Source organism: Mesorhizobium sp. WSM4310 (assembly GCF_007003935.1).
Classification (GTDB): Bacteria; Pseudomonadota; Alphaproteobacteria; order Rhizobiales; family Rhizobiaceae; genus Mesorhizobium.
Genome location: NZ_VFTA01000022.1, coordinates 1 through 57,671, shown reverse-complemented (window position 1 = coordinate 57,671; position 57,671 = coordinate 1). Strand labels below are relative to the sequence as shown.

The 57,671-nt window shown below is 61.6% G+C and carries 46 protein-coding genes and 1 pseudogene (1 of these 47 running past the window's edge); 18 read left to right on the top strand and 29 right to left on the bottom strand.

Features of this window, described 5'->3' with window-relative positions:
- The 6 genes from FJV80_RS22310 to FJV80_RS22285 form a co-directional block, all read right to left on the bottom strand.
- Positions 1–211: the start of an ABC transporter permease gene (locus FJV80_RS22310; protein WP_095775245.1), read on the bottom strand. The gene continues 788 nt to the left of window position 1, outside the view; only the first 211 of its 999 coding nucleotides appear in the window; it begins with the start codon at positions 209–211; the stop codon falls past the left edge of the window.
- 2 nt (positions 212–213) lie between these two features.
- Positions 214–2,112: an ABC transporter substrate-binding protein gene (locus FJV80_RS22305; protein WP_095775244.1), complete on the bottom strand. Its 1,899-nt coding sequence runs from the start codon at positions 2,110–2,112 to the stop codon at positions 214–216.
- On the bottom strand, positions 2,109–4,004 hold the full coding sequence (locus tag FJV80_RS22300; RefSeq protein WP_095775243.1) for an ABC transporter ATP-binding protein: 1,896 nt from the start codon (positions 4,002–4,004) through the stop codon (positions 2,109–2,111). Before FJV80_RS22300 ends, FJV80_RS22305 begins: the two co-directional genes overlap by 4 nt.
- 157 nt (positions 4,005–4,161) lie before the next feature.
- Complete coding sequence (locus FJV80_RS22295; protein ID WP_142877460.1) at positions 4,162–5,502, bottom strand: adenylate/guanylate cyclase domain-containing protein; 1,341 nt, start codon at positions 5,500–5,502, stop codon at positions 4,162–4,164.
- A 234-nt stretch (positions 5,503–5,736) separates the two neighbouring features.
- A complete protein-coding gene (locus FJV80_RS22290; protein ID WP_142877439.1) occupies positions 5,737–7,080 on the bottom strand; it encodes a nucleotide sugar dehydrogenase in 1,344 nt (447 codons plus the stop codon).
- A gap of 114 nt (positions 7,081–7,194) precedes the next feature.
- On the bottom strand, positions 7,195–8,355 hold the full coding sequence (locus tag FJV80_RS22285) for a DUF3095 domain-containing protein (RefSeq protein ID WP_246689018.1): 1,161 nt from the start codon (positions 8,353–8,355) through the stop codon (positions 7,195–7,197).
- A gap of 91 nt (positions 8,356–8,446) precedes the next feature.
- On the opposite strand from FJV80_RS22285, the gene FJV80_RS22280 reads away from it, so the two are divergent.
- Together FJV80_RS22280 and FJV80_RS22275 are read left to right on the top strand one after the other, a co-directional pair.
- Positions 8,447–9,532 carry a glycosyltransferase family 4 protein gene (locus FJV80_RS22280; protein ID WP_142877437.1) on the top strand — a complete coding sequence of 362 codons (1,086 nt, stop codon included), beginning with the start codon at positions 8,447–8,449 and terminating at the stop codon, positions 9,530–9,532.
- The gene (locus FJV80_RS22275) at positions 9,529–10,293 is read left to right on the top strand and encodes a polysaccharide deacetylase family protein (protein WP_142877436.1); all 765 of its coding nucleotides are present in this window, start codon (positions 9,529–9,531) and stop codon (positions 10,291–10,293) included. The genes FJV80_RS22280 and FJV80_RS22275 overlap by 4 nt, the downstream gene beginning before the upstream one ends.
- 1 nt (position 10,294) lies before the next feature.
- Here FJV80_RS22275 and FJV80_RS22270 read toward each other — a convergent pair whose 3' ends face one another.
- From FJV80_RS22270 to FJV80_RS22260, 3 genes are all read right to left on the bottom strand, one after another.
- The gene (locus tag FJV80_RS22270) at positions 10,295–11,149 is read right to left on the bottom strand and encodes an MBL fold metallo-hydrolase (protein ID WP_095775238.1); all 855 of its coding nucleotides are present in this window, start codon (positions 11,147–11,149) and stop codon (positions 10,295–10,297) included.
- Between the two features lie 135 nt (positions 11,150–11,284).
- Complete coding sequence (locus FJV80_RS22265) at positions 11,285–11,734, bottom strand: cyclic nucleotide-binding domain-containing protein (protein WP_095775237.1); 450 nt, start codon at positions 11,732–11,734, stop codon at positions 11,285–11,287.
- A 282-nt stretch (positions 11,735–12,016) separates the two neighbouring features.
- Positions 12,017–14,731, bottom strand: coding sequence for an ABC transporter ATP-binding protein (locus tag FJV80_RS22260; protein WP_142877435.1), 2,715 nt, complete (start codon positions 14,729–14,731; stop codon positions 12,017–12,019).
- A gap of 162 nt (positions 14,732–14,893) precedes the next feature.
- Between FJV80_RS22260 and FJV80_RS22255 the strand changes: the two genes are divergently transcribed.
- Positions 14,894–15,565: a class I SAM-dependent methyltransferase gene (locus tag FJV80_RS22255; protein ID WP_095775315.1), complete on the top strand. Its 672-nt coding sequence runs from the start codon at positions 14,894–14,896 to the stop codon at positions 15,563–15,565.
- Between the two features lie 107 nt (positions 15,566–15,672).
- Here FJV80_RS22255 and FJV80_RS22250 read toward each other — a convergent pair whose 3' ends face one another.
- The 13 genes and pseudogenes from FJV80_RS22250 to FJV80_RS22190 form a co-directional block, all read right to left on the bottom strand.
- A complete protein-coding gene (locus FJV80_RS22250) occupies positions 15,673–16,869 on the bottom strand; it encodes a glycosyltransferase family protein (RefSeq protein ID WP_142877434.1) in 1,197 nt (398 codons plus the stop codon).
- Entirely contained in the window at positions 16,866–18,107 is a 1,242-nt protein-coding gene (locus FJV80_RS22245) for a glycosyltransferase (protein ID WP_095789782.1), read from the bottom strand. Before FJV80_RS22245 ends, FJV80_RS22250 begins: the two co-directional genes overlap by 4 nt.
- Before the next feature lies 1 nt (position 18,108).
- Positions 18,109–19,323, bottom strand: coding sequence for a glycosyltransferase family protein (locus FJV80_RS22240; protein WP_095789783.1), 1,215 nt, complete (start codon positions 19,321–19,323; stop codon positions 18,109–18,111).
- A gap of 881 nt (positions 19,324–20,204) precedes the next feature.
- Positions 20,205–21,298: pseudogene (locus FJV80_RS22235) on the bottom strand (IS3 family transposase).
- Between the two features lie 179 nt (positions 21,299–21,477).
- Positions 21,478–22,626: a porin gene (locus tag FJV80_RS22230; protein ID WP_095789784.1), complete on the bottom strand. Its 1,149-nt coding sequence runs from the start codon at positions 22,624–22,626 to the stop codon at positions 21,478–21,480.
- Positions 22,627–23,479: 853 nt separating this feature from the next.
- Positions 23,480–24,547 (bottom strand): cyclic nucleotide-gated potassium channel, encoded by a 1,068-nt coding sequence (locus FJV80_RS22225; RefSeq protein ID WP_095793829.1) that lies wholly within the window; start codon positions 24,545–24,547, stop codon positions 23,480–23,482.
- Positions 24,548–24,729: 182 nt separating this feature from the next.
- A complete protein-coding gene (locus FJV80_RS22220; RefSeq protein WP_142877433.1) occupies positions 24,730–25,800 on the bottom strand; it encodes an adenylate/guanylate cyclase domain-containing protein in 1,071 nt (356 codons plus the stop codon).
- Between the two features lie 3 nt (positions 25,801–25,803).
- The gene (locus FJV80_RS22215) at positions 25,804–26,298 is read right to left on the bottom strand and encodes a Rab family GTPase (protein ID WP_095775314.1); all 495 of its coding nucleotides are present in this window, start codon (positions 26,296–26,298) and stop codon (positions 25,804–25,806) included.
- Between the two features lie 11 nt (positions 26,299–26,309).
- Positions 26,310–28,967 carry an OmpA family protein gene (locus tag FJV80_RS22210; protein ID WP_142877432.1) on the bottom strand — a complete coding sequence of 886 codons (2,658 nt, stop codon included), beginning with the start codon at positions 28,965–28,967 and terminating at the stop codon, positions 26,310–26,312.
- A 7-nt stretch (positions 28,968–28,974) separates the two neighbouring features.
- A complete protein-coding gene (locus FJV80_RS22205; RefSeq protein WP_095775313.1) occupies positions 28,975–29,640 on the bottom strand; it encodes a hypothetical protein in 666 nt (221 codons plus the stop codon).
- A gap of 477 nt (positions 29,641–30,117) precedes the next feature.
- The gene (locus FJV80_RS22200; RefSeq protein ID WP_010913455.1) at positions 30,118–30,711 is read right to left on the bottom strand and encodes a DJ-1/PfpI family protein; all 594 of its coding nucleotides are present in this window, start codon (positions 30,709–30,711) and stop codon (positions 30,118–30,120) included.
- Complete coding sequence (locus FJV80_RS22195; protein WP_142877431.1) at positions 30,677–30,901, bottom strand: hypothetical protein; 225 nt, start codon at positions 30,899–30,901, stop codon at positions 30,677–30,679. Before FJV80_RS22195 ends, FJV80_RS22200 begins: the two co-directional genes overlap by 35 nt.
- 11 nt (positions 30,902–30,912) lie before the next feature.
- Positions 30,913–31,614 (bottom strand): GntR family transcriptional regulator, encoded by a 702-nt coding sequence (locus FJV80_RS22190; RefSeq protein WP_142877430.1) that lies wholly within the window; start codon positions 31,612–31,614, stop codon positions 30,913–30,915.
- A gap of 200 nt (positions 31,615–31,814) precedes the next feature.
- Between FJV80_RS22190 and FJV80_RS22185 the strand changes: the two genes are divergently transcribed.
- The 6 genes from FJV80_RS22185 (at position 31,815) to FJV80_RS22160 (ending at position 37,500) form a co-directional block, all read left to right on the top strand.
- A complete protein-coding gene (locus FJV80_RS22185) occupies positions 31,815–33,041 on the top strand; it encodes an iron-containing alcohol dehydrogenase (RefSeq protein ID WP_142877429.1) in 1,227 nt (408 codons plus the stop codon).
- A 16-nt stretch (positions 33,042–33,057) separates the two neighbouring features.
- Positions 33,058–34,545 carry an NAD-dependent succinate-semialdehyde dehydrogenase gene (locus tag FJV80_RS22180; protein ID WP_142877428.1) on the top strand — a complete coding sequence of 496 codons (1,488 nt, stop codon included), beginning with the start codon at positions 33,058–33,060 and terminating at the stop codon, positions 34,543–34,545.
- A gap of 10 nt (positions 34,546–34,555) precedes the next feature.
- Positions 34,556–35,380 carry an alpha/beta hydrolase gene (locus FJV80_RS22175; RefSeq protein ID WP_142877427.1) on the top strand — a complete coding sequence of 275 codons (825 nt, stop codon included), beginning with the start codon at positions 34,556–34,558 and terminating at the stop codon, positions 35,378–35,380.
- Positions 35,381–35,593: 213 nt separating this feature from the next.
- Complete coding sequence (locus FJV80_RS22170; RefSeq protein ID WP_095775223.1) at positions 35,594–36,034, top strand: hypothetical protein; 441 nt, start codon at positions 35,594–35,596, stop codon at positions 36,032–36,034.
- Positions 36,035–36,287: 253 nt separating this feature from the next.
- The gene (locus FJV80_RS22165; RefSeq protein WP_179296538.1) at positions 36,288–36,776 is read left to right on the top strand and encodes a hypothetical protein; all 489 of its coding nucleotides are present in this window, start codon (positions 36,288–36,290) and stop codon (positions 36,774–36,776) included.
- Between the two features lie 382 nt (positions 36,777–37,158).
- On the top strand, positions 37,159–37,500 hold the full coding sequence (locus tag FJV80_RS22160) for a hypothetical protein (RefSeq protein WP_095775222.1): 342 nt from the start codon (positions 37,159–37,161) through the stop codon (positions 37,498–37,500).
- A gap of 45 nt (positions 37,501–37,545) precedes the next feature.
- On the opposite strand, the gene ggt is transcribed toward FJV80_RS22160, so the two are convergent.
- The 3 genes from ggt to FJV80_RS22145 form a co-directional block, all read right to left on the bottom strand.
- Complete coding sequence (gene ggt / locus FJV80_RS22155; protein WP_142877426.1) at positions 37,546–39,285, bottom strand: gamma-glutamyltransferase; 1,740 nt, start codon at positions 39,283–39,285, stop codon at positions 37,546–37,548.
- A gap of 99 nt (positions 39,286–39,384) precedes the next feature.
- On the bottom strand, positions 39,385–40,677 hold the full coding sequence (gene rhaI / locus FJV80_RS22150) for an L-rhamnose catabolism isomerase (RefSeq protein WP_142877425.1): 1,293 nt from the start codon (positions 40,675–40,677) through the stop codon (positions 39,385–39,387).
- Positions 40,678–40,776: 99 nt separating this feature from the next.
- On the bottom strand, positions 40,777–42,879 hold the full coding sequence (locus tag FJV80_RS22145) for a bifunctional rhamnulose-1-phosphate aldolase/short-chain dehydrogenase (protein ID WP_142877424.1): 2,103 nt from the start codon (positions 42,877–42,879) through the stop codon (positions 40,777–40,779).
- Positions 42,880–43,063: 184 nt separating this feature from the next.
- On the opposite strand from FJV80_RS22145, the gene FJV80_RS22140 reads away from it, so the two are divergent.
- The 7 genes from FJV80_RS22140 (at position 43,064) to FJV80_RS22110 (ending at position 50,200) form a co-directional block, all read left to right on the top strand.
- Positions 43,064–43,867, top strand: a complete 804-nt coding sequence (locus FJV80_RS22140; RefSeq protein ID WP_142877423.1) for a DeoR/GlpR family DNA-binding transcription regulator — start codon at positions 43,064–43,066, stop codon at positions 43,865–43,867.
- Positions 43,868–43,922: 55 nt separating this feature from the next.
- Positions 43,923–44,918, top strand: a complete 996-nt coding sequence (rhaS, locus tag FJV80_RS22135; RefSeq protein ID WP_095775218.1) for a rhamnose ABC transporter substrate-binding protein — start codon at positions 43,923–43,925, stop codon at positions 44,916–44,918.
- Positions 44,919–45,002: 84 nt separating this feature from the next.
- Positions 45,003–46,544: a sugar ABC transporter ATP-binding protein gene (locus FJV80_RS22130; RefSeq protein WP_095789796.1), complete on the top strand. Its 1,542-nt coding sequence runs from the start codon at positions 45,003–45,005 to the stop codon at positions 46,542–46,544.
- Entirely contained in the window at positions 46,541–47,518 is a 978-nt protein-coding gene (locus FJV80_RS22125) for an ABC transporter permease (RefSeq protein WP_142877422.1), read from the top strand. Before FJV80_RS22130 ends, FJV80_RS22125 begins: the two co-directional genes overlap by 4 nt.
- On the top strand, positions 47,515–48,510 hold the full coding sequence (locus FJV80_RS22120) for an ABC transporter permease (RefSeq protein WP_142877421.1): 996 nt from the start codon (positions 47,515–47,517) through the stop codon (positions 48,508–48,510). The genes FJV80_RS22125 and FJV80_RS22120 overlap by 4 nt, the downstream gene beginning before the upstream one ends.
- Positions 48,510–48,827, top strand: coding sequence for an L-rhamnose mutarotase (rhaM, locus tag FJV80_RS22115; RefSeq protein ID WP_095775214.1), 318 nt, complete (start codon positions 48,510–48,512; stop codon positions 48,825–48,827). The genes FJV80_RS22120 and rhaM overlap by 1 nt, the downstream gene beginning before the upstream one ends.
- Positions 48,824–50,200, top strand: a complete 1,377-nt coding sequence (locus FJV80_RS22110; protein WP_142877420.1) for an FGGY-family carbohydrate kinase — start codon at positions 48,824–48,826, stop codon at positions 50,198–50,200. Before rhaM ends, FJV80_RS22110 begins: the two co-directional genes overlap by 4 nt.
- On the opposite strand, the gene FJV80_RS22105 is transcribed toward FJV80_RS22110, so the two are convergent.
- Entirely contained in the window at positions 50,201–52,027 is a 1,827-nt protein-coding gene (locus FJV80_RS22105; protein WP_142877419.1) for an alanine racemase, read from the bottom strand. It lies immediately after the preceding gene.
- Between the two features lie 144 nt (positions 52,028–52,171).
- On the opposite strand from FJV80_RS22105, the gene FJV80_RS22100 reads away from it, so the two are divergent.
- Entirely contained in the window at positions 52,172–52,381 is a 210-nt protein-coding gene (locus FJV80_RS22100; RefSeq protein ID WP_095775211.1) for a hypothetical protein, read from the top strand.
- Between the two features lie 7 nt (positions 52,382–52,388).
- Here FJV80_RS22100 and FJV80_RS22095 read toward each other — a convergent pair whose 3' ends face one another.
- Together FJV80_RS22095 and galE are read right to left on the bottom strand one after the other, a co-directional pair.
- Positions 52,389–53,639, bottom strand: coding sequence for a D-amino acid dehydrogenase (locus tag FJV80_RS22095; RefSeq protein ID WP_142877418.1), 1,251 nt, complete (start codon positions 53,637–53,639; stop codon positions 52,389–52,391).
- 100 nt (positions 53,640–53,739) lie between these two features.
- Positions 53,740–54,735, bottom strand: a complete 996-nt coding sequence (galE, locus tag FJV80_RS22090) for a UDP-glucose 4-epimerase GalE (protein WP_142877417.1) — start codon at positions 54,733–54,735, stop codon at positions 53,740–53,742.
- A gap of 278 nt (positions 54,736–55,013) precedes the next feature.
- Between galE and hemA the strand changes: the two genes are divergently transcribed.
- Positions 55,014–56,291 carry a 5-aminolevulinate synthase gene (hemA, locus tag FJV80_RS22085; protein WP_142877416.1) on the top strand — a complete coding sequence of 426 codons (1,278 nt, stop codon included), beginning with the start codon at positions 55,014–55,016 and terminating at the stop codon, positions 56,289–56,291.
- A gap of 33 nt (positions 56,292–56,324) precedes the next feature.
- On the opposite strand, the gene FJV80_RS22080 is transcribed toward hemA, so the two are convergent.
- Complete coding sequence (locus FJV80_RS22080) at positions 56,325–57,491, bottom strand: pyridoxal phosphate-dependent aminotransferase (protein WP_142877415.1); 1,167 nt, start codon at positions 57,489–57,491, stop codon at positions 56,325–56,327.
- Positions 57,492–57,671 lie beyond the last annotated feature (180 nt).

Below are 57,671 nucleotides of genomic sequence, written 5' to 3'. Positions count from 1 at the left end.
AGCGAATGACCGGCGGCTGGTCGAAACCATATTCCTTGCGCATCATCTGGATGCGATCGGAATCCACCGCTTCGCCCTGAGCTCGAAGCTCGGCAACATAGCTGTCGAAATAGTCGCCTGGCGGAAGTTCGATGATCGTGAACACCAGCGCCGATATGACCAGCAGCGTTGGAACCATTACGGCAATGCGCCAGACAATATATCGAAGCACGCTCAGGTCTCTCCAAGCCAGAATGTATCGGGCATATAGACGCCGAAATAGGCAGTCGGGTCGTAGCCGTAGAGCGCCTTGTCAGGCAGGTTGTGCAGCCGCGAGGACGCCAGAACCGGCTGGTACGTTGCGTTCACCGTCCCGATTGAAAACACCTGATCGGTGTAGATCGATAGCATTGAATTCCAGATTTCGGCGCGCTCCGCGGCTTCGGTTGATGCGTTCCAGCGCTTGAGCAAAGCGATCAGCTCGACCACAGGCGGAAGATCGGGCGCTTCACCGACCGTGCCATGAGACAAGTAGTGAGCACCCCAGAGCGGCCATTGCAGCTGGTCGTCGATGGTGGGGGCCAACTGGTACGGGTTCATGTCGGCGGTCGGCACGCCGTTGTCGATGCCCGACCACATCGACATCATGATCTCGCCGCCAAGTGCGCGGCTGCGGAAGATGTCTCGCTGCGAAGTCCGGATAAACACAGCAATGCCGATCTTGCGCCAGTGATCGGTGATGAGTTCGAGCGCGTCGGTTTCCAGGGTGCTTTCGCCGGCCGTTTCCACGATGACCTGCGCCGGGCGTCCGTCGGGAAGTAGCCGCAAGCCGTCATCGTCACGCGTCTGAAGCCCGACCTCGTCGAGCAGCGCATTGGCCTTGTCGGGATCGTGGGCGACCCAGGCTTTCGCGAATTCCGGCCGGTAGAGCGGGCTCTCCGGCAGGACCGTATCGGCACTTTCCTGCGCCAATCCGTAGAACACGGCCAAATTGATCTCGCGCCTGTCCACAGCGAGCGAAAGCGCGCGGCGCACGCGCACGTCACGAAAAAGGCCGCGCCACACCTGGTCGGCACAATTCAGATTGGGCAGCAGCGCCAGCCGCGAGCCCTGCGTGCGTTTCCACAGATGCATCTTCACCGGGTAGCGCTTCTCCGCGTCCTTCAGGAAGGAGTAATCGGCGAAGTCAATTCCCATGCATTGCAGGTCGCTCTCGCCCGCACCAGTCTTGGCGGAAATGATCGCCGACGAACTGACATTCATGACAAACCGGTCAATATAGGGCAGTTGCCGGCCATTTTCGTCAATTCGATGAAAGAACGGGTTGCGCTCGAAAATGAACTGCTCAGCCGGCGGCTTGGTCCGGTTCTGCCAAGGATCCAGCGTCGGCAACTCCGGGTTCTCCGGGCGATACTGCCGAGACATGCGGATATGCAAGAGCGTCCATTTCTTGGCCCGGTACTCCTTCATGAGACCGGCCAGCCGGAATGGATCCTGGTATTTTTTGTGAAACTGCTTGAGATAGGCGGCCGGCAGAACAAGCGGTAGAGGCGAAGCAGCGGCGAGCTTTGGCAGGAAGTCGGGATTGGGCGCATCCCAACTATAGCGGACCGTCAACGGATCGACGATGTCGAAGCGAGGCGGCTTGCCGTCCGCCAGCAGGGCCGGGGCGAGCCCGCCTTGCGAAAGCTCATCGTTCAGCCAGACATCCTCCCAGCAATAGCGAAAATCCTCCGGCGTCAGCAGGCTACCGTCGGACCATTTATGTCCTTCCCGTATCTTGAAAGTGAAGACGCGATCATCCGCTACGTTGAAACTTTCGAGAATGTCGGGTTGCATGTTAAGCTTTTCGTCATAGCCGACCAGGCGAGCATACCCATAGATCGTCATCATCCGGATATCCTTCTGGCTGCCGATGATCGTGCGCAGCGTGCCGCCATACTGGCCGGGCTGCCGGCCCATCGCAGCGAGATTCAACGCGCGCGGGCTCTTGGGCAGGCGTTCGGCGAGTGCCGGCAGCGCCCTGGCCTTCAACTGCGGCTGAAGAAATTCCGGCTCCAGATCGCCGGCGCGCGACGTGCCCGGCAGAAATGCCGAAGCCATGAGGCCAAGGACGGTGCGCCGGCTGATCAATGGCGTAGCTCGCTCACATCGGCCGAACGTCGGGCCAGCACGAGGTGGCCGCCGCCAAGATCGAGCGGCGACAACTTGTCCTCGTCGCCCTCGTCGCGGAATTGCGGTCCCCATGCGCTGGTGTCCGAAGCGCCGCTGAGCTTCAGCGTCTTGAAATCCATCGGCCTGTCGAGATCGGGGAAAGGGACTGCGGCGACCAGCGAGCGCGTGTAGGGGTGGACCGGTTTCCTAAGCAGAATTTCGCGCGGCGCAAGCTCGACGATACGCCCGCCGCACATCACCGCGATGCGATCGGCCATGTAGTCCACCACCGCCAGGTTGTGGGATATGAATAGGTAAGTCAGGCCCAGTTCCTTCTGCAAGTCCTTCAGAAGGTTTAGGATCTGCGCCTGGACAGAGACGTCGAGCGCCGAAACCGGTTCGTCGCAGATCAGCAGTTCGGGCCCCAGTGCCAACGCGCGCGCGATGCCGATACGCTGACGCTGCCCGCCGGAGAAACTGTGCGGATAACGCTTGATGAAGCGCGGATCGAGCCCGATTGCCTGCATCAGGCTCTTGACCGTGGCCAGTCGGGACGCGGCATTGCCACGTTGATGGATTTCCAGCGGCTCGCTCAAGATGTTCTCCACCGTCATGCGAGGTGAAAGCGACGAAACCGGATCCTGGAAGACCATCTGGATTTTCGCACGCAGCATGCGCAAGGCGCCTCTCTCGGCCTCTAAGACGTCGATCGGTCCATCGCGGCCGTTGAAGATCACAGAGCCGCCGCTAGGGGTGACGGCCCGCATGAGGATCTTGCTGACGGTGGTTTTACCGGAGCCACTTTCGCCAACCAGACCCAGGCACTCACCCCGTCTGATATCGAAGCTCACGCCGTCCACGGCGCGAACAAGGGTTTGATGATCTCCGCCGAACCAGCCGGACTTGCGGGTGGTGAAGGTCTTTGTCAAATCCCTGACCGAAAGCAGGATGTCGTCCGGCCCCTTCGATGCCGGCGCCGTCTGCTTGCCGAGCAGGTTCCCGACACTGACCGGCACGTCGCGGAGCGCCTTTAGCCTTTCGCCAGGCTTCAGGTCGAAATGTGGAACGGCTGCCATCAGGCCCTTCAGGTAAGGGTGACTTGGCCGGCGGAATATCGCCTCGACAGGTCCCGCTTCCATGATCTCGCCATGGTAGATGACCACCACCTCGTCGGCGACATTGGCGACCACGCCGAGGTCGTGCGTGATCAGCAGCATCGCCATGTTCAGTTTGGTCTGAAGCCCGCGCAGCAATTGCAGGATTTGCGCCTGGATGGTGACGTCCAACGCCGTCGTCGGCTCGTCGGCGATCAACAGGGCGGGCCGGCAGATAAGCGCCATCGCGATCATGGCGCGTTGACGCAATCCTCCCGAAAGTTCAAAAGGATACATGTCATAGGCACGCCTGGGATCGGGAAAGCCGACAAGGCCGAGCATTTCCTCCGTCCGCGCCTTGCGCTCCGCCCGAGCCATGGGCGTATGAATCTGCAGGGATTCGCTGACCTGGTTGCCGATCGTGTGCAGCGGCGACAGCGATGTCATCGGCTCCTGAAAGATCTTGCCGATGCGGCTGCCTCTCAGCGCCCGGATTTCGGGTCCGTCACGCGGCATCTGCAGGATGTCCTGCGTCGTGCCGGGCTTTTCAGGATCGGAAAACAGGATACGGCCGCGAACATGGGCTGTCCTCGGCAAAATACCCATCACTGCCTGGCTGAGAACCGATTTTCCCGAACCGGACTCGCCCACAAGCGCGGTAACCTTGCCGGGCAGGACGCGAAGATTTGCACGCCTGACGGCATGTAACGGTCCCCCGATAATGGCAAATGAGATGCCAACATCCTCGATCCGCAGCAGGTCAACGCCTGTATTCATTCTCACACCAGCCCCACTCTGGAGGCCTGCCAGGCGGCAGGCCCAGAAATTAAGACTAGCGCATTGCCAGCCTAGAGCAACGTGGATTCGAAACGGTCGCCAGAGGCGGAGCCGGCGATGGACTGCACAGCAAGGCGTACGGATCGGATCGTGGCGGTTACTGAAGCTTCCTCCGGTCGCCCTCCGACAGCCGGGCGGCATCGCGATGAAGAAGCATGAGCTGCTCGGCTTCCGATCTTCGATCGTGAATCGGCTCCAGCGCAGCATCTTCATCGAGTGCGAGAGCACCCGACAGATCGGGTGAAAGCACCGTCAGCTTCTGCTTGATGCCCGCCAGTTCCTCGTTGCCGAGCGTCAGCCAGCTGTCGGCGCCGCAATAGCTGGCGAAGTCTTTGCTGGCGAGAACGCTGTGCGGATACTTCTTGGTCAGGGTCTGGAGGCGCTGGACCTCGTTCACAGCCGAGCCGAAGACAGAAAATGTCAGCCGGTCGGTAAGCCCGACATTGCCGAACATCACATTGCCGACATGCAGGCCGATACCAAATTTTATATGGCCCAATCCCTGCTTCTTTCTGCGCTGATTGAGATCCATCATGCGCGCGCTGGCCTTGCGCGCTGCCGCAAGAGCAGCCTGGCAGGCGATCTCGGACTGCGAGCGGTGCCTTTCGCAAGGGTAGACGGCAATGAAGCCGTCCCCTATGAAACTCATGATCTGCCCGCCTTTGCGATTGAACGGTGCAGCAACGGCGTCGAAAAACTGGTTCAGCGTATCGATATAGACTTCGCGGCCGGAGGTCTCGGCAAGTCTTGACGACCCGCGCATGTCGCCCATGACCAGCGCGGCCCGGATTGTATCACCCTCGCCGCGCTTGATCTGGCCGTCGAGCACGCGCCTGCCGGCGTCGCCGCCGAGATAAGTTGTCATCATGTTGTCGGCGAGCTTCGTGAGTACCGCCATCTTGGTTGCGATAGCGAGATGGTTCTGGATTCGCAGCAGCGCCGAAATCATGCTGTCGCTGAAGCCTGCGGCACTGTCGGTGGACCAGGACCCCAACATACCCTGACCGGTGTTGCCGTTGAAGGGATGGACGAAAGCCATGTAATCGGTGACGCCCATAAGCTTGAGTTCATCGAAAACAGGAAACTCGGGGGGCACCGACGCGTTCAACCGGCGCCGCAGATGGTCGAGCTTGTTGCTGAGCAGATGGTAGTATGGGCTGGTCAGGAATCTGTCGGAATGCACGCCGCTCTCCTTGCGGAAGCCTTCCATTTCCATGCCCTGGCCGCGAAGCCAGGTGAAGCCAAGCGCATCATAAAGCGGATGAAGCATCGAAAAACTCAAATGCACCCGCTTCAGCGGCAGGCCGGCAGCAGCCAGCCGTTCACAAAAGCCTTGTACCAATGTTTCCAGGTCGTTGCCGGCCAGCGCCGATTGGGTCAGCCAATCGGCAACCTTGTCCATGAGAATGGTGGAAATTTCTGCTTGCGCTGTGCTCATGCTATCTCGAAACCCGTCGAAGACGAGCCATCTCCTTTGATCCGCCAGACCCTCGAAGTGAATGAAACCGGCTTCGGCGGCAAAGCCGGCGAAGAATTCCCGGATGACTGTCGTTGCAGGCAAGCAGCAGGCGTAACTGCATCTATCTCCTGGCACACATATTTGGCGAGGCTCCCGGCGGAGTGCAATCCCGATCCTGACATCGGGCAAAAAATTTCGCCGGCTCGGACGCCGTCAGGCCTTCACCACCGTCTCTCGGGCTAGTCCGAGACGGCCAAAAACATTTCGTGTGTCGACGATCAGAAGGGCGTGATCGGCGATCGCCTGATAGTCGATCGCATCATGGTCGGTTGCAACGAGGACAGCATCGAAATCCTTCAAGACCGCTTCGGTCAATTCGACCGAGCGACGCCCCTTGATCGCCATATGCTCCCGTGTGGTCGGGATCTCGGTAACATGCGGGTCGTGGAATTCCGCCTTGCCGCCCCATTCCTCGATGAGTTCAATGAGCCGTAGTGAGGGGCTTTCGCGGATGTCGGGCACATTCTTTTTATAGGCCAGCCCGATGATGAGAATGCGCGAGCGGCTGAGCGCCTTGCCGCAGCGCCGGTCCAGAGCTTTGGCCAGTTCATCGACGACATGACTCGGCATGGCCGTGTTGATCTCTGCCGCCAGCTCGATGAAGCGGGTCGGCAGTTCGTATTCGCGCGCCTTCCACGTCAGGTAGAAGGGATCGATCGGAACGCAGTGACCGCCAAGTCCGGGGCCAGGATAGAAAGGCATGTAGCCGAAGGGCTTGGTCTTTGCAGCCTCGATCACCTCCCAGATATCTATGCCCATCGCTCCGAGCACGATTTTCAACTCGTTGACAAGGGCTATATTGACCGAGCGGAAGATGTTTTCCGTGAGCTTGACCGCCTCGGCGGTCGCCGTGGTGGAAACCGGAACGACGGTCTCGATCACGCCCTGGTAGAATGCCTGCACGAGCGTCGCCGCCTCGATACCGTCGCCTGCCACGACCTTGGGGATCGTCGCGACTTCAAAGCTGCGGTTGCCGGGATCCTCGCGTTCGGGCGAGAAACCGAGGAAGAAGTCTATCTTCGATTGCAATCCGGTTTCTTCCAATATGGGCTTGATCACATCGTCGGTGGTGCCGGGATAGGTGGTCGATTCCAGCACGATCAGCTGGCCGAGACGCAGATGCTTGGCGATGGTGCCTGCCGTGTTCCTGACGAAGGAGAGGTCCGGCTCACGATGTTTCGTCAGCGGTGTTGGAACGCAGATGATGATGACATCGCAGACAGTCAGTTCGACAAAATCCGCAGTGGCACGGAACCGACCGCTAGCCACCTCGCCGGCAAGGGCAGTCGACGTTACCGCCTCAATGTAGGATTGGCCGTTGTTCAGGCACTCGACCTTCCGGGCTTCGATGTCGAAACCGGAAACCGGGAAGCCGGCGCGCGCGATCGCAACCGCCAGCGGCAGCCCGACATAGCCCAGTCCGATCACTCCGACTTGCGCGGCGCGCGTCGAAATCCGGTTCAGAAGACGGTCAAATGGCGATCGTGAGGCGTCCAAAAATCTGTTCTTCCGTCAATTCGGACAGGCTGTCCGCGTCCATGGCGAGGCTCACCTGGTCCCAACAACCATGGCGGAGGCATATTGCGGAAGGTCGATTTCCGCAAGCCTTCATCAGACCGGCAGCTTCGCCTTCAAGCTTGCGGCGGCCATGGCATAGCCGCCGGCGGCGCCATCGATGAAATGAATGTGATCGCGCTGCAGCGGCGAGGCGACGAGGCATGTCATCAAGGCCGATTTCTGGCGGTGCAGGCCGTAGCTGCAGATGCCCGCCTCTTCCGCCTGTTTCAGCCGGCTCTCGATGCGTTGCAACACATCCGCGTCAACGTCGATGGTCATCTTCAAGCCGTCGTCGAACTTCCGGAAATCCGAATTGCTTGCCACTTCGCGTTTGTAGACCTTTGGATCGAAACGACCGATGGTCCAGCCAAATCTATCGGCGACCGCAGTAAGCGTCATCAGGAAGATCACCCACAGCTTCGCCAGCCATCGCCGCCCTGGCGGCGCCGTGGCCCGCGCCTCGACATCGAGACCGGCTGGCAGCAGACTGTAGCCCGGCCCGTCCACCGGCACGGGGTGGCCATCGCGCTCCTGCCTGCCGGCAAGGGCAATGATGTCGGAAGCCAGAAACTGAAAACCGCGCAAGTCGCGCGACACCCCCGGTATGGCTATGATCGAGACGATTTCGCCATGCCGGGCTTCTATCGGGTTCCAGCGGCAGGAGAGGCCGGTCAGATCCGGCCGCGCGCCGGCCGGCGCGGGTTCGATGCGGTAGCGTCCCGCTTTCATCTCGGCTTCCGCCCAACTGCCGCCACCGCCGGCGAACATGGCATAGAAGACCGCTTCGGAGGCCTGGAACCTCGCCACGCGAACGTCGAGGCCTTGCGCCCTTATATCCTTCATCGGCACGATTGCGGCACGCAAGGTCAGGTCCAGTTCGTCCGCCACCCATCTCTGGACAGCCGCCAGCGCGTTGCGGGTGACGTCCAGAACCGAGCCGGGAAACGCCACGAGCGCACCGTCGCCACCGAAGACAAAGGGAAGATCTTGCCGACCCAGCGCATTGAGCAGCGCCGAAATGACGCTGGCACCGGCCATATTGACGGTTTTATAGCGCCCGGCCTCGATCGCCTTGGTCGAGCCGACGATGTCGGCGGTGGCCAGCGCCCAGCCATCTGGGAGAGGCCGATAGTTATCGATATCGGCAACGCTTTCGAACTTTGCGAAGACCGGCAAGGAAGCGACAAACGGATCGGACGCGGCAGCTGTTTCCATGAGCATCAGATAGCACACTCCATTGCTTGAAGTTGAGTAGATCGTGCCTGGAAATTGACTTGCGTAGGCTTTCCGATGATAGGGTTCGCCGATGCGAATTGCCTTCTACGCGCCGCTGAAGTCACCCAATCATCCCGTTGTCTCCGGCGACCGCCAGATGGCGCGAATGCTGGTCAAGGCGCTGGAGCATGGAGGGCATAGCGTCGAACTGGCATCCGAGTTGCGCTTCTATATACGCCAACCGGAGCAGAAAGGTTTCGATGCGCTCAAGATCGAGGCCCGAGAGGAAGTCGCGCGGCTGGCAAAGCTTTGGGATCGTGGCAAGCCCGATCTCTGGTTCTCCTATCATCCCTACTACAAGGCGCCCGACCTGATCGGACCCGAGCTGGCGTCGGCCTTTGGTGTCCCCTATGTGACAGCGGAAGCCTCCTATTCGAGGCGGCGCAACGCCGGCGTGTGGGCCGATGCGCAAGCCTTGGTGGCGCGAGCAGTCGAACAGGCAGCGCTGAATATCTGCTTCACGCAAAGGGACCGTCGGGGGCTGACAGATGCGATACCCGACGCCGCTCTTGGCATGCTTCCACCCTTCATCGACACATCGGTATTCCGGGAAACGCCGGCACGGGGTTGCCCGACGCGCCTCGTTACCATCGCCATGATGCGCCCGGGCGACAAAGCCGAAAGCTATCGCATGCTGGCGCAAGCGCTCGGTTCGATCGGCCACCTGCCTTGGACCATGTCGGTCGTCGGCGACGGGCCTGCCCGCGACGAGGTCAAAGCGCAATTCGCCGGGTTGCCCGCCGACCGTATCGAATGGCTTGGCGCGATTGAGCCAGCCGCCGTGCCGGATGTCCTCTCCAGTGGGGGAATCTACGTCTGGCCGGGTTACGGGGAGGCCTATGGCATTGCCTATCTCGAAGCACAGGCCGCCGGTCTTCCGGTGGTGGCTCAGGACGTTGCCGGCGTACCGGAGGTCGTACGGGAAGGCCAGACCGGGTTTCTCACCCCGCCGGGCGATGTGGCGGCATTCGCTTCTGCCATTGAAAGGCTCCTGGCCCGTAACGACGAAAGAACCATCATGTCCGTGAAAGCCAGGCGTTTCATCCTCGAGGAACGTTCCCTCGGAGCTGCGGCGGCGCGTCTGGTCGAACTTCTTCAGAAGATCCCGGCTTCATGACATCCGATCAGATCTGGCAGCCATTGGTGGACGAACTGGCGTGCCGGCAACGGGCGGGCCGCAAGGCAGAGTTCTGGCTGCGCGACGATGACGCCGTGGATCCGACCCCCGCGCTTAATCGGCTGCTCGACCTGACCGGTGAATTCGCGGTTCCGGTCACTCTGGCCGTCATTCCGGCCCTGACCGATGAGAAGCTTGTCGTCCGGCTTCACGAGGCGCCGCATGCCACGGTCGCGATCCATGGCTGGGCGCACCGAAATCATGCGCCCGAGGGCCACAAAAAGCAGGAGCTCGGCGCGCATCGGCCACGCGAGGCGGTACTCGATGATCTGGCTCGCGGGCTGTCGCACGTGACCGGCCTGCATGGCGCACGCGCCGTTCCGATGCTGGTGCCGCCCTGGAACCGGATCGACGCCGGCTTTGTACCCGACCTTGGATCGACAGGATTTGCGGCATTGTCGGTCTATGGGCCGCCGAAGCCGGCTTCACTGGCGGTCATCAACAGCAATGTCGACATCATGGATTGGCATGGCACGCGCGGTTGCCGCGATCATGGTCTATTGGTTCAGGCTATTATCGCGCAATTGCAGCATGCATTCGATGGCGGCGAACCGGTCGGCCTGCTCACCCACCATCTCGTCCATGATGAATCGGCCTGGCTTTTCCTCGAACGGCTGTTCGCAGTCACCGCACGGACCGAGTCCTGCGTGTGGCTTCCGATCAAGACATTGATCGGGCGCAGCGCCGGCAAAGGAACGTAGCTCAGCCTTCTTTGTGCAATGAGGCAGGAAATTTGAGCGTCTGGCCATCCCGTGCTGCAAAAGCGCCGGCAAACCTGTCTTTGGCCAGTTTCTCGATCTCGTCCAGTTCCTCGTCGAGGCGTGTCGGATCGTGGTGAAACAACGCAAGCCCGTGCGCACCGGCCGCCTCACACAGCTTGACGCCCTGTTGCCATGTCGAGTGCCCGTTACCGCGGCGGCGTTCCATTTCCTCCTCGGTGTAGGTGCAATCGTAAACGACGAGGTCGGCGTCTTCGATCAGGTCGAGCACCGCCTGATCGAGTTTGTCCGGTTCGTGCTCAGTGTCTGTGATTACCGCCACGACGCGGCCGCCCCATTCGACCCGGTAGCCTATGCAGCCGCCCGGATGGATAAGACTGCCGGTCCGGACCACCACCCCCTCGCGCGGACGAAGCACGTCTCCGGATGCGAAATCGCGGCAGTCGAGGCGTGCCTTGCAGATATCCAGTTTCACCGGAAACCACGGCGGCCGCATGAACTCGTCGACCATCTGCCGGGTCGTCATGCGTCCTGCAAGATGCCCGGACCAAAGGGCAACCTTGACGCTCCGATCATAGATCGGCGCAAAAAACGGCAGCCCGATGATGTGATCGTAATGGCAATGGGTGAAAAGCAGGTCGAAATCGGTCACCCCCGACGCCCGAAGCGCCCTGCCGGCAGGCTGTAGGCCAGAGCCCGCGTCGAACAAAAGCGTATGCTTGCCGCATCGCATCTCAATGCAGGTTGTGTTGCCGCCATAGCGAGAGAATTCCGGCCCCGATACCGGAATGCTGCCACGTACACCCCAAAACCTGACCAGGAAAGCGTCGTCGTCCATGCTTACCTCTTTGCAGTCCCCGCCGCCCGTCGTAGCCAAACAACTGCTGTCAGGCGAGACAGGTCTCCTCCCGGTGATCTTCTCAGCCAGAGGCCAGTGCCATCACAGCGGCGAGGATCGAGCGCACATCATACGTTATTTGGTGCTTCGTGCGTCGATCAGATCTGCGGTCGTGTGGCTTAGGCGATTGGCAAGAACCCGCAGTATCTCGATGGTCATTTCCGGGAACTCGTTCATAAGCCTCAGGAAATGATCCTTGGGGATTCTCAAAGCTTCCAACGGACTTGCCGCTCTGACGGTGGCAGTGCGGGAGCTGTTGCACAATATGGCAATCTCGCCAACGATGGAGTTTGGCACCAGTTCAGCAACTTTTATGGGTCCGCTGTCGGAATCGACCAGAATATCCGCCCTGCCTGAAAGGATGACATAGGCGGCATCTCCCTCGTCGCCCTGCCGGAAAAGGATCTCGCCGGCGCTGTAGTTCACGCGGTCGGATGTGAACGCAAGCAGCTTGAGCTTTGTCGGCTCGATGCCAGAGAACAAGGGAACGCGTTGCAGCATTCCAACTTCATCCTTGAGCAGCATTGTCGCAAACCTTCCCAAATTCGCCCTGCCAGACTAGAGCAACGAACGTCCAGATGGAATCAATTCTGTTTCCGGGATGTGAGCCCGATGTCTGTCGTGCGATCAGGCGATGCCGCCTGACAAAATGGGCGTCCGCCAGCCGGAAACCCGTAGAGCCGGGTGAATTCGCGGCAAGGCTTTCGGGTTTGGGCGCGGATGTCGTCCCGCTTCACCCTTCGCCGAATCCTTGATGTTGCACCAAATTTCCACCGGCAGAATGATCCCATCTGAATGTCCGTTGCTCTATGACAGCAGCTCCTTGAAAATACCGTTCCCTGCCAAAAGAGTCTCGTGTGTTCCGTCTTCCACCATTTGACCCGAGTCGAAGACGACAACGCGATCGAACATCGTCGCCATTGCCGGATTCGTCACGACCCACACAATTGCCGGCGATTGGCCGTCGCGCCTGGCCTCCTCGAGCACGTTTCGCAGCACCTTATCCTGCATGCGCTGGTCGAGCGCCGACAGCGGCCGGTTGAGAATGAGAAAATCAGGACGCTTGAGCAGGGCCCGGGCAACATCGAGCTTCTGTCGCTGCCCATTGGTAAGCCGCCTGCCGCCGGCGCCGACGTTGAAGTCCAGACCGACATCCAGAAGCTCGCCATAAAGCCCCAGTTCGTCAAGAATGTCATAGACGATGGATCGTATACGGTCCGGCGCGTCGGGATGGTTGTTGCCCACACGCCCGAACAGGACATTATCCATGACGGTGGCCGCGGCAATGTATTTGGCAGGATCATACCGTTCGACCGCATTTTGCAGTTCGTGCGGCAGGTTTTCATAGAACCGGTTGCGTGCGGCGACGATCTTGCTCATCAACTCGTCGCTCAGCAGGCCGAAGCGGTGCCGGGGCTCGATATAGGCAAAACTCAAGGTGACGATCATGGCGCGATCGTTCTCCGAAACCGTCTCGTAAGGACGGTTCTTGAGCCGTTGCAGCAAGGTTTCGTACGCGGGTATCTCCTCGGCGCTCATGAAGGCGAGCTGCTGGAAGAACTGGTGATCGGGCGGCAGGTCGGCAAACAGCTCGATCGCCTGTTTGGCAATCTCCATGCCCATTTCGTAGAGCGTGCGGTCGAGGCCGGCTTGCCTCAGCACAGAAGCAAAATAGGGATTGGCCGCCAGGGCCCTGTCGGCCAGTTCGGGACCGGCGGCAGCGCCGAAGAGCAGGTTTTGGCCGATCGTTGCTTCCTTGTTGTAGGCGCCCGGTTCGAAGGGAACCACCAGTCCGCTCAGCCCTTCGTGTTCCAGCCGGGTTCGCAGCGCCGAGCGCAGTTCGACGATCCGCCTGGCAAGCTCGGTGTGACGCGTGAGATCGGCCGAAGAGCGCAAGCCAAGATCGAGAATGTCGCGCGACAGAACAACCGCGTCGAGCACCCGGCGCACGGCTTCAAAGAGGTCGTGCGGGCCGCTAGCGCCGGCGGAAGCGTAGTTGATCCAGTCGCTGTGGATATCAAGATCCGGATTGCCCGACCGGCGTGCCTCGTCGATGTTCCAGCGGTGCTGGACTGCCGCGGCACCGTCATAAGGCACCGATGTCAGGGGCGCATGCTTCAACCCGTAGAGCAGGTTATCGCGGAGGCTTGCCTGGAACAGGAAAACATCCGACGAGGCATAGGACATGCGCCGGCCGGTCACTGCTTCGGGGAGTTCAAGCAGGTCGTCGGCGCCGGACGCGACTCTTCCACTATCCGGCCAGTTCAGCCGCGCGAAGGCTTCTGCAAGCGCCTCCCCTCCACCTGTTGCGGTACTGACCAGCGCCACCGTCTCACCCGGCTTGACCTGCAGGGAGATGCGGTTGAGGAGCATTGCACCGCTATCGTCCGCTATGGACAGACCGATCGCCGACAGGGGCTTGGTCATCGGATCTGGATCGTCAATCGTCAACGCCCCGATTCTCGGCGCGATCAGACCGTCGACGGTGAACTGTTCGACGACCTGCTGATATTTGACCTGGACATCCTGCCGATCCTGATCCCAGTCAATCAGTTCCTTCATCGGGCCGGGCAGGTCCTTGTAGGCGCCGATCACGGCCACGAGCTGGCCGACATCCAGCCGCCCCTGGATGACCAGATACCCGCCGATCATGTAGAACAGAAAGGGCGTAATCTGCGCGAGAAAATTGTTGAGGAACTTTACCATGAATTTCCATTGGTAAAGATCGAAGCGGATCTTGAAGATGAGCCCGAGCCTCGCGGCTATGTCGGCGCGCTCGTAGTTTGAGGTATCGTGGACGTGAACCGCGCCAATGCCTTCGACGATTTCGCCAACCCGGCCTGAAAGTGCGCGCGCCGTCAGCTGCCGTTGGCGCCCGAGCACGATCAGCCGCCGCCGCATTCGAGGGATGAGCACGATCTGGATCACCACGATCACGACCGCTATCATCCCGAGCCAGACATTCTGGACCATGATGAACAGCATGGCGGTCAGCGCCTGGCCGCCGAGCAGTACCGGCTGCAGGAAGGCATCGCCTATGAAGCCGCCGAGCGGCTCCACTTCGTCCTTCACCATGGTCGCCACTTCGGCGGATTTCACCCGCTTGAAGTAAATCGGCGGAAACCGCAGCACACGATCGACCAGATCGAAGCGGATACGCCGCAGCATGCGTTCGCCGAGGCGCCCCTTGTAGGTGTTGATATAGAGTTTGAACAGGCCGTTGATCACGACCAGCAAGAGGAACACAAGGCTCAGGGCAAGCAGCGTCGCCTTGCGGTCGAGCTGAAAACCGGAGAAGAATTGGACATCGCCAATGAACGGCAGGTTGTAGTGCAGCCGCATGAATGCCTGGGTCGCGCCCGGCTGCTCGAAGCCCCTACCTTGGATCGGACCGTTGACGATCAGCTTCGGCAGGTCGAAGGACATGAAATACGGGATCATCGAAAGCAGGACGATCATCAATATCCAGAGCTGCTGCTTCTTGGTGTGCCTCCAGATATAGCGGGCTAGGCTGGGTTCCATATGCGACTGTGGACCTTCAGTTTAAAGAACAAAAGTAGAAGCGCTGGCTGGTGAACGGCGCATCGGCAATCATCGCCGGCGACACGTTCGAAGCCTGCGGGGCGGCTTTGCTGGCAAGATTGCGTTGTGTCGCCCGAAATCCCAACATACAAGGCGAATATGATGGATGTCACGCAACCACGCAATGTCGGCACGGACGGGCACGAGCAAACCCTGGACCTCACGAGGGGAATTGCTGCTTATGTCAACAACCCTCTCGTGGCAGGGCTTGCACGCGTCGTCGCCAAGCATCCGAAGGCCGATATCGCCAACGCCTTCAACCACAAGCAGGTTGCGTGCAAGACATGGGCGCTCGACAGGCTATTCGAAAGCAGCGGTGGCCGGTTCGGGCGCATATGGGTTCTGGGTGGATGGTACGGCGTATTGCCGGCAATGCTCTTCAACGACGCCCGCTTCGACATCGCGGCGATCGATAGCATCGACATCGATCCCGAAGTCGCGGCGGTCGCCCGGACCCTCAACCGGGAAGCATGCGACCGGTTCCGGGCGCTGACGGCAGATATGTACGCGCTCGATTATGCGGCCGGGCGGCCCGACTTGACGGTCAATACCAGCTGCGAACATATAGCCGATCTGCGCGCCTGGCTTGCCCTGCTTCCGCAGGGCACGAATGTACTGCTGCAATCGAACGATTATTTCAGCGAGCCAACGCACATCAACTGCGTGGCTTCACTTGCAGCATTCGAAGCGATGGCGGCGCTAAGCGAGGTGCGGTTCTCCGGCGAATTGCCGACAAGAAACTATACGCGCTTCATGCTGATCGGGACCGTTTGATGCATTTCGCCCAAAAGCGCAGCGTTTTTTGGGACATCTACATAAAACAAGGACTTGAGGTGCGCCGTACTGGCCAGACAAGATGCGCGATAAAGCCGATGAATAGTCTAGGACCCATCGTCCGTTTGATTATGTTCCTTTCCGAAACCGGACCCCATTCTTAGGGACCATGTTCGATACCGTTCGCGCAGGATTTGCGCGGAGTGACGGGCACCTTCCAGGTCGAGACGATGCGCGGATGGCGTCGGTCCGGCAAGTGTCTGTTCGATCGCGAGCACCAAGCCCTCAGGCGTCAGGTCGTTTTCCGTCAGCACCGTTGCGAGACCGAGCTCTTCGAGCATCAGGGCGCGAACCGTCTGTTCGGTTTCTCCGCCGGCTGCAAATGGAACGAGCAGCGAGCGACAACCCGCGCGCAGGACATCGCAGACCGTGTTGTAACCCGCCTGCGAGACTGACAGGCGGGCGCCGGTCAACAGGCTGGCGAAATCCTCGCGGAACCGGAAGATGGACAGGACAGGTGAGGCATCGCGTGCAATCGCGTCGAACTCGTCTTTCGGGAGGTTGGGGCCGGTGAGCAAACACCATCTCCAACCGTTGTTGGCATTCCGGGCTGCCGCGACGGTGGACCTGACAACGCTCTTTCCGGCAGCCCCACCCCCAACCGACACCACAACATCGTAGCGCTCGGAGGCCGCGGGCGATGGCGGCGCGGCAACGAGCCCCGTGTAGGTGACCTCGGCCCTGATCGCCCCAGCCAGTGGAAATGTCTTGCCGATGGTTGCGAAAGCCGGATCGCCGTGGATCATGACAAGGTCGAAATGCCTGTTGATGAGACAGACCGTTTCCTCGTTTCGGCCCAGCTTGACGCGCTCCTGAAGGATATCACGGACGGACGTCGCCAGCAGCGGTCTGGGCGACGTGGCGTCGATGGCCTCGATCAGCGGCAAGAGTTCGAAACGCATCTGCCGGCGTCCAAATGGAAACGCCTCGACAATGACGATATCAGGCCTGCAATCCCGGAATGCCTGCAGCAGCATCTCCGAACGCCGTTTCTTGAAATCATCGTCGATGGGTTTGCCCTGCAGGTCGACAAGTCCGGAAAATCCTTCATCACCGGAGGTGACAGGTGGAAGCGTTACAGATTTTACCCCCCGTCCGGGAAACCCCGCGATCGGCGCTCCGCCGGTCACGACGGTTACGTCGAACCCATCATCGACCAGAGCGGCCGCAATGCGGCTGGCGCGCGCGAGATGGCCGATACCGAGCAGGTGCTGGACATAGAAGAAAGCCCGCAGCCGCTTCATTCGGAGGCCCACTCCCGCTCGAATAGTTCCTTGAGCTGTCCAATGCTTGCCAAATGATCGAAATTGTCGCGCACGCGCCGCTCTGCGGCTTCGCCGAGGCGGGTACGCAGCACGGGATCACGGATCAGGCGCTCCAGCGCCTGTGCCAGGGCAATTGGGTTCTCCGTCGGAACCAGCAGCCCGGTTTCATCCGGCGACAAAAGCTCCGGCACGCCGGAAATATCGGTCGACACGCAGGCAAGCCGCTGGCTAGCTGCCTCCACCAGTACATTCGGCAGACCGTCCCGGTCACCATTTGCAGTGATCCTGCAGGCCAGGGCGAAGAGGTCGGCGCAACGGTAGTGCTCAAGCACCTCCTGCTGCGCAAGCGCGCCCCTCCAAGAGACGCGACCATCCAGTCCAAGTTTTTGTGCCAGCGCCTTGAGCCGTTCCAGTTCCTCGCCGCCGCCGATATGCTCAAAACGCCACGCCAAATTATCAGGCAAGAGGGCAAGGGCCTCCAGCAAGGTATCGTAACCTTTCTTTTCAACGGCGCGCCCGACACTCAGAACGATAACCGGTTCGTCCGGCGTCGAGCCGTCATTTTGGTTCCGAGCCTCGCCGAAACTGCCGAAGCGATCAAGGTCGAGCCCATGATAACTAAGATGCACACGCGCGTTGCCGCTAGCGAGTTCTTTCAGACGGTCGAACCCGGTTTTCGTGCAAGTGACCGTCCAGCGCGCCGAGGAAAGCTTGCCAGCCAGATCCCAGTCAGCCGAAGTCCAGATGTCCTTGGCATGGGCCGAGCAGCTCCAGGGCAGGCCACGAAGCTGGCTGGCATAGCGCGTCACCGATGCCGGCGTGTGCGCGAAATGTGCATGCAACCACCCCGCGTCTTCCGGCCATTCCGCCGCCAGCACGAGCGCTTGTCCGAAGCGGCGGACGCGACTGCGCGAAAAGTCGCGGGGGATATCGGCAGCTAACGATCCGAGCGCGCGCCAGAAGCCCGGCCGCAGCAGATAAGCAAACAGCGAGCGAACCACGCGCAGCGGCTCTTCATGCAGATATTCCGGCAGATAATGGACGGGCGCTTTGATCTCGTCATGCACGGGGTGGCGTCCCGCGTCGGTCGGCCGCCTGAGCGCGACGAGTATCAGGTCGAACCCCGAACGCTCCAGACCGAGCAGTTCCTGCGCGATGAAGGTTTCCGACAGCCGCGGATAGCCCTTCAGAACCACGACGATCTTGCGATGTTGCAATTCAGCTCATGCCTTCAACGACCGAAAGGTGATGGCCGGCCCGCCGGTCGAGCAGTTCCGCGACGATTTCCGAAATATGAGGCAGCCCTTCCAACGTCAGATGCGGATTGCTCTGCGATGGGCGGGGCCGGTTTGGCAGCCCTTCCAGTGCCTTGGCAAACCGCTGAGAATCCTCCGCTTCTTCCGGCAAAAGCATCTCGATGAGGCCGAGTTCGGCGGCGCGCCGTGCACGAATCAGTTGTTCCTCGCGAGGTTTGACGCGCGGCACGATCAGCGCCGGCTTGTCGAAAGACAGTATCTCGCAATAGGTGTTGTAACCGCCCATCGCCACCACCGCCTTGGCGCCGGCAATCAGCTCTTCCATGCGGTTGTCGAACTCGATGATGTTGATATAGGGGATCTTGGACCCCTTTTTGAGCAGCTTGTTGCGCTTGCGCGCTGGCATGTAAGGCCCAAGCACGATTAGCGCCCTATGCTGCAATTGCGGATCCTGCTGATAGGCATCGATGACGTCATGAATCAACTCACCGCCGTCACCGCCGCCACCGGTGGTAACGAGGATATATTCGCCCTCGGGCCGGTGGCCCGGCAGCTCGTTCTTCTGCAGGCTCCGTTGCAGGAAACCCACGAACTTCATCTTTGCTCTGACAGCCGGCGGCACAGACAGGCCGGTCAACGGATCGTAGAAATCCGGCGGACCGTAGACCCAGACCTTGTCGTAGAATAGCCCTATCTTGCGCATCACATCCCTGCGTGCCCACTCTGCTTCGAGCAGATGCGGCGCGTCCATCACCTCGCGCAGGCCCAGCACGAGCGTGGTGCCCCGCGTCTTGAGGTAGGACAGCGTGTCCTCAATCTCACCGCGCAGGCCGAGCGGTTCCTTGTCAACGATGAGGATATCCGGCCGGAAGGTCTCGGCTGTGTGGCGGATGATCGACTGGCGCATCCTTAGCGTCTCATGCAGATCGATATCCTTCTCCAGCGAGGTGTATTCGCCGTTGCGCAGCTTGATGACGCTGGGGATCTTCACGAAGTCGACACGGGCGCGGTAGTCGAAGGCGCCAGCGATAGGCGCACCAGAAATGATAAGCACCTGAAGTCCGCGAAAATCCTCGACCAGCGAATGCGCGATCGTCCGGCAGCGCTGCAAGTGGCCGAGCCCGAACGTGTCGTGGCTGTACATGAGAATTCGGGCATTTTCTGTGTGCTGGGTCATAGTTGAACGTCTTTTCGAATTCTCGCCTTGAGGACTGTGACAAACCCGCAGGCTTCGGAACCGTCCTGGCTCTACCGACCTGTTGTGAAACATGAGGGCGCAATTTTCAATTTGTATTACCAAAAAACCGCAGATTGCTCAGCCAAACTGGCTGCCTTGCGGACAATTTCGCCCCGGAGGGCTCGTTTGGTGCCGCAGCCGCCGCTGAATCTATAAGTAAGTCAAAAGGTTGCCTGGAGTTCGCGCGACTTCGCCGCGATTCCATTCGCAGTTCGACAGCACCAGATTCAAGAGTCCTTTCTTCTCGTTTGGAGCCTGTTGAGCAAACAGACGGCTGGCATCTCGGGCCAGTTCCATGAGCCGCAGGCTGTCTTCCGCATGATCCTTGCTCCTCGCTGTGCCGCTGGATCTCATATGTGGACGGCCCCCTGCGTGCAAGTATTGGCTGAGATAGTTTGATCGGATCGCTTGCACTCATATGTCCGGCTTTTTGCGCGCATATCGAGGCCACCCCCCGACGGCCAGGAAGCGCCCCGTTGCGGTTCCAGCCCGCTACTGGCCTTCGTAACCGGGGATGAAGGTAAAGAACACAGGCCAGCGGTCGCGGCCGGCTGCCTCGCAATTTGAGCAGCCAAACGGCCCGATGAGAGCCTGGTGCTTCGAGCCGTGATCAAGGCTCAGCCCATCTATCAATGCACCGATGCCGAGGTCTGTCGAGCGGCCAGGGTGTCGGCCAGGGGCTTTAGGGGCACGGCGATATCCCGTTGAAGGGGGGTGACGTGCTCCCCGTTTCGTCCGCGTCTATGAGCTAGCCCTGTTCACGTTTTGAGGTGCTCCCCTTCTTTGGATCGCCCCGGGCCGGAACTTCCGGGGGGTCTGGCTCAGGTGGCGGAAGCCGCCGATGAGCCTTTCATGAGCGAAATCGGCGGCTTGTTGCCGATCGCGCTGTGGGGTCGGACGGTATTGTAGTCCTTACGCCATTGCTCCATTTTCAAGCGGGCGTCGTCAAGCGTCAGGAACCAGTGGGCGTTGAGGCATTCGCTGCGGAACTTGCCGTTGAAGGACTCGATGAAGGCGTTGTCGGTGGGCTTGCCCGGCGCGATGTAGTGCCATTCGACCTGCCGGTCCTCCTGCCACGCCAGGATGGCATTCGAGGTCAGCTCGGTGCCATTGTCCGACACTATCATGCAGGGGTAGCCGCGATGCTCGGCGATGATGTCTAGTTCCCGGGCGACACGCTCACCCGAGATCGAGTTTGTCGACGACCGTGGCCAGATACTCCCGGCTGAGTTCGTCGATGACGCACAGGATCCGGAAGCGGCAGCCATCGGTCAGCGTGTCGGAGACGAAGTCAAGGCTCCAGCGCTGTTGGCGCCCTGCGGGATTGCCATCGGCGCCCTGGTCCCGAATGCCCGCTTGCGGCCACCTCGCTTGCGCACCGTCAGCCGCTCCTCGCGATAGAGGCGATAGAGTTTCTTCCAGTTCACCGCCACGCCTTCGCGCTTCACGAGCAGGTGCAGCCGACGGTAGCCAAAGCGCCGGCGTTCAGCGGCCAATTCCCGCAGCCGCTTGCGCAGGCCTGCATCGTCCGGCCGGCTCGAACGGTAGCGGTAAACCCGCGGATCCATGCCGATGAGCCCGCAAGCCCGGCGCAGCGAATAGCCCTTGTTCTCGATCGCCCAGGTCACGGCGGTCCTCCTCGACCCAGGCGTCAGAAGTTTCTTCCGAGCATGTCGCGCAAGGTCGAGACGTCGAGCATGGCGTCGACCAGCAGACGCTTCAGCTTGCCGTTCTCCTCCTCAAGAGCTTTCAGCCGCTTCGACTCCGACACATCCATGCCGCCATACTTTGAGCGGCACTTGTAGAAGGTCGCGTCGCTCACGCCGTATTTGCGGCAACGCTCCCTCGCCGAGAGCCCGGCCTGGTGCTCCTTCAAAATGCCGATGATCTGTTCGTCGGAAAACCCCAGACCTATGCCGTGACCTTGACGCGCTGCGGCCTGTTCAGAACTCCGCTTCGCGTCGCTACGCCCAACGATGGTGAAGCCATGACGCTTCCAACTCCAGCCCTGCGCAAATAGCAGGACCGCAAAGCGGAAAAGAAAAAACCCGGCGGTTGCCCGCCGGGTCTTCGATCTCGACTTGTCGAAATCTATTAGAACGAGCGCTGGAAGCGGAGGAGACCGCCGACGCTGCTCTTCTTGTCGGCGCCGGTCCAGTTAGAGAAGTCGGCGTCATCGAACTTGCCTGCATTGAGGTAGTCGACTTCGGCCGTGATCGTCATGCCGGGAACGATGTCGTAGGCGATGTTCGCGGCGACGCCGAGATTCTTCCAATCGTCATACGAAATCTGAGCGTTGAACGAGGTCTTCTCGTTGAACTTGTAGGTGCCACCGCCCCACACTGCCCAGTTGCCGCCCCACTGCTTGAAGTAGCCGCGGCCGCCGGCCGGGAAAGCCAAGGTCGGGTCGGAGAGGTTGTCATCGGTGCCGTAGCCGCCCATGACCCACAGCTGGATGGCGTCAGAGACGTTGACATCCAAGCGAACCTTGCCAGCCACTTCTTCGTAGTTGCTGTCATAAGCCACGACACCGGTGATGGCGCCCCAGCCCTGCGTCCACTTCACGCCGCCGACAACATTGGGAACATAGCTGTCGATCGTATTCACGCCCTCGCCTTCTTCGAGCGAGAGGACGGCGGAGAAGCCGTTGCCAGCGTCGAAGTAGTACTGGATGACGTTGGTGTCGAAATCACCATAGGGAACCAGCGTATCCTGGATGACGTTGCCGGCGTAGCCGATAAACGTATTGAAAGCCGATTCGTCCTTACCTACGCGCAGACCACCGAGCTGGATCCAGGCGAAGTTCAGCGAAGTCGTCTCGTCGTTGCCGGCTTCATTGATAAGAGGGCTCGTATCGGCGTTGTGGTTGCTGAAATTGAAGCGGGTCTCGGTGTAGGTCTTCAAGGTGCCGAGTTCGGTTTCCTGGCCGGTCCAGGTCTTCAGCGTGAAGCGGGCTTTCTTGCGCCAGGTGTCATTGCTCTCACCGATGTCCTGGTGATCAGCGCTTTTCGCGCCATCGAACGAACCGATGTCGCCGCCGCTGATGTCGTAACGGACATAGCCGCCGATGCGCAGGCAGGTTTCGGTGCCGGGGATGTAGAAGTAGCCAGCGCCGTAGACGTCGCAGATCTTGACGTATTCAGCGGGTTCCGGCTCGGCGACGACGACGGCGTCGGCGGCGCGCGCACCGGAAACTGCGAGCAGAGCCGCAGCGGAGCCGAGGAGAAGGCTCTTGATGTTCATTTTCTGACCTCCAGTCAAAAGTTAAAAAACGGGTCTGGGTATTCTTTGCTGAAGGACAGCGTTCCCTGCCCCATCCCCACTACCGAAAAAGATGCGCACCGCGCCGCTCCTTCGAATTCGACATTACCCATCGGAGCATCGTGATCAACCGAGATCGTCGCGGGAGTGTCCTTGACCGGCACCTATCCGCCCTGCCTGTTGCAGAAACGTCACGTTTTCGCCTCCTGATAAACAATTTGGTAACGAATTCGCCTTGCTTGGGCGCGGCTTCATGATCTTTGTATGGCGAGAATCGGGCCGCGGCCGAAGGCGTCTGTCGAAAGAGCGTCACAGAGAGAAGCTGGCCAACCGAGAGGCTTTGCAGGAGACGCTCTCTGTAGTGATAGAGAGTGTCCTGCAAACAGGTGGGGCCGAAGATGCGCTTGCCTGCCATGAGGGTGGCATCCGAGTTGGCTGCGGTTATTGTGTCTCAAATAGTTTGCCAGACAGACGCTGTGCAGCGAGCATTCAAGCGGGTTGAGGACGACAGGGCCAATTATGCCACCGAATTTGCGGCCGATCTGCTGCAAATCGCGACCGGGCAAGGGAAGCCGCCGGGGGGGGTTTCGACAATAGCTCAAGCAGGTCCTGTGCTCGATCGGCCGACTCGCGTTCGGCACGCAACTTCGCCGAGTAGCCAATCTACCTGTCGGCGGCATCCAGTGCGCCTGATGAGCCGCAAAATCGGCTTCGGCCTTCCCACGAACAGCCGCTTCCGCTGGAGCTAAATCCAGCATCTCGGTAAGCGCCTCCAAGTGAACACAGCCTCACGTTCTCTCCGTCGCGCAGCCGCACAGCAGCGCTGAGGAAACAGTCAAGCGCTCGCCGCCGCGCCGCGCCGCTCGAGCGCGGTCTTGCGGATGATTTCCGCGATCTCCGGGCTGCTGCTGCACAGCATCTGGAAATCCGCCGAGTGCAGTGACAGGAGTGAGACAGCCGTCGTAGCACTGACGGTCGCCGAGCGCGGTTCGCCGCTGATCAGCGCCATCTCGCCGAAGAAGGCACCAGGGCCGAGTTCCACCGGATTCGGCGTCGCGACGCTGACGCGCCCTTCCACGACGAAGAACATCCGATCACCGGGCTCGCCAATGCGGCAGATCATGGCGCCCGCCGGCACCGTGCGAGCCCTTAATGCGCGCACGATCTCGACCAGCACGGCCGGGCCAAGCTTCTGAAACAACGGCACCGCGGCGACCAATTGCCAATTGCGGACGAAATCACCGCGACGGACTTCTTGATAGAAGCCCGTGGCAAGAATGCCGGCCCAGAGCCCGAAGATGCCGATGCCACTCATCATGACCGCACCGGCCAGGACGCGGCCTGCGAAGCTTTGCGGGATAGTGTCCCCATAGCCGGTGGTGGACAGCGTGACGACCGCCCACCACATTGCTTGGGGGATGCTGCCGAACTTTTCCGGTTGGGTGTCGCGCTCGATGACATAGGCCGCGAGCGCGACAGCGAACAGAACGACGCCGAAGAGCGTTGTGACGCCGATCAGATTGCGCGCTTCGTTGGCCAGAACCCTGCCCAGCACCGGGAAGAAGGTCGAGTCGCGCAGCGGTTTCAGCAGCCAGACAGCACAGTAGAGGCTCTGGTCGGGCGTGCCGACGAACAGAAATGCGGCGAGTGGAACGAAGACCGCGAGCACATCGATGGCGATTTTGGGCGTCCTGTCCCGTACGTCTCCCGCCCGGCGCTTGAGGAGCGTCGCGGCCAGTTGCAGGAGATAGGCGCCCCAGATGACGGCGAGCAGAGCAGCCAGAGCCAGTCTGCTTCGTCCGGATATGCCTGGTATCGTGAGCGCAGCCACCGCCAGCAACCCAGGCGCAGCCAGCACCGCGTTGAGCGGCGCGTAAATTCTTAAGAAAGGCAGTACCGACATTCTATGCCCACGAGCGGCTACTGCTCTCCAGAATAGGATGCCTTCAAGGCAAGCGCAAAGGTGCTTGCTGTCGCTGCGATGTGCATCACCACGGTGAGCTCAATTGTCCGGGATGGCTTCGTGACCGGTCGTCAACCGACAGGTCACAAGATGCAATGCGGGTCGGCACTGCCAAGCGCAAATCAAGCCGGGAGGCGCCACATTCGCACACGGCCTGTGCCACGCAGTTCCGTTTCCGCGAGTGGCTCGCAAGCAAAATTTGGCCCAAGCAGTGTGTGAGTTGCATCCGAAATACGAATTTCATCCGGCTCCGCGGACGTTTGAATACGTGCGGCGAGATTAACGGTCTCGCCCCACAGGTCATAGGCAAACCGCCTTTTGCCTATGACGCCCGCGACGATTGGTCCTGAGTGAATTCCAATTCTGAGCCTTAGCCGTCCTCCTGCGAAGTGTTCGAGCTTAACCGCCTCGCGCAGTTCAAGTGCATAGCGCGCGAGGGCTTCAGCATGATCGGATCGCGCGGCGGGCAAGCCGGCGACCACCATCACACAATCGCCGATTGTCTTGATCTTTTCGCAACCGTGTCGTTCCGAGAGCAGATCCGCCGCCTTGAAGAAGTAATTCAAGATAGCGAGCGTCGTCACGGCTCCGACGCTCCGCGCTCTTTCCGTAAAACCGACGATGTCGGCAAAAAGCACACTCACCTCTGCGTGATTGTCTGCAATTTGTTCGTCCGCTTTTAACCGCTCCGCGATCGACGCGGGAAGAATGTTGAGGAGCAGGGCTTCGGCACGCTGGTATTCACGCTGCAATCCCTCTTGGCTCTCCCTCAACGCCTCGTTCACCGATTGTAATTTCTCGTTGAGTTGACGCTCCCTCTCTTGCAGGAGCGTCATTTCATAAGCCTTCTGCTGAAGCCGCTGCCTATTGTCGCGTTCGACGGTTGCATCGAGAAAGAGCAGCCACACGTAGGCACTGTCAGCAAAAAGATGAAGGTCCGCGACACGCCCGCTGGGCAGTTCGACCATGGCCATATGATATGGAAGCTCCGGGGAAGGCAGCAAACCTTCCATGAATTCAAGCTGATCGGCAACCGGCTGACCAATGCGAAGCGATGCGAGCCCGTAATGTTTGACGTTGCCGCCCTTCGCAGCTACGCAAAGCTCGGCGTCAATTTTCAGATACGCGATAGAGTGCTCGTCGTAAAAAAAATTGTAAATCCAGCTTCCGACTTCTTTTGGCAATCTATGCATGGTCTATCTAGCAACCATCGAAGCAAGTTGACGAAACGCATCGTCAACGTGTTCGCCCGAAAGTGCACTTGTTAGATAGATTTGCCATCCAAGTTGCCTCAGCTCGTTAATATCACCATCTGATATTGCCCACCGATCGGCAAGATCGGATTTGTTGAACAGCAATACAAACGGCATCGTTCCGAATTCGGCCTCGACCCGCTCGCGTAGCGTGAGCGCCGCGGCAAGAGTAGCGGCGCGGGTTCCATCGACGACAAGCACGAGCCCGGTCGCACCTCGCACATGGCTGACGCGGAATGAGCCGATATCGTCTTCGCCGGCCAAATCCCACAAAATCAAATCCACGGTTTTGCCCGGTAGTGCGACGCTCTTCTTGTCGATTTTCACTCCCACCGTGGTCAAGTAGGTTTCTGAAAAGATGCTTTGCACAAACCTGCGGACCAGGCTCGTCTTTCCGACACCGAACCCGCCCAACATGCAGATCTTTTTTTGCAACATCTTGAGCTCCACTAGTCCAAGTTTACCGTAATCGAAACCCGGCGATTGGTGGAGCTCCCAGTTTGACTATTTTCAGGCACCAGCGGCTCAAAGGTGCCCGCGCCCCGAACCAGCAGCAGTTCCGGAGCGACGCCGCGCTTGTTGAGAAGCGCACGAACTGTCTCGGCGCGGGCGGCACTGATCGACGCGTTGGCCGTCTCGCGGCCCGTAGCGTCCGAATGGCCGGTCAACATGAACCGCGCAGTTACGCCTGACTTGTGGGCACTTTCGGCGAATTCCTTTATTTGATCCGCCAATCTGTCGAGAACCGGCGTCTGCTCTGGTCCCGGCACAACTTTGCCGGAATAGAAGAAAATATCGGTCGCCTGGATGGCCGCTCGCAAATCATTAAGTTCTGCAAGGTTCAGCTCATGCAGCTGCGAGATATCCAGAACCACTCCGTCCGCCGAAAGTTGATCGGCGGCGGCCCGCGCCCGGTTGATCCAGTTGGCAGGAGCCTCCCCCACGACAACGATGCGGCCCTGGATGATCGAAAGCAGAACCGATTTCGGCGGGGTCAGCGAAGCCTCCAGCCGCTTCACCACGAACTTCGGATCAAGACTTTGATAGAATTGCCACTGTGAATGAACGCGGGCAGGATCGATCTGCGTTCCGTGCAGCAGAGCTTGCGGGTCGGCGGCTAGCGGGTCTCTCAGGCCGGAAATGTAGAAATGTCCGCCCCTCTCTGTTTGCTGGGCGACGATGATTCCCGGTTGGGCCTCAAGTCGCGACACATAGTACTGCCAATGCTCCGCCGCGCGCGCTTCGGGGCTCACATCACGAACCTTGGAGATGTCGAATTCCGGTCCGCCTGCCGAAAGCTGTCGGGCCGCCGCGCGCGCCTGATCTATCCAGGTGTCGGGAGCCTCACCCTCGGCAACGATGCGATCCTTGACGATCGAAAGTCGCACTGTGTCCGGCGGATACAGCGACGCCGTTAGCCGCTTCAACACGAACTCCGGCTCAAGGCTCTGATAGAATTTCCACTGCGAATGAACGCGGGCGGGATCGACCTGTGTTCCCGACAGCAGCGACTGCGGGTCGGTGCCAAGCGGGTCTCTCAGGCCGGCAATATAGAATTGGCCGTCGCGTATGTTTTGCTCGGCAACGATGATGCCTGGCTGGGTCTCCAGTCGCGACACATAGGCCTGCCAGCGCTCCGCCTCGCGTTCTTCGAGGCTTACGTCACGGACCCCAGAGATATCGAACACCGGCCCGCCTGCCGAAAGCTGCTGGGCGGCGGCCTGGGCCCGGCTGATCCAAGCGGCACTCGCCTCACCTTCGGCGACGATGCGATTCTTGACGATCGAAAGTCGCACTGTATCCGGCAGAGCCAGCGACGCCGTTAGCCGCTTCAATACGAACTCCGGCTCAAGGCTCTGATAGAATTTCCACTGCGAATGAACGCGGGCGGGATCGACCTGCGTTCCCGACAGCAGCGACTGCGGGTCGGCGCCAAGCGGGTCTCTCAGGCCGGAAATGTAGAATTGGCCATAACGTACCTTTTGTTCGGCAACGATGATGCCCGGCTGGATCTCCAGTTGCGACACATAAGCCTGCCAGCGCTGCCCGGATTGCCAGGAAAGAAGGAACCAACCGCCTGCCGGAATCAAAAGCAGCAGGACTGCAACCACCACCAGCCACGGAAACCCCTGGTTTGATTCCTCCTGCTTCAGCTCGACGCACGTCTGCAATTGTGCCTCTACGCCGGCCAACTGCGAACTGTCGCCGTCAAACTCCCCTAAAGCCTGTGAGCATTCCTCATGGATGCGGAGCAATACATCGCGAACTATTTCATGCAATTCCTCTGGCGGATTTCCTCGGATCACCGAAACCAAGGTCGCGAACTGTCCGACTTCTGACCAAAGGCGAAGGTCGCCAAAACGGATCGTGTCCAGACTGCTCTGTTCTTTTTCGTTAAATGAGTCCTTCACAAAGTCCTGAATTGCACTAAGCATCGAAGAAATAAGCTGAGGATCCTCGCTCGTTGCATTATCAGCAGCTACATGCGCTATCAGAAGTCCGGAATTTCGGCTAATTAGGAAGACATGTTCCACTCGATATACAAGAGAATGCTTCAGAACAACTTCCGAAAAACTAGCACCTGTTCTCCAAGATTCAAATCTCCACTTGAGACCATGCCAGGTAAATATATGTCTTAAAGTCTCGTTCAGCGACTGAAAGGTCTGGTCGATCTTTTCCCCGATCGACTTGCGAATTGCCGGCAGAAACACCGGGTATAATATGTCCGTCAGCGTGCGCGGGCTCTTCTGGATTGACCGTTGCACGGCTCTTTCGACAGCTGGCGCAAGGGCCTCGCCGAGTTGCACGTGAGGCGCTCGCGCGGCCGCACTGGAAAGAACGTCGCCTACGGCTGCCGCGAACTGCTCCGGTTCGTCCAGCAGATGCGTGACTCGTGAAAGCTCTGAAATTTCGCGGCTGACCAGCAACTGGCGCAGCGTTTCCATGCGAGGATCGGCGGTTGGAACACCGTCGAAACGCGCACGATAGTCCGGATCAACGTTCCGGGCAATTTCGATCAAAAGACGAGCCAGAGCCTCGCGATCAATCTCTGTATCGTTCGAGGCTGTTCTTTGCGGTAGGCTGATCGGGTCGACGGTCGACGTCAAGGTCCCATCAACTCGCTTTCCAACTACGGTCCGAATTGCTCTTGCTGCCGACGGGATCCTGATTAAGACATTTTGCAACCTCGACAAACAGGCCAGCCAAAAGATTTCGGTCGGTCTTGACGTTGCTGAGATCGGCAAACATTTTTTCTATCAGCATCTGAACGCCTTCATTCTTCTGCTTGATTTCCTCACGCAGTGAATGATCGTTCCGATTTATCCGGTCCGCAACGTCGCGCTCAAGCGCGCTCAATTGATCCGACAACGCGCGCACCTGCTTTTCAAGCGCCTGGTTTTGCTCGCGAAGATTCCGATCAATTTCCTTGTCGGCATCGGCTCGTGCATCTTTTTCGCTCCGCAATTGCCCCGCAAGCGAATCGACCTGCTTCTTTGCATTTGACTCGTACATGTCGAGATTGCGCTTGGCCTCGGATTCGACATCCTTGAAGCGCTGCAAGACCCGTTCTTCGAGCTTGGAGAAGCGGCGGTCATAGTCCTGCATCTGGTTGCCGAACAGCAGATCACGTATCTTGTCGACACCTACAGCGTCGCCGGGACCCCCGTTTTCGCGAGCCTGGACGCCCATGAAGTTCAGACCGTTTCCTTCTGCGTTACCTATCAGATTTCCGTCCGCTTTCTTGTCTGAAGAAGCGGAATTCGAAGATTCCTTTGCCATGCTTTTGCCCTTCCGTTTGAACACCTGCCACAGTGCAAAACCCCATACATAAGAAAGTCGGCATATAAGAAAGTCAGCATGTCAGCAAAATACCCGGCTCGCAAGCGGGTATCGTCTTGACTTGAGCCGATTCGTAAGGCAGCCGCGCGCTGAGTCGCCGGCGCAGGAATGGAAGTTGGTAGCGATGCCATTTCAAGAGCGGCAGCCGCGGCTGGTCGGGGATCAAAGGCGGTAAGCGTAGCCGTCGAAGCAGTGGCGCCCCGCAATCTCTGCGCTCACGGCATCCCGGCGTTCGACCGCAAGGTGATCAACCGAATAACGACGGCGGCAGGTCGCAGCTTCGCGCTCGAGGAGGCGATCCGGTCAAGCTCGTTAAGAACCGCCTCACGACTACGCCACGGGTGTTTGCGCACGCGTTGTGCTTTTCCGGGAACTGCTCAGATGGCCGGCGCGCTGGCGCGCGCCAGCCGTCTGGCGTCAGGCGTGGCGGATCTCGGTTCCCAACACCTTCAAGCATTCGCGGATGAACGCGGCAAGCGCCGTCCAGCCCTTGGCGGAAACCATCGTCCCGTCCACATAGGCATCGGTGGGTGACAGGTCGATGTAAGTGCCGCCGGCAAGCGTCACCTCCGGCTCGCAAGCCGCGAGAGCCCCAACCTTCTTGCCGCGGACGACGCCATCGACGGCGATCAGAATCTGGACGCCGTGGCAAATCGTGAAGATCGGCTTTTTGGTCTCATGGAAATGGCGCACGATAGCCTGCACGCGCTTGTCGGTACGGATGTATTCCGGCCCGCGCCCGCCTGCGCAGTAGACGGCATGATACTGGTCGAGCTGTCTTTCGGCTTCCGAGAACGTCTTGTTGATCAGCGCGTAGTGACCAAGCTTTTCGGTGTAGGTCTGGTCGCCCTCGAAGTCGTGCAGCGAGGTCTTGATCAGGTCGCCGGCGTTCTTGTCGGGGCATACCACATGAACCGTGTGGCCCACGGCCTCCATCGCCTGCTGATAGACGAAGATCTCGTATTCCTCGGTGAACTCACCGGTAAGCATCAGTATTTTCTTGCCTGGCATGGCTCTTCCTCCTGTTGCGGCTGGGCGAGGTGCGGATCACGCCTCGCCTGTCTTCGAAATCGGATCGGATCGGAATGGCGAATCCGGGAAATACGCGCTCGGCGCGCAGCACCGATTCGACGGCGCCCGGCACGGCACCAGTGGGCAGCGCGCTTCCTCCCTCTCCGGCGATATTGGCTGCAATGGACATCGGGTCCGACCTTAATCGAAGGCCGGAAGCAAGCGATCGCGCGAATGCTCGATATGGACGCGCATCGCCTCTTGGGCGGCGTCGGGATCGGCCGCGCCGAATGCGGCGAGGATCGCCTCGTGTTCGTCGAGCGCTTCCTCGGTCACGCGGGCATGATACATTAGGCGGAAGATATGGAAGTGGGCATGCTGGTGGCTCAACGTCTGCCGAATGAGTTCGTTTTGCGAAAACTCCATGATCTTGTCGTGGAAGATCGCGTCCTGCCGGGCGAAATTCGAATAACGCAGGCGATCGTCCTTGCCTTCGCGCCGTGACATCACGCCAGCCGCTTCCAGCAAAATGTTGAGCTTGGCTTCATCCATGGCAGCGGCGGCTTTCGCCGCGGCATGCGGCTCAAGCAGAAGGCGCATCTCGTACAATTCGTCGAACCGGCGGCGTGTGATTTGCGGCGCCGCGCGATAGCCGATCAGGTGAGTCTTGAGCACCAGGCCTTCGCCTTCGAGGCGACCGAGCGCCTCGCGGATCGGCGTGTGCGAGACGTTGAATTCCTTGACCAGGCTGTCGACGGTGATGCGCGAACCCGGCGCGATCTTCAGCGCCATCAGCTGCGCGAAGATCGCTTCATAGACATCCTCGACCAGGCTGTTGGAGCGCTGGATGCGACCGCCGGCGGCAGCCGTTTCGGTCGTGTCGATTGGGTTTGCGGCCTGCATCTTTACCTCTTGACAGTGCGGACTGCTAACACGATGCTCCAACGGATGCAATCCTATATCCTATACGATTTTAAAGCGGATATGCTTTTCGAGCCGTTATATGATACTGCAGAATGTCCCCGGCGCTGTTGCGGACAGATGGCGGATTCGTTGCGACAACCCTTCCCAGTTCAGGCGCCGCCAAAGGACAAAAGATCATCATGAGCCTCTTCGCCGCCCTCCGGCTTCCGCGTGAAATCCTTTTCGGTAACGGCCAACGCCATGCGCTGCCGACGGTCGCCAGCAGGTTCGGCCGGCGCGCCCTGGTCTGTACAGACGAGCGTTTCGCCGGCACGGCGGTGTTCGCGGAAATTGTCAAATGGCTCAAGGCCGCCTCGATCGAGGTGCTGGTGCATGACCGCGTGCTTCCCGACGTGCCACGCGACAGCCTCGGCATTTGCGTCGACGAGGCCGCGAAATTCCAGCCTGAGATAGTGATCGGCATCGGCGGCGGCAGCTGCCTCGATTTCGCCAAATGCGCCGGCCTGCTGCTCAGCCATGGCGGCAAGCTTCAGGACTACTATGGGGAGTTCAAGGTGCCCGGCCCGACGCTGCCGCTGATCGCCGTGCCCACCACCGCGGGAACCGGCTCCGAAGTGACGCCCGTCGCGGTGATCTCCGACCCGGACCGGACGCTGAAGGTCGGCATATCGAGCCCCTATCTGATCGCGGCGGTTGCCTTGTGCGACCCCGAACTGACGATGACCTGCCCCCCTGCCCTGACCGCGATAGCCGGCGCCGATGCCTTGACCCATGCGATCGAGGCCTTCACCGCGAAGCGGCGCGGCGCGGACCCCAGCCTGGCGCAACAGCATGTCTTCATCGGCAAGACCGCGCTGACCGACCATTTCGCCCTGCTGGCCATAAAACTGCTGGGCCGCAGCCTGGAGAAAGCCTGCACCGACGGCACCGATGCCGATGCGCGCGCCGATGTGATGATGGGCGCGCTGGCGGCGGGCTGCGCATTCGGCACCGCCGGCACCGCGGCGGCGCATGCCGTGCAATATCCCGCGGGCGCCCTCACCCACACGGCGCACGGATTGGGCGTCGCGACGATGATGCCCTACGTCATGACCTACAACAGCCGCGTGGTCGCCGCCGAAATGGCCGAGATCGGCGCAGCGCTTGGCCTTGAGGCCAAGGGGCGGAGCGCCGGGGAGATGGCAGACGCCACAATCGAGGAAATCCGACGGCTATTCACGGCGATCGGCATCACGCCGACGCTGGCCGATCTCGGCCTTCCCGCCGACAAGCTCGACTGGACCGCCGATCAGGCGCTCGGCATCGATCGCCTGATCAAGAACAACCCGCGCCCCTTCGATCTCACCGCCATGCGACGCCTGGTCCAGGCCGCTCATGACGGCGACCTCGCAGCCTGCGCCATGTAATCCACGGAACAAGACCATGAACCTTCCTCCGAATGCGCTGTGGATCGACCAGGACGACTATGACGTTCGCGGCTTTTCGCACGGACTCTACATCGACGGCAGGTGGCGACCATCTTCCGACGGCCGGGTCATCGACGTCGTCGATCCTGCGTCGGGATCCGTCATTGCAGCGGTTCCCGACGCGACGCTCGAGGATGCCTTGGCAGCCGTCGATGCGGCGGCCAAGGCGGCGACGGCATGGCGGGGGACAGCGCCACGCAAGCGCTCGGAAATCCTCAGGCGCTGTTTCGAACTCATGGTCGAGCGATCGGAAACGCTCGCCATGCTGATCTCGCTGGAGAACGGCAAGGCTCTGCGCGACGCGCGCGGCGAGGTTGCGTACGCCGCCGAGTTCTTCCGCTGGAACGCGGAAGAAGCGGTTCGCATCACCGGCGAGTTCGGCACCGCGCCGTCCGGCACCAACCGCATCGTCGTCGACTATGAGCCGATCGGCATCTGCGTGCTGATCACGCCCTGGAATTTTCCGGCCGCGATGGCGACACGAAAAATAGCGCCGGCATTGGCGGCCGGTTGCACGGTGATCCTGAAGCCGGCCAGCGAGACGCCGCTGACGGCCTATGCGCTGGCCGCGCTCTACAGCGAGGCCGGCGTTCCGGCCGGCGTCGTCAACGTGCTCACCACGACCAGTCCCGGTCCGCTGACCTCGGCCATGCTGGCCGATCCGCGCGTCAGGAAGCTCTCTTTCACCGGCTCGACAGGCGTCGGACGAACCTTGCTTGGCGAAGCCGCCAAGCATGTGGTCTCCTGCTCGATGGAACTCGGCGGCAATGCACCATTCGTCGTTTTCGACGATGCCGACCTCGATGCCGCGCTCGACGGCGCCATGATCGCGAAGATGCGCAATGCCGGCGAGGCCTGTACAGCCGCCAACCGCATCTATGTTCAGTCGGGCATCCATGACGCGTTCGCCGACGGCCTTCGCAAACGCATGGCAGCTCTCAAGGTCGGACCAGGCATGAGTGCGGATACCGAGTGCGGGCCGATGATCACCAGAAAGGCGGTCGACAAGATCGACCGCCTGGTCAAGGACGCCGTGGGCCGGGGAGCCAAGGTGCATTGCGGCGGCTCTATCCCGGAAGAGGAAGGCTTCTTTTATCCGCCGACGGTCCTGTCGCAGGTTCCGTCCGATGCCGACATGGCGCATGAGGAGATCTTCGGGCCGGTAGCGCCCATCACGCGATTCGAGACCGAGGCCGAAGCCATCATGCACGCCAACAACACGGAATACGGCCTTGCCGCCTATATCTATACGCGCGATGTCGGCCGAGGATTGCGGGTGGCATCGCGGATCGAAGCCGGCATGATCGGCCTCAATCGGGGGCTGATGTCGGATCCCGCGGCCCCCTTCGGCGGCGTCAAGCAGAGCGGCCTGGGTCGCGAGGGCGGCCAGCACCACGGCATCGCCGAGTTCATGGAGGCGAAGTATATCGCCGTTACCTTCTGATCGGGCAGCCATGCAGAAAGACCCCTTCCGCACCCGCGACCACGTTGCCGACTTTGATGACATCGTGGCCGATATCGTGGCGCGCAGCGACACGACCCGGGCGACGCTGCCCATGGTGGCTGATGTCGCCTATGGCAACGGCGAGGCCGAGAGGCTCGACCTGTTCTTTCCGCCGGGCGAGCGTCAGAATCTTCCCGTTCATATTTTCATCCACGGCGGCTACTGGCGCATGTTTTCAAGGGGTGACTATTCCTATGTGGCGAACACAGTCACCCAAGCCGGTGCGATCGCGGTCATCGTCGATTATGCGCTGATGCCCGAGTTCAGGATGGCGGCGATCGTGGAGCAGGTCCGGCGCGCCAAACATTGGGTGCTGGACAACATCGTCGACCATGGCGGCGATCCAGGCCGGATCAGCGTCAGCGGCCATTCGGCTGGCGCGCACCTGGCCACATTCCTATTTGAAAAGGCGCCAATGCCGTCACGCATCCACGCAGCGCTGCTGCTGGGTGGCCTCTACGACCTGAAGCCCCTGCAGAAATCCTTCCTCGAGCCGTTGATCGGCATCACCGACGAGGAGGCAGCTGCCTTAACGCCAATGACGCGGCAGCATGACCCGAAGACGGCAGTGACCATTCTCGTCGGGGACCAGGAAACGCCCCCTTTTCACCAGCAGGCGGCCGACTTCGGAACGCTCCTGCGCGCGCAGGGGCACGGTGTCCGCGAGCTTTGCCTGAATGACCGGAACCATATGACGAGCGTACGGGATCTGGGCATCATCGGTACGCAAGCTGGCGATTGCTTGATGCAGACGATTGAAACGACCCTCTTCTAGAGGCAATGCCGAGCCGACCCGAATGAGGAGGTCGCAGTGTGATGTGCACCGCTCGGTGGGCAGTTGCGCAACCTCGGGACTTGGCCCTATTGCGCGACCAGGCGACTCGCCTAGCGAAACAGCTTTGCTCTCATTGGCCATTCAGCGGATTCGATTTGCTTGGTGATCCCTCACCCTTAGGGCAAACTCCCTGCCGGGGCTGCAGGAGGTGAAATGAGAGCACGCGCAGCAACGCTCGGGGATCTCGAGGATGTGTTTCATGGCCTGTCCAAGCGGATGTCGGAGGAGTACGCGGCGGCCGGCAAGGACAGCAAGATCGCCTACGACAATCTGATGATGAATCTGAAGGAAGGCCGGGCGCACGCGCTGGTGGAGGGCGAGAAGGCCGTGGCAATCATCGCCTGGCATGAGAACAGCGACGCCGCCGATACGCTGTTTGCCGCGCAGGAGGACTTTTTCCGCGCCTCGACCGTGCGCTTCTGCAAGCGACATATCAGGCACATCCAGGCGCTCGCCGGCAACCTTCCCATCCATTCGCGCAGCTGGCTGCAGGGGCCTGACGTCGCCCGATGGTTCGGCATTATCGGCTATGCCGAGCGCGGTCAGGAGAACGGCGCCAACCTGTTTGAGCTGCCGCCGGCCCGCGCCAGCTAAGGAACCCCGGCTGGTGGCATGTGTTCCTCCTTGCCGCAAACGCCGAGCATACCGCGCCATCGCCCGCGCAAATTCGTCGATGCGGGTCCCCCCTTCGGTTCCAAGCGGTTTAACTCGGTGGCCTTGCGAATTGCACTCTCGGCCGCCTTGGACTGCCTCAGCAAGCGGCTTGCACGGGGCGACGATTGGCGGGATGTTACTGGGGGCAACCGGGGCCAAACCGGCAGGCCGAGATCGATGTGGCTGCTGGAAAATGTCGCGAGCCTGCTTCGCCTTTCTTACCTTTGTTGTCTTGCTGGCGCCGGTAGAGGCAAGCGAGCGCATGTCACATCTGCTTGACCGCTCCAACCTGCCGATCTCCTATCTTCGCGAATCGGATCTTGTGACCGCATACACGACTGCAATGGCGCGCTTCCGTCTGCAGTTCTCAGGACGTGCCGGCGAAACCAATCTTGCGGTCTCTCTCGAACCATTGTTTTTGCGGGCGGAATTCCGTGCGCGGACCTGGCGCTCGGCGGACGGCAGCTTGTTGCAAGGCTTCGCCGGCAAGGGCGGCTTCCGATTGACTATCGGTAACTGCCTGGCGCGTATCTGCGCTGCCAGCGAATGCAGCGATGCCGGTTGGCCGGTCTACGCCTGCAGCGACGGACGCAAGCGCAAGATGTCCGTCACGGATTTTGTGACGGCAAGCTTCGATGGCGTGCCCTATCGTCGATTGAGCGCCTCCCCTTCACAGGAATGAGGGCGCGAGGTGCCCACCATCCTACCGAGGCAGGCGTTCAGCAAGGGCGGTGTTCCTTTCCCGCACCGCGAACGCCTTCCCAGTCGACAATTGCCCGCCTCACGCAGCGCTGCGACTCCCCGCCGCAGTCGCGCAGGACGTTGCGGCGCTGAAATTGACGCGCGGCATCATCTTTTTCCCGCGAACATTGTCCAAATAGAATAGGATGGTGGGGCGCCATCCAAACGCGGACACGTGTTGCATTCGACCCAGGCGGCCGGAAAATCGGTGACAAGCGCCGCCGGAACGTGTTGAAGGTGACGGTCGACACAGAGAGGGACGTGCGATCGGGTTGCACTCGGCAAGTGTTGATGGTTTGTTGCCGGTCTGCGGAGAACGAGTGATGCGAGAATCGATCGGTCAAGACGAATATGGGTCGGCGAACCCTTTCGATCCGGACGACCTGCCCAATCTGAATGCGATCGGACCAGGGATCGGCAACAATGATTTCGAGAAATACGCGGTCGCCGTGATCATCGTGTTCGGCGCCCTGATCATCGGCGGGCTGATGGCCGCGTCGTTGACCTTCGGCCATCGCAACGGGTTCCTCTTCGCGCTCGGCGGCGCCACCTCGGCATGGATCTCCGGAAACGCGCTTCTGCTTGACCGGCCGCGCATCTACGCGCTGTTCGTCGGCATCGCCGCCCTGATGCTGATCGCATCGACCATCACGCTGGTTACCTGACGGTCCTTGCCGGGCCGCGACCCTGTCCAAGCACCCACCCCGGCATCAATATCCGAGCGCCTCGCCAGAGGCCGCCCGGCTGTCGATGGCGCCATTGTAGCGCGCGCCGCCGCCCTTCCCGATCTCCGCCAGGCTCTTGCCACCAACGAGAATGCCGGCCGCCTGCCCCCAGGTCTGGTCACTCAGATCGAGGTGGTAGCCCATGCCGGCCAGCAGTCTTTCGGTGTCCGGCGACAGGCCGAACGGCTCGACATAGACTTTATCGGGCAGCCATTGATGGTGGATGCGCGGTGCGTCGATCGCCTCCTGGATGTTCATGCCGTGGTCGATGACGTTGACGATCGCTTCCAGCGTGATGGTGATGATGCGCGAGCCGCCGGGGCTGCCGATGACCATGAACGGCTTGCCGTCCTTGGCCACGATGGTCGGGCTCATCGACGACAGCGGCGTCTTCTTCGGCTGAATGGCATTGGCCTCGCCCTGGACCAACCCATAGAGGTTGGGCACGCCCGGCTTCTGGGTGAAATCGTCCATCTCGTTGTTGAGCAAGATGCCGGTGCCGCCCGCGACGACGCCGGCCCCGAAGGAGCCGTTCAGCGTGTAGGTGACGGCCACCGCGTTGCCGTCCTTGTCGATGATGGAATAGTGTGTCGTCTCCTTCGACTCGCCAAAACCCTTCGGCATCAGGTCCTGCGACACGCCGGCCCGGAATGGGTCGGTCTTGTCGCGGATGTCCTTGGCGTAGCTCTTGTCCAGCAATTTCGAGACCGGATTGTCGACGAAATCAGGATCGCCGAGCGCGGAGTTGCGGTCGACATAGGCATGGCGCATCGCCTCGACCATGACATGCACGGTCTCGGCCGAGCCGGCGCCGAGATAGGACAACGGGTAGCCTTCCAGCACGTTGAGGATTTCGCAGATGATGACGCCACCGGAGCTTGGCGGCGGCGAGGAAGTGATCTCATAGCCGCGATAGGAGCAGGTGACCGGTTTCAGTTCACGCACCGCATATTGCTCGAAGTCCTGCTTGGCCAGGATGCCGCCCCTGGCGCCGCTCGCCTTGACGATGGCGTCAGCGATGGCGCCCTTGTAGAAGGCGTCGGGGCCTTTCTCGGATATCGCCGAGAGCGAGCCAGCAAGATCCGGTTGGGTGAGCCGCTCGCCAATGCCATAGGGCTTGCCATCGGGTTTCAGGAAGGCGGCGGCCGCCGCCGGGTCCTTCGCCAACCTTTCAGCGTTGCCGGCGAACGAGGCGGCATCGCCCTGATTGAGGATGAAACCGTCCCTGGCATAGGCGATCGCCGGCGCCATGAGCTCTTGTCTTGACAGTGTGCCATATTTTTCGCGCGCTATTTCGAAACCGGCCACCGAGCCCGGCACGCCGACGGCGAGATAACCGTCGAGGCTGGCGTCCTTCACCGGGTTGCCATCCTTGTCGAGATACATGGTCTTGGACGCGGCCAGCGGCGCGCGCTCGCGAAAATCGAGGAAGGTCGATTTGCCATCGGCGAAACGGATGGTCATAAAGCCGCCGCCGCCAATGTTGCCGGCATTGGGGTAGACGACGGCCAGCGCATAGCCGACAGCGACCGCCGCATCGACGGCATTGCCGCCCTTCTTCAAGACCTCGACGCCGATTTCCGACGCCAGATGCTGGGCCGTCACCACCATGCCGTGCTCGCCCTTGGCAGGTGCTGGCGACGCGGCAAAGACGCTCGTCAATGGCGCCAGCGCGAAGGTGATGGAAAGACTGGCGGCGATCAGTGTCCGACGGGTGAGGTGCATGGCGGGTTCTCCTGGCGGGGAAGCCTAGAAGAGCCCGTCGCAGCGGCCGAGTCCACCACCAACGGTGGGCCAGGCGGATCAATTCAGATGTCAGGCGTGTCAGACAATTCCGCCCGAGCCGCCAACAACAGCCGGGCGTTCGGCCGCGACCTTGGCGCGGTAGCCCGCCGCCCGGTAGGTGGCGACCGGATCGATGGCGCCCCCGGTTTTCAGCCGTGCCATGGCGAGGATCGGCTCGACATCGGTGCGATAGGCCGCCTTCAGCGTCTGGGTCGCCATCAGCGCGTCATTGCCGTCCTGAAAAACTTCCAGCGCCTTGCGGTCGACCAGCAGCGCCTGCGCATAGGCGCGCTGCACCTCGACCGCCGACAACATCAGGCTTTCGATCGGATCGGTGACGTTGTGGCTCTGGTCGAGCATGTGGGCGGGATCGAAACCCTCGGCGCCGGACAGTTCGGCATCGACCAGTTCGTTGAAGACCAGGAACAGCCGATAAGGATCGATCGAACCGGCGTCGAGATCGTCGTCGCCATATTTCGAATCGTTGAAATGGAAGCCGCCGAGTTTCTTGAACTGGATCAGCCGCGACACGATCATCTCGATGTTGACATTGGGCGCGTGGTGGCCGAGGTCGACCAGGCAGAAAGCCTTGTCGCCCAGTTCCTTGGCGATAAGGTAATTGGTGCCCCAGTCCTGCACGACCGTGGAATAGAAGGCCGGCTCGTACATCTTGTGTTCGGTGAACAGTTTCCAGTCGGCGGGCAGCCCGGCATAAATCTCCTTCATGGCGTCGAGGTAGCGCTCGAAGGCTTTGGCGAAATTGACCTGGCCCGGAAAATTCGAGCCGTCGCCGATCCACACCGTCAGTGCCTTGGAGCCGAGCGTCTTGCCGATCTCGATGCATTCGAGATTGTGCTCAACCGCCTGCCGGCGGGTGCCGGCGTCGGCGTGCGACAGCGAACCGAATTTGTAGGAGAGTTTCTGGTCCCTGGCGTCGGAGAATGTGTTGGAATTCATGGCATCGAAGCCGAGGCCGAAGCGCGAGGCCGCCTGCTTCAGCCGGTTCGGGTCAGTCTTGTCCCATGGAATGTGCAACGAGACGGTCGGCGTCGCCTGCGTCAGCTGGCTGATGACGGCACAATCCTCGATCTTGTCGAAGATATCGCGCGGCTCGCCGGCGCCGGGAAAGCGGGCAAAGCGCGTGCCGCCGGTGCCGACGCCCCAGGAGGGGATGGCAACCGCAAATTTCTCGACCTTGTCGCGGATGGCGTCGATGGCGATGCCGCGGCGGTCGAGACGTTCGCCGAGCGAGGCGTAGTCGCGCTCGAGGTCGGGCTTGCGCGCGGTGTTATCTTTTTCGACGATTTCGGCGGAAATGATGGTTTCGGACAAGTGCTGGTTCCTCCCAAGAATGTGTTCGGCTGGCGCCGCCCCTCATCCGCCCTACGGGCACCTTCTCCCCTTAGACGGGGAGAAGGGAAACGCTCCAAATCAGCGCGTAAAGCTCTGCGCGTTGCCGGCGTCGACGTTGATGATGTTGCCGGTCGACTTGGCCGACATGTCGGAAGCGAAGAAATAGATCGCCTCGGCGATGTCTTCCGGGAAGACCGAGCGCTTCAGCATCGAGCGCGAGCGGTAATGCTCTTCAAGATCGTCCGTAGACATCTTGTAGGCGGCGGCGCGCTGTTCCTTCCACTCGCCCGTCCAGATCTTCGAGCCGCGCAGCACGGCGTCCGGATTGACGACATTGACCCTGATCTGCGCTTCCGCGCCTTCCAGGGCGAGACACCGGGCGAGATGGATTTCGGCGGCCTTGGCCGTGCAATAGGCGGCAGCGTTGGGCGAGGCGGCAAGACCGTTCTTGGAGGCGACGAAGACGACATTGCCGCCGATCTTCTGCACCCGGAACAGCCGGAACGCTTCCCGCGAGACCAGGAAATAGCCGGTCGACAGGATGTCCATGTTCTTGTTCCACAGCGCCAGCGACGTCTCCTCGATCGGCGCCGAGGAGGCGAGACCCGCGTTGGAGACCAGAATGTCGATGCCGCCAAACTCGACCGCCGTCTCGGCAAAGCCCGAGACCACCTGGTCTTCCGCGGTCACGTTGATCACCACCGGGCGGACGAAATCCTTGCCATAGGCCTTCGCCAGTTCCTCATTGGCGCTGGCCAGTGCAGCCTCATCGATATCGGCCAGCACCACGCAGGCGCCTTCGCGCAGCAGGCGGTTGGCGGTCGCCCGGCCAATGCCGCCGGCGCCACCGGTGACTAGCGCGATCTGGCCGGCGAGCGATTTCGGCTTCGGCATGCGCTGCAGCTTCAGATCTTCGAGCAGCCAGTATTCGATGTCGAAGGCTTCCTGGGCGGGCAGGCCGACATAGGATGAAACGGTCGAGGCACCGCGCATGACGTTGATGGCGTTGACGTAGAATTCGCCGGAAATTCGCGCCGTCGCCTTGTCGCCGGCGAAGGTGAACATGCCGACGCCAGGCATCAGATAGACCACGGCGTTGGGATCGCGGATGGCAGGCGAGTCTGGATGCTTGCAGCTGTCGTAATAGGCCTGGTAGCCGACGCGGTATTCGGCGATGTCGTCGGCGAGGCGTGCAATGACCGCATCGACATCGGGCTTCGCCGGATCGAACTCGATGACCAGCGGGCGGATCTTGGTGCGCAGGAAATGGTCCGGGCAAGAAGTGCCGAGTGCCGCCAGCGGGCGCAAATCCCTGGAGTTGACGAATTCGAGCACGGCGGCGGAATCGTCGAAATGGCCGAGCTTGTGGCTCTTTTCCGAGATCAGGCCGCGGATTTTCGGCATCAGTTTCGCCGCGATGGCGCGGCGGGTAGCGGCATCGAGCGACTTGACCACTTCGCCGCCGAAGATGGCGAGGCCCTCGGAGCGGCGTTCGAACCACTCGATCGCCTGGTTGATCACCGAAATCGTCGTCTCGTAGCATTCCTTGGGCGTGTCGCCCCAGGTGAACAGGCCGTGGCTTTCGAGGATGACGCCCTTGGCGGCGGGATGTTCGAGGCAGAATTTCTCCAGCCAAAGGCCGAGTTCGAAGCCCGGCCGCTTCCATGGCAGCCAGCCGATGGCGTCGCCGAAGATCTCCTTGGTCAGCGCTTCGGAATCCTTCGCCGCGGCAATGGCGATGATGGCATCGGGATGCATGTGGTCGACGAAAGGCTTCGGCACATAGGCGTGCAGCGGCGTGTCGATCGAGGCCGCGCGCGGATTGAGGTTGAAGGTGCAGTGGGGCAGATATCCCACCATCTCGTCCTCATGCTCGACGCCGCGATAAAGGCCTTTCAGCGCGCGCAATTTGTCCATGTAGAGGGTGGCAAAACCGTCGAGCTTGATCGAGGCGCTGTCGCCGCCCGAACCCTTGACCCACAGCACTTCGACGTTCTCGCCGCTGAGCGGATCCTTCTGCCATATCTTGGAGGAGGTGTTGCCGCCGCCATAGTTGGTGACGCGCTTGTCGGAACCGAGCGTGTTCGAGCGATAGACCAGAAGCTCGGGATCGCTCATCCCCTTGGCCTTCGCATCGTCCCACAAATTGGCAAGGCGCGAGCCGGAGCGCTTGTCGAGCATAGGTTATCCTCCCTGGGACGCAAAAGCCGCAGTCCATTTTGCCGGGAATGTCTACGCAAGCGCCTCGCTTGTCAATCATAAACGATCAATATCGATCATATTGCACTGCACAATGAAATTATTTGATCGGAAATGATTGACACTGCTCGTTTTGAGTGCCTAGATGGCCAGGCAGGGAGGAACCATGCACGAAAAAGAGCGCCACAGGATCATTCTGTCCGCCGTCCAGGAAAAGCCTGTGGTGACGGTGCAGGAGATGGTCGACCTGACGGAGTCGTCCGAGGCGACGATCCGGCGCGATATCGCGGCTCTGCACGTCCAGAAGCGCCTGCGCCGGGTGCGCGGTGGCGCCGAGGCAATCTCGCCGCCGCAATTCATCGGCTTGGCCGGTCGGCCCTTTTCCGTCAACGAAACGATCAACGCTTCACAGAAGCGGGCGATCGCTCGCGAGGCGGTCGAATTGTGCGGGGATGGCGAGCCGATCATCATCAATGGCGGCACCACCACCTTCCAGATGGTGCATTTCCTGACTGGGCGGCGCATGCCGATCTTCACCAATTCGTTCCCGATCGCCGAGCATCTGCTCAAGCACTCGAAGAACACGGTGATGCTGTCGGGCGGCACCATCTATCGCGAGCAGAACATCATCCTGTCGCCCTTCGACAATGACGTGACCCGCAATTTCTACGCGCGCCGCATGTTCATGGGCGCCCAAGGGCTTGGACCGCTCGGCCTGATGGAAGGCGACCCGCTGCTGATCCAGGCGGAGCAGAAGCTGATCGACCAGGCCGACGAGCTGGTGGTGCTGGTCGATTCCTCGAAATTCCGAAAGCGCTCCAGCCTGATCCTGTGCGGGCTGTCGCGCATCGCCACCGTCATCACCGACGACGGCATCGAGGATCACGAAGCCAAGATGTTGGAGACCGCGGGCGTGACGCTGATCGTCGCCCGCAAGACGGCAAAGGAAGAATCTTCACTGCAGGCCTGAGACCAACTCACGCCCGCAGCGGCGATGGAATGCAACGCTCAAGGGAGGATATGCGATGAGCTTTTTGAAGAAATTGATGGTGACGGCCGCATTCTCGGCCGCCATGTTCGTGAATGCCGCCTATGCCGAGAACGTCAAGATCGCACTGGTGGTGAAGTCGCTCGGCAACGGCTTCTTCGACGCCGCCAACAAGGGCGCCGAGGAGGCGGCCAAGGAACTCGGCGATGTCGACATCATCTACACCGGCCCGACCAAGGCAACCGCCGAAGCGCAGATCGAAGTGGTCAATTCGCTGATCGCGCAGAAGGTCAACGCCATCGCCATTTCGGCCAATGACGCCGACGCGCTGGTGCCGGTGCTGAAGAAGGCCATGGAGCGCGGCATCACCGTCATCTCCTGGGATTCGGGCGTTGCCAAGGAAGGCCGCCAGCTTCACCTCAACCCGTCCGACACCGGCCTGATCGGCGAGACCATCATCAAGCTTGCCGCCGATTATCTGCCGGAAGGCGGCGATGTCGCCATCCTGTCGGCCTCCTCGACCGCGACCAACCAGAACGCCTGGATCGACGCGGCCAAGAAGGTGCTGCCGGAGAAGTTCCCCAAGATCAAGCTTGTCGCCACCGTCTATGGCGATGACGATTCGGCCAAGAGCACCGACGAAGCCAAGGGCCTGCTGAAGTCCTATCCGAACCTCAAGGCGATCATCGCGCCGACAACCGTCGGCGTCGTTGCCGCCGCCCAGGTCGTCACCGACGAGAAGCTGATCGGCAAGGTCAATGTCACCGGCCTTGCGCTGCCGTCCGAGTTCAAGAAGTTCATCGACAACGGCGCCAGCCAGGCGGTTGCGCTGTGGAACCCGATCGACCTCGGCTACTCGGCCGTCTACCTCGCCCACGACCTGGCGGTGAAGAAGGAAGAGGCCAAGCCCGGTGCCACGCTGTCGATCGGCCGCGTCGGCAAGGTCACGCTCGACGATACCAACTCGGCCGCGATGGCTCCGCCCTTCCAGTTCGACAAGACCAACATCGAGAAGTTCTCCAAGATCTATTGATCTGGGACCCTCTCAAGCCGTCGCGGCGGGGCTCACGTCCCGCCGCGATTTTAGACGGACCTTGTTTCAGGGCTTGATACGACCATGGACACGACAGCCCAGCACGGCACGGTGAAGGAGAGGCCAGCGGCCTCCACGCCACGGCTGACGCTGTCCGGCATCTCCAAGAGCTTTCCCGGCGTGCGCGCGCTGCACAATGTCAGCCTGTCGCTCTATCCCGGCCAGGTGACGGCACTGATCGGCGAGAACGGCGCCGGCAAGTCGACGCTGGTCAAGATCATGACCGGCATCTACCAGCCGGATTCGGGCACGATCAGCATCGACGGCCAGGCGGTCAGCTTGCCCAGCGCGCATGCCGCCTTCGGCCATGGCGTCACCGCCATCCATCAGGAAACCGTGCTGTTCGACGATCTGAGCGTTGCCGAAAACATCTTTCTCGGCCACGCGCCGCGCACACGGCTAGGCACCATCGACTGGCGCACGATGCGCAAGAATGCCCGCGAAGTGCTCGACACGATGCACGCCGGCCATATCGATGCCGATGCGCGTTTGAAAGACCTCGGCATCGCCAACAAGCATCTCGTGGCGGTGGCGCGCGCCATGTCGATCGACGCGCAGATCGTCATCATGGACGAGCCGACCGCAGCCCTTTCGATGAAGGAGATCGAGGAGCTTTTCCTGCTCATCGAATTCCTCAAGGAGGAAGGCAAGGCGATCCTGTTCATCAGCCACAAGTTCGACGAGATCTACCGCATCGCCGACCGCTACACGGTGTTCCGCGACGGCGAGATGGTTGGCGAAGGCCTGATCAAGGATGCCGGCCAGAGCCAGATCGTGCGCATGATGGTCGGCCGCTCGGTCGATCATATTTTTCCGCAGCGCAAGGCCGAGATCGGTGCACCGGTGCTGTCCGTCGCCGGCCTGTCGCACCCGACCGAGTTCAACGACATCGGCTTCGAACTACACAAAGGCGAAATACTCGGCTTCTACGGCCTTGTCGGCGCCGGCCGCAGCGAGGTGATGCAGGCGATTTCAGGCATCACCCGCACCACGGGCGGCACGATCACGCTGGAAGGCAAGACGATCGCGCCGAAATCGGCGGCGGATTCGATCGAGGCCGGCATCGTCTATGTGCCGGAAGAGCGCGGCAAGCAAGGCGTGGTGATCGGCCTGCCGATCTTCCAGAACGTCTCGCTGCCCTCGCTCAAGCGCACCTCCAAATCTGGCTTGCTGCGGCTGGCCGAAGAATTTTCGCTCGCCCGTTCCTACACCGAGCGGCTTGATCTCAGGGCCTCGTCGCTCAGCCAGGATGTCGGCACGCTGTCGGGCGGCAACCAGCAGAAGATCGTCATCGCCAAATGGCTGGCGACCGCGCCCAAGGTGATCATCCTCGATGAGCCGACCAAGGGCATCGACATCGGTTCCAAGGCCGCCGTGCACGGCTTCATGGCCGAGCTGGTGGCGCAGGGCCTGTCGGTGATCATGGTGTCGTCGGAACTGCCGGAGATACTCGGCATGTCCGACCGGGTGGTGGTCATGCGCGAGGGCCTTGTCGCGGCGGTCTATGACAATAAGGGGCTGGACGCCGAGACGCTGGTGCGGACCGCAGCGGGGATCGCGGCATGAAAGCCTTTCTGAAATACCGCGAGATCTGGCTGGCCGCGGCCATCATCGTGCTGATCGGGCTAATCTCGACCCGCTTCCCGGCCTTCGCCGACCCCGGCAACCTGCGCCAGGTATTCAACGACACCTCGATCCTGATGATCCTGGCGCTCGGCCAGATGGTGATCATCCTGACGCGGTCGATCGACCTGTCCATGGCCTCCAATCTCTGCTTCACCGGCATGGTGGTGGCGATGCTGAACGCCGCACACCCGGCAATCCCGATCCCGGCACTGATCGTCCTCGCGCTGGCGGTCGGGCTGGTGCTCGGCGCCATCAACGGCCTGCTGGTCTGGCGGCTGAACATCCCTTCGATCGTGGTGACTTTGGGCACGCTCACCATCTATCGCGGCGCCACCTTCGTGCTGTCCGGCGGCGCCTGGGTCAATGCCGACAAGATGAGCCCGGATTTCATCGGTTTCCAGCGCGCGGCCTTCCTCGGCATTCCGGTGCTGTCCTGGATCGCCATCCTGGTCATCGCGCTGTTCTTCGTGCTGATGACACGCACCGCGCTCGGCCGCTCGATCTATGCCATCGGCGTCAACCCGACGGCGTCGGTCTATACCGGCATCGATGTCGGCCGCACGAAATTCATCGTCTTCTGCATCTCTGGCATGATCGGCGGCCTTGCCGGCTACCTGTGGATCTCGCGCTACGTCATCGCCTCGGTCGAGGTCGCCAACGGCTATGAGCTCAACATCATCGCCGCCTGCGTCATCGGCGGCATCTCGATCGCCGGCGGCATCGGCTCGGTCGGCGGCGCGGTGCTGGGCGCGCTGTTCCTCGGCATCATCTCCAACGCGCTCCCGGTCATCAACATCTCGCCCTTCTGGCAGATGGCGATTTCGGGCAGTGCCATCATCTTGGCCGTCGTGCTCAACGCGCGCGGCGAACGCCAGCAAGGCCGCATCATCCTGAGAAAGGCGGAGGCGGCATGACCGACATCCCTGCCCCACGCCATATTCCCGACCGGCTCGACAAGCCGCTGTCTTCGGCGATCTTTTCCTGGGAGGCACTGCTGGTCGTGGTGGCCGTCGCCATCTTCGCCATCAACAGCTTCGCCTCGCCCTATTTCCTCGATCCCTATTCGCTGTCCGATCTGACCTTCAACTTCACCGAGAAGGGCCTGATCGCCTTTGCCATGGCGCTGCTGATCATCTCCGGCGAAATCGACCTGTCGGTCGCCGCCATCATCGCGCTGGCATCGACCATGATGGGCATGGCGGTGCAGGCGGGTGCGGGTACACCGGTGCTGGTGCTGATCGGCATTGTGGTCGGGCTTGGCTGCGGCGCCTTCAACGGGCTGTTGGTGACACGGCTCGGCTTGCCGTCCATCGTCGTCACCATCGGCACGATGAGCCTGTTCCGCGGCATCGCCTTCATCATCCTCGGCGACCAGGCCTATAAGGGCTATCCCGAAAGCTTCGCCTTCTTTGGCCAGGGCTATGTCTGGTGGGTGGTGTCGTTCGAGCTGGTGCTCTTCCTCGTCGCCGCCGTCGTCTACTGGTTCCTCCTGCATCGCACGAGTTTCGGCCGCCGCGTCTTCGCCATCGGCAACAATCCGGTCGCGGCGCAGTTTTCCGGCGTGCGCGTCGGGCGTATCAAATTCACCCTGTTCTGCCTGACCGGGCTGATGTCGGGTATAGCCTCGGTGCTGATCACCTCGCGCCTCGGCTCGACGCGACCGTCGATCGCGCAAGGCTATGAGCTGGAAGTCATCACCATGGTGGTGCTCGGCGGCGTCAGCATTCTGGGGGGCGCCGGCAGCATTGTCGGCGTCGTGCTCGCCGCGTTCATCATGGGGCTGGTGACGTTCGGGCTCGGCCTGCTCAACGTGCCCGGCATCGTCATGTCGATCTTCATCGGCGTGCTGCTGATCATCGTCATCGCGCTTCCGATCGTCTGGCGGCGGCTGCGAGGTAGCAGCTGATGCCTGAGAAATACGCGTTCAAGATGAAGCTCAAACCGGGCATGAAGGCCGAGTACAGGAAGCGCCATGACGAGATCTGGCCGTCGCTGGTCGCGCTCTTGAAACAGGCCGGCGTGTCCGACTATTCGATCCATCTCGATGAAGAAACCAACATCCTGTTCGGCGTGCTGTGGCGGCGCGACGATCACGGCATGGCCGAATTGCCGAAGCATCCTGTGATGCAGCGCTGGTGGGCTCACATGGCCGACATCATGGAAACGAAGCCGGACAACGAGCCGGTGGCCGTGCCGCTGGAAACTGTGTTCCAGATGGCATGAGTGCTCTGCGCCACATCGCCGTCATCGACATCGGCAAGACCAACGCCAAGGTGGCGCTGGTCGACCTCGCAACCTTGAGCGAGGTAGCGCTGCGCCGGATGGCGAATGCGCCGGTGCGGCAAGCGCCCTACCCGCATCACGATGTCGAGGCGCTATGGACATTCATCCTCGACAGCCTTGCCGATCTCAACCGCGAACAGCCGATCGCCGCCATCTCGATCACCACGCATGGCGCGACAGGTGCGCTGGTCGACGCCTCTGGCGAACTGGTGCTGCCGGTGCTCGACTATGAGTTCGACGGCCCCGACAGGCTGGCGGCGGACTATGACGCTGTTCGACCGCCCTTCACCGAGACCGGCACACCGCGCCTGCCGCTCGGCCTCAATCTCGGCGCGCAATTTTTTTGGCAGCAGAAATGCTTTCCGGCCGCGTTCGCGCATGCGGCCGCGATTCTGATGTACCCGCAATACTGGGCGCTGCGCCTGACCGGCGTCGCCGCCAACGAAGTGACCTCGCTCGGTTGCCACACCGATCTGTGGAATCCATGGCATGCTGACTTTTCGTCGCTGGTCGATCGGTTGGATTGGCGCCGCCTGATGGCACCGGTGCGGCCGGCCAGGGATCGCCTCGGTCCGATCCTGCCAGCGCTTGCCGCGCGCACCGGCCTTGATGCGCAAACCCCAGTGTTCTGCGGCCTGCACGATTCCAACGCCTCGCTGCTGCCGCATCTCCTGTCCGACGCGCCACCCTTCTCGGTCGTCTCGACCGGCACCTGGGTGGTGTCGATGGCGGTCGGCGGCAGAGAGATTGCGTTGGATGCGGCGCGCGATACGCTGGTCAATGTCAATGCGCTGGGCGACCCCGTCCTCTCGGCCCGTTTCATGGGCGGCCGCGAGTTTTCCGTGCTGACGGAAGGCCGGCCGGAGACTTGGACCGACGATGATGTCCGGGCCGTGCTCGCGCGGAAGACATTGCTGCTGCCGTCGACGCAACAGGGATCAGGGCCGTTCCCGCATCAGGCCGCGACATGGCTCAATGCCGACGGCATGAACAATGGCCAGCGCTTTGCCTCCATCTCGTTCTACCTGGCACTGATGACGGCGACCTGCCTCGACCTGATCGGCGGCGATGGCCCGACCACCGTCGAAGGCCCGTTTGCCCGCAATCGCCTGTTCGTCGGCATGCTAGCCGCAAGCACAGGCCGCGCCGTCGTCGCCTCCGAAGCCGCCACGGGAACCAGCATCGGCGCGGCACTGCTGGCGTCCGATCTGGTCACGGCGCACGGCAAAGGCGAGCGACCGGAACCGCCGACCGACCCGGCCTGGGCCGACTATGCCAGCGCATGGCGCGCGGCGGTCGAGTCGCGGGGCTGATCACAGGATCCGCTTGCCGAAGGCCGACATGACGAAGTTCACGGTGTCAGCGCCGATCCTGGGCTCGATATCCTTGCTCAGCCCCGAAACATCCATCGACAAAAGCCCGCCCGACAGCGCGATCGCCTCCATCGCCTGATGCGTCTCGCGCACGGTCAGCCCGCCGGAGCCGGCCGCCCAGCCGACGAATTCGGTCGCCGTTGGGGAATAGCTGAGATGAAAGCCCTGTGTGCCCGACGTGGCGATGCGGATCGCCTCATGCATAAGGTCGCGCATGCCCATGGCGTCGATATCGGTCATGGTGAAGGCCGACACGCGCGAATCCTTCAGCACCCGGGCCTCCGCCGGATCGGCATGGCGCAGACCGACGATGACGACATTTTCCGGCGACAGCTGCGGCTGCAGCGCGCCGGCCTTGTGATCGAGGCCGAGGGTACGGGCCAGCACCGAACCTTCCGGCAGGTCGATGCCCTCTTCGCCTTCCGGCATCAGCGCGGCAATGGAATCGATCCAGATCAGGCCGAAGGAATGCGTCGCGCGCGCCGTCGCCGTCAGCGCCTTGTGGGCGATACGGCGATCGGCGCCGGCACTCAGCCGGATCAGCCCCGAGGGCGGCCGCTCGACATCGGTGAGTTCCACGACGTCGAAATTCATCGCCTCCAGCCGCGCACCGGTCCCCTCGCGGGCAAGAATGCCGGCGGCTTCCTGTTCGGCCGAGATCGACACCATCTTGCGGCCGGAAAAGTCCGCGACGTCATGCATCGGCGCCTTCTCGACATACTCCGACGTCATCGCCAGCAGCATGGCGCCGTAGCTCATGCGAAAGGCGACGCGATCTCCCACAGCGGGGCGCGGGTCGGCTTCCTGCACGTCGAGCAGCAGATGGTCGCTGGAGGCGCCGAGCACCCTGATCCCCCTGGCGATCGGCGTCAGCCCTTCGACCAGCACGTCCTCGCGGCCGATATTGGCGATGGCGCGCAGCCTGTCGCCCTCGTCGGGAAAGACCGGTTGGTTGCCGAAAGCGTCGTAGCCGGACTCGCCAATCGGCCGCGACGGCTTGAGCTTGACCTCGATGATGTCGCCGGTCAGGCGGCACGCGTCGGGCTCGAGTTCATCCCATGGCACATCGCGAAAGGTTTCGACGCCGCCTTGCAGGATCGCCTCGCCGACCCTGAGATTGTTGATGCCGGCCGGAAGTGTGCCTTCGAGCAGCAGCGTCAGCGACGACGAAGCCCCGCCGGAGATCCAGTCGAGACTTTTGCCCGACAGGCGCTCCGTCTTGTAGGCGTGGGCGACGAGTTGCCCAAGATTTTCCGGCGTCGGCATGATGGCGCCGAAACAGCCGAGATTGGTGCCGATGCCGGCGATGCGCACGCCCTTGAACTCGAGGATCCGCTCAACGGTGGGGATCAGGTCGTTCGGCCAGATGCCTTCGCGGAGGTCGCCGAGATCGATCATCAGCATGATGTCGTGGACGCGGCCCATGCGCTCGGCGATGCGCGAGATCTCGCGGATGGTGGCGAGTTCCGACTGCAGGCTGATGTCGACGGTGCGCACCACCTCCTCGATGCGCGCCATGGGCGGGCTGCGCAGCAGCATGATCGGCACGCTGATGCCGCTGTCGCGCAGCCGGCGAATGTTTTCGAAACGCGATTCGGCAATGCCGGCGACGCCGCCGCGCAGCATGGCGCGCGCCACTTGCGGCATGCCGCAGGTGCCCTTGGTGACGCCGAACACCTTGATGCCGGACAAAGCGCAGCGGTCAACAATGGTCCGTGCGTTGCGCTCGATACGGCCGAGGTCGATGGCGACTTGCGGTCCCGACATTTTTCCTCTCAGGGTTTGTATAATCTATCGGCCAGGTGCATCTTCAAGATCATCTTCTGATACCTGTCAAAGCCAGAAGTGACGGTCTCAATGTTGGAAACCAGAGCAATTGTATGTGGGCACGTCTTTCGATTGGAGAGACCGGTGGCACTGGTCGTCCGTCATTCCGATGGCGAGTGGCAACTGACATGCGGCGCACATGATCATCCTGCGGACTGCGAAGATTTCGAAGTCGTCGGCCTCGGCCATCTGACCACCACGCAGGACAATCTGGCACAGATTGGGCGGCTTGAGCGTGGTTGGCTTGCTGAATGGGTGCAGGGCCAATGGACGCGGTGCCAGCACGACGACTAGTGCTCCATCAGTTGACGTAGACGAGTCCCTGCGGGTCGATCTCGGGCTTGCGGCCGGCAACGAGGTCGGCCAGGAATTTTCCCGAGCCACAGGCCATCGTCCAGCCGACATGGCCGTGGCCGGTGTCGAGATAGAGGTTTTTGTAGCGCGCCTGACCGATGACCGGCACGGAGCCCGGCATCATTGGCCGCAGCCCTGCCCAGAGCTCCGCCTTCTTCTCGTCGAATGCGCCGGGGAAGAGGTCTCTGGCAGTCCTGAACATGGTAACAAAGTCGCTGGGTTTGTGGGTGCGGTCGAAGCCGGTGAATTCGGCGGTCGAAGCCAGCCGCAACCGGTTGCCGAGCCTCGAATAGGCCATCAACTGGTCCTCGTCGGCGCCGCCCATGGTCGGCCCCTTGCTCTCGTCTTCCAGCGGAATGGTCGCGGTATAGCCCTTCACCGGATAGACCGGCAGGTCGATGCCGTAGCGGCGGCCGAGCAGACCGCTTTCCGGCCCCATCGAGATGACCACGGCATCACCCGTCACCGGTCCGGCCGAGGTCATCACCGACCGCACCCGGTCGCCCTCAATGTCGAGACCCTCGACCGTCGTGCCGTAGAGGAATTTCACACCGAGCTTTTCGGCGGCATGGGCGGCGAGCTTTTCCACGAACTGCCGGGAATCACCGGTCTGGTCGATCGGCGAATAGACGCCGCCGGCGATCTTCTCCTTCACCCCGGCAAGGCCCGGTTCGAGCTGGACCAGCCGGTCGCGGCCGACGATCTCGATCGGCAGGCCATGCTCGGCCAGATAGCGGTAATTGTCGGTGCCGGTGTCGAGGCTGTGCTGCGAGCGGAAGAAATACAGGATGCCTTTCTTGCGCTCGTCATAGTGGATGCCGGTGTCGGCCGAGATGGCGTTGATGCAGTCGCGCGAGTAGAGCGCCAGGCGCAGCTTGACCTGGCTGTTGGCGCGCAGGCGGGCCACCGTGCATTGGCGCAGGAAACGCAGGCTCCAGGCGAGGAAATAAGGATCGAAGCGCAGCCGCACCTTGATGCCGAGATCATGATTGTAGAGCCCGCGCAGAAATGTCTTCAGCGCCGCCGGCGAGGCCCAGGCGGTGGCGTCGCCCGGAGAAACCAGGCCGGCATTGGACTGGCTGGTGCCACGCGCCGGCGCCGCATGGCGCTCGATCACGGTGACCTCGTGGCCGTCGGCGGCCAGGCAATAGGCCGCTGCCGTACCGACAACGCCGGCGCCGAGCACCGTTATCTTCATGCCATCCCCCAAAGCTCTCGGCGGCGCGGCGCCTCCACGCCGCGTCGCGACTGCTTCCATAGCGCGTCGCCGCGCGCCTTGCGAGCCCTTGGGGGCTGGCTTAGCCGCGGGCGGAGTTCTTGCTGGTCAGGATGCGTTCCCAGGCGAGTGCGTCGGCAACGATCTGGTCCAGATCGTCGCGTTGTGGCGTCCAGCCGAGTTCCGCCCGGGCAAGGTCTGAATTGGCGACCACCGCAGCGGCGTCGCCAGGGCGCCGGTCGCCCATCTTCACCTCGAAATCCCGGCCAAAGGCGCGGCGCACGCTCTCAATGACCTCGAGCACCGAATAGCCATGGCTGTAGCCGCAATTGGCGACGAGGCTCTGTCCCCCGGCGCGCAGCCGCTGCAGCGCCAGGCGATGCGCAGCTGCCAGGTCGCTGACATGGATATAGTCGCGCATGCAGGTGCCGTCCGGCGTCGGGTAGTCGGTGCCGAACACCTGCATGAAGGGACGCTTGCCGAGCGCAGTCTCGCAGGCGACCTTGATGAGGTGGGTGGCGCCCGGAGTCGACTGGCCGGTGCGACCCCTGGGGTCGGCGCCGGCAACGTTGAAATAGCGCAGCGCCGTGTAACGGATGTCGTGCGCGAGGCCGGCATCGCGCAACATCCACTCGCTCATCAGCTTGGACAGGCCATAGGGCGATTCCGGCGCCAGGCGGGCATCCTCGCGCACCGGCTCCAGCCCGGCGCCGCCATAGACGGCGGCGGTCGAGGAAAAGATGAAATGCGGCACGCCCTCGCGCACCGCGGTTTCGATCAGCGTGCGTGTCTTCGAGGTGTTGTTCTCGTAGTAGGCGAGCGGGTCGGCGACCGATTCGGGGACCACGATGGAACCGGCAAAATGGATGATCGCGTCGACATGATTGTCCCTGATGATCCCGCCGACCAATTCCTTGTCGGCGACATCGCCGACGACGAGCTTTGCCTCCGGCGCCACCGCCCATTCGAAGCCGGTGGAAAGCCGGTCGAGCACGACCACGCTTTCGCCGGCATCCAGCAATTCCCAGACCATGTGGCTGCCGATATAGCCGGCGCCGCCTGTCACCAAAACCGTCATCCGCATCCTCGCATCTCAAGATTTATCGGAAACTGTCTCAAACACCGCCTTACTGGAAAGCCTGCCGCATGGCCATTAGAACCCTTGGTAACCGGCGTTCACCAAATGTGGCATCGTGCTGAAACATAAGTGATCCACAAAGCGTGTCGTGGAGTGGGAATAGGCCACGATCCGTCATCGTTAGGAACAGGTGCGGGGCGTGGCATTTTGACCAAAACGGCCCGGTGGACGACCAATAGGCCAATGATTATGATCCCGCGCAAAATTGGGAAGCGGACATGAACTACCAGCGGTTCTTCGAAGAAGCGATCGACCAGCTCCACGCGGAGCGGCGCTATCGTGTCTTCGCCGACCTCGAGCGCATCGCGGGCAAGTTTCCGCGTGCCATCTGGCGCTCCAACGGCCGCGCCGAGGAAATCACCGTCTGGTGCTCCAACGACTATCTCGGCATGGGCCAGCACCCCGACGTCATCGCCGCGTTCCAGGACGCGGCCGGCAAGATGGGCTCGGGCGCCGGCGGCACCCGCAACATTTCCGGCACCTCCAACCCGCTGGTCGAGCTCGAGCATGAGCTTGCCGACCTGCACGGCAAGGACGCGGCCCTGGTCTTCACCTCCGGCTTCGTCTCCAACGAAGCCTCGATCTCGACCATCGCGCGGCTGTTGCCCAACTGCCTGATCATCTCGGACGAGCTGAACCACGCCTCGATGATCGAAGGTGTTAGGCGCTCCGGCGCCGAGAAGAAGATCTTCCGGCACAACGATGTCGCGCATCTGGAAAGCCTGCTGCAGGCGGCGGGGCGCGAACGCGCCAAGCTGATCGTCTTCGAAAGCGTCTATTCGATGGACGGCGACATCGCGCCGATCCGGGAGATCGTCGAGCTCGCCGAGCGCTACAACGCCATGACCTATATCGACGAGGTGCATGCGGTCGGCATGTACGGACCGCGCGGCGGCGGCATCACCGAGCGCGAGGGCCTGGCCGACCGCATCGACATCATCGAAGGCACGCTGGCCAAGGCATTCGGCACGCTGGGCGGCTATATCACCGGCACCAGCGCGGTCATCGACGCGGTGCGCTCCTATGCGCCGGGCTTCATCTTCACCACGGCGCTGCCGCCGGCGATCGCGGCCGCGGCCACCACCTCGATCCGCCATCTCAAGCACTCGCAGGCCGAGCGCGACGCCCAGCAGCGGCAGGCCGCGCGGACCAAGCAGATCCTCTCGGCCGCCGGCCTGCCGGTGATGGGCTCGCCAACCCATATCGTGCCGGTGCTGGTCGGCGATCCCGAACTCTGCAAGATGGCCAGCGACCGCCTGCTCGGCGTGCACGGCATCTACATCCAGCCGATCAATTACCCGACCGTGCCGCGCGGCACCGAACGTCTGCGCATCACGCCGACACCGTTCCATTCCGATGCGCTGATCGCCGAGCTGCAGGACGCGCTGGTCGAGACCTGGGATGCGCTCGGCATTCCCTATGGCTCGGCAGGACGGCCCGCCGTCGCCAAGAGCGAGCGCATCATCCCGCTCCTGGTGCCCAAGTCCGGCGGTTGAAACGCGGCTCGACTGCCAGCCGACGCGGGCTGGCTAAATAGTCTTCATCCATTTCGCCAGCCGGTGCGCCGCTTCCTCGATCTGGTCGAGGCGGCGGTGGAAGCACAGCCGCAGGAAGGCTTCGCCGCCGGGGCCGAAGGCGGTGCCGGGCGCAAGGCCGACATTGGCCTTGTCGACGATGTCGAAGGCGGCGGTGCGGGAATCGGTGATGCCGTCGACGGTGAAGAACAGATAGAAGGCGCCCTGCGGCGCCGTAAACCCCGCGCGGCCGGTGGCGCCGAGAATGCCGCAGACCAGGTCGCGCGCTTTTCTCGCCCGCTCCACCTGTTCGGCGACGAAGCCATCGCCCTCGTCAAGCGCGGCCACCGCGCCGCGCTGCATGAACTGGGCAACACCGGAATTCGAATACTGGATCAGGTTCTCGAACACCTGCTGCAGGCTCGGATGCGTCTTTATCCAGCCGACGCGCCAGCCGGTCATCGCCCAGTTCTTGGAAAAGGAGTTGACGAACAGGATGCGGTCTTCCTCCGTCGCTATGTCGAGGAAGGACGGCGCACGGCCATGGCCGTAGTGGAACAGCGAATAGATCTCGTCGGCGATGATCCAGACGTTCCTGGCGCGCGCCAGGTCGAGGATGGCCTGCAAGGTCTCGTGATCGGCGGTCCAGCCGGTCGGGTTCGACGGCGTATTGATGAACAGCGCCTTGGTGCGCGGCGTGATCGCCGCGGCGATCTTCTCGACGTCGCAGGACCAGCCATTGCCGGAATGATCGAGCGTGACCGGCACCGGAACGGCTCCCGACAGGGCGGCGGCAGCGTCGAAATTCGGCCAGGCCGGCGACAGATAGATCACCTCGTCGCCGGCGCCGGCGAGAGCGGTAAGGGACATCTGGATGGCATGCATGCCGGATCCAGTGACGATGAATTGCTCCTCCGGGAACGTCTTGCCGAAATGCCTGGCGTAGTAGCGTGCCAGCGCCTGCCTGAGGTCGGGGATGCCCCTCTGCCATGTGTAGAACGTCTCGCCGCCGGCCAGCGCCTTCGACGCGGCATCGGTGATGAAGGCGGGTGTCGGCAGGTCGCCCTCGCCGGCCCAGAGCGGGATCAGGCCCTCGCGCAGGCGGCCGTAATTGACGACGGCGACAATGCCGCTTTCCGGTGCGGCGCGGGCTTCGGCACGAAAGCTATCGATCAGGCTCATGGACAAATCCGTTTTCCCTTAGAGCAGTTCACCGTTTCACGGAAACGGCAACCCGCTCTAACTCTTTGTTTTAACGCAATTCCCCAGGGAAAGCGCTACGCGGTTTGGAGTGCGCCCCTCGGAGCGGACAGGATCAAGCGGCAGTTTTGACCATCTTCCGGGCGTGTTGGTCTTCGAACT

Excerpts from the sequence above, each read along its gene's own strand:
- FJV80_RS22205 (WP_095775313.1), bottom strand. The coding sequence starts at position 29,640 with ATGGCAAAGGAATCTTCGAATTCCGCTTCTTCAGACAAGAAAGCGGAC.
- FJV80_RS22120 (WP_142877421.1), top strand. The coding sequence starts at position 47,515 with ATGACCGACATCCCTGCCCCACGCCATATTCCCGACCGGCTCGACAAG.
- galE (WP_142877417.1), bottom strand. The coding sequence starts at position 54,735 with ATGACGGTTTTGGTGACAGGCGGCGCCGGCTATATCGGCAGCCACATG.
- FJV80_RS22270 (WP_095775238.1), bottom strand. The coding sequence starts at position 11,149 with ATGGACGACGACGCTTTCCTGGTCAGGTTTTGGGGTGTACGTGGCAGC.
- FJV80_RS22180 (WP_142877428.1), top strand. The coding sequence starts at position 33,058 with ATGAACCTTCCTCCGAATGCGCTGTGGATCGACCAGGACGACTATGAC.
- FJV80_RS22080 (WP_142877415.1), bottom strand. The coding sequence starts at position 57,491 with ATGAGCCTGATCGATAGCTTTCGTGCCGAAGCCCGCGCCGCACCGGAA.
- FJV80_RS22105 (WP_142877419.1), bottom strand. The coding sequence starts at position 52,027 with ATGTCGGGACCGCAAGTCGCCATCGACCTCGGCCGTATCGAGCGCAAC.
- ggt (WP_142877426.1), bottom strand. The coding sequence starts at position 39,285 with ATGCACCTCACCCGTCGGACACTGATCGCCGCCAGTCTTTCCATCACC.
- FJV80_RS22225 (WP_095793829.1), bottom strand. The coding sequence starts at position 24,547 with ATGTCGGTACTGCCTTTCTTAAGAATTTACGCGCCGCTCAACGCGGTG.
- rhaM (WP_095775214.1), top strand. The coding sequence starts at position 48,510 with ATGCCTGAGAAATACGCGTTCAAGATGAAGCTCAAACCGGGCATGAAG.
- hemA (WP_142877416.1), top strand. The coding sequence starts at position 55,014 with ATGAACTACCAGCGGTTCTTCGAAGAAGCGATCGACCAGCTCCACGCG.
- FJV80_RS22160 (WP_095775222.1), top strand. The coding sequence starts at position 37,159 with ATGCGAGAATCGATCGGTCAAGACGAATATGGGTCGGCGAACCCTTTC.
- FJV80_RS22260 (WP_142877435.1), bottom strand. The coding sequence starts at position 14,731 with ATGGAACCCAGCCTAGCCCGCTATATCTGGAGGCACACCAAGAAGCAG.
- FJV80_RS22200 (WP_010913455.1), bottom strand. The coding sequence starts at position 30,711 with ATGCCAGGCAAGAAAATACTGATGCTTACCGGTGAGTTCACCGAGGAA.
- FJV80_RS22230 (WP_095789784.1), bottom strand. The coding sequence starts at position 22,626 with ATGAACATCAAGAGCCTTCTCCTCGGCTCCGCTGCGGCTCTGCTCGCA.
- FJV80_RS22280 (WP_142877437.1), top strand. The coding sequence starts at position 8,447 with ATGCGAATTGCCTTCTACGCGCCGCTGAAGTCACCCAATCATCCCGTT.
- FJV80_RS22240 (WP_095789783.1), bottom strand. The coding sequence starts at position 19,323 with ATGACCCAGCACACAGAAAATGCCCGAATTCTCATGTACAGCCACGAC.
- FJV80_RS22215 (WP_095775314.1), bottom strand. The coding sequence starts at position 26,298 with ATGTTGCAAAAAAAGATCTGCATGTTGGGCGGGTTCGGTGTCGGAAAG.
- FJV80_RS22295 (WP_142877460.1), bottom strand. The coding sequence starts at position 5,502 with ATGAGCACAGCGCAAGCAGAAATTTCCACCATTCTCATGGACAAGGTT.
- FJV80_RS22275 (WP_142877436.1), top strand. The coding sequence starts at position 9,529 with ATGACATCCGATCAGATCTGGCAGCCATTGGTGGACGAACTGGCGTGC.
- FJV80_RS22125 (WP_142877422.1), top strand. The coding sequence starts at position 46,541 with ATGAAAGCCTTTCTGAAATACCGCGAGATCTGGCTGGCCGCGGCCATC.
- FJV80_RS22255 (WP_095775315.1), top strand. The coding sequence starts at position 14,894 with ATGGATGTCACGCAACCACGCAATGTCGGCACGGACGGGCACGAGCAA.
- FJV80_RS22110 (WP_142877420.1), top strand. The coding sequence starts at position 48,824 with ATGAGTGCTCTGCGCCACATCGCCGTCATCGACATCGGCAAGACCAAC.
- FJV80_RS22300 (WP_095775243.1), bottom strand. The coding sequence starts at position 4,004 with ATGAATACAGGCGTTGACCTGCTGCGGATCGAGGATGTTGGCATCTCA.
- FJV80_RS22265 (WP_095775237.1), bottom strand. The coding sequence starts at position 11,734 with ATGCTGCTCAAGGATGAAGTTGGAATGCTGCAACGCGTTCCCTTGTTC.
- FJV80_RS22130 (WP_095789796.1), top strand. The coding sequence starts at position 45,003 with ATGGACACGACAGCCCAGCACGGCACGGTGAAGGAGAGGCCAGCGGCC.
- FJV80_RS22145 (WP_142877424.1), bottom strand. The coding sequence starts at position 42,879 with ATGCTCGACAAGCGCTCCGGCTCGCGCCTTGCCAATTTGTGGGACGAT.
- FJV80_RS22170 (WP_095775223.1), top strand. The coding sequence starts at position 35,594 with ATGAGAGCACGCGCAGCAACGCTCGGGGATCTCGAGGATGTGTTTCAT.
- FJV80_RS22140 (WP_142877423.1), top strand. The coding sequence starts at position 43,064 with ATGCACGAAAAAGAGCGCCACAGGATCATTCTGTCCGCCGTCCAGGAA.
- FJV80_RS22190 (WP_142877430.1), bottom strand. The coding sequence starts at position 31,614 with ATGCAGGCCGCAAACCCAATCGACACGACCGAAACGGCTGCCGCCGGC.
- FJV80_RS22175 (WP_142877427.1), top strand. The coding sequence starts at position 34,556 with ATGCAGAAAGACCCCTTCCGCACCCGCGACCACGTTGCCGACTTTGAT.
- FJV80_RS22220 (WP_142877433.1), bottom strand. The coding sequence starts at position 25,800 with ATGCATAGATTGCCAAAAGAAGTCGGAAGCTGGATTTACAATTTTTTT.
- rhaS (WP_095775218.1), top strand. The coding sequence starts at position 43,923 with ATGAGCTTTTTGAAGAAATTGATGGTGACGGCCGCATTCTCGGCCGCC.
- FJV80_RS22250 (WP_142877434.1), bottom strand. The coding sequence starts at position 16,869 with ATGAAGCGGCTGCGGGCTTTCTTCTATGTCCAGCACCTGCTCGGTATC.
- FJV80_RS22095 (WP_142877418.1), bottom strand. The coding sequence starts at position 53,639 with ATGAAGATAACGGTGCTCGGCGCCGGCGTTGTCGGTACGGCAGCGGCC.
- FJV80_RS22285 (WP_246689018.1), bottom strand. The coding sequence starts at position 8,355 with ATGGAAACAGCTGCCGCGTCCGATCCGTTTGTCGCTTCCTTGCCGGTC.
- FJV80_RS22185 (WP_142877429.1), top strand. The coding sequence starts at position 31,815 with ATGAGCCTCTTCGCCGCCCTCCGGCTTCCGCGTGAAATCCTTTTCGGT.
- FJV80_RS22195 (WP_142877431.1), bottom strand. The coding sequence starts at position 30,901 with ATGTCCATTGCAGCCAATATCGCCGGAGAGGGAGGAAGCGCGCTGCCC.
- FJV80_RS22165 (WP_179296538.1), top strand. The coding sequence starts at position 36,288 with ATGTCGCGAGCCTGCTTCGCCTTTCTTACCTTTGTTGTCTTGCTGGCG.